This is a genomic window from Streptomyces sp. NPDC001381 (assembly GCF_042895685.1).
Lineage (GTDB): Bacteria > Actinomycetota > Actinomycetes > Streptomycetales > Streptomycetaceae > Streptomyces.
The window spans coordinates 1-56331 of sequence record NZ_JBIAWO010000019.1 but is presented as its reverse complement, the minus strand read 5'-3'; the positions used below and the strand labels follow the sequence as shown (position 1 = coordinate 56331).

Annotated in this window: 52 protein-coding genes and 1 riboswitch; of the genes, 15 read left to right on the top strand and 37 right to left on the bottom strand. The window is 71.7% G+C overall.

Features of this window, described 5'->3' with window-relative positions; genetic code table 11:
• Positions 1-61: 61 nt before the first annotated feature.
• Together ACFY2L_RS38415 and ACFY2L_RS38410 are read right to left on the bottom strand one after the other, a co-directional pair.
• Positions 62-2974, bottom strand: coding sequence for a putative bifunctional diguanylate cyclase/phosphodiesterase (locus ACFY2L_RS38415; protein ID WP_390824659.1), 2913 nt, complete (start codon positions 2972-2974; stop codon positions 62-64).
• A 497-nt stretch (positions 2975-3471) separates the two neighbouring features.
• On the bottom strand, positions 3472-4446 hold the full coding sequence (locus ACFY2L_RS38410) for a 2-hydroxyacid dehydrogenase (protein WP_390661386.1): 975 nt from the start codon (positions 4444-4446) through the stop codon (positions 3472-3474).
• Between the two features lie 73 nt (positions 4447-4519).
• Here ACFY2L_RS38410 and ACFY2L_RS38405 point away from each other — a divergent pair, with 73 nt between their 5' ends.
• Both ACFY2L_RS38405 and ACFY2L_RS38400 read left to right on the top strand, forming a co-directional pair.
• Complete coding sequence (locus ACFY2L_RS38405; RefSeq protein WP_390661387.1) at positions 4520-5518, top strand: aldo/keto reductase; 999 nt, start codon at positions 4520-4522, stop codon at positions 5516-5518.
• A gap of 122 nt (positions 5519-5640) precedes the next feature.
• Entirely contained in the window at positions 5641-6786 is a 1146-nt protein-coding gene (locus tag ACFY2L_RS38400; RefSeq protein WP_390824649.1) for a PQQ-dependent sugar dehydrogenase, read from the top strand.
• A gap of 12 nt (positions 6787-6798) precedes the next feature.
• On the opposite strand, the gene ACFY2L_RS38395 is transcribed toward ACFY2L_RS38400, so the two are convergent.
• From ACFY2L_RS38395 to ACFY2L_RS38315, 17 genes are all read right to left on the bottom strand, one after another.
• Entirely contained in the window at positions 6799-7026 is a 228-nt protein-coding gene (locus ACFY2L_RS38395; RefSeq protein ID WP_390824648.1) for a DUF6191 domain-containing protein, read from the bottom strand.
• Between the two features lie 38 nt (positions 7027-7064).
• Positions 7065-10061, bottom strand: coding sequence for an AAA family ATPase (locus tag ACFY2L_RS38390; protein WP_390824647.1), 2997 nt, complete (start codon positions 10059-10061; stop codon positions 7065-7067).
• 86 nt (positions 10062-10147) lie between these two features.
• The gene (locus ACFY2L_RS38385) at positions 10148-10351 is read right to left on the bottom strand and encodes a hypothetical protein (protein WP_390824646.1); all 204 of its coding nucleotides are present in this window, start codon (positions 10349-10351) and stop codon (positions 10148-10150) included.
• A 195-nt stretch (positions 10352-10546) separates the two neighbouring features.
• Complete coding sequence (locus ACFY2L_RS38380) at positions 10547-11125, bottom strand: hypothetical protein (RefSeq protein WP_390661392.1); 579 nt, start codon at positions 11123-11125, stop codon at positions 10547-10549.
• A gap of 45 nt (positions 11126-11170) precedes the next feature.
• Complete coding sequence (locus ACFY2L_RS38375) at positions 11171-11746, bottom strand: GNAT family N-acetyltransferase (RefSeq protein ID WP_390661393.1); 576 nt, start codon at positions 11744-11746, stop codon at positions 11171-11173.
• Positions 11724-13988 carry an MMPL family transporter gene (locus ACFY2L_RS38370; protein ID WP_390824645.1) on the bottom strand — a complete coding sequence of 755 codons (2265 nt, stop codon included), beginning with the start codon at positions 13986-13988 and terminating at the stop codon, positions 11724-11726. The genes ACFY2L_RS38375 and ACFY2L_RS38370 overlap by 23 nt, the downstream gene beginning before the upstream one ends.
• Positions 13989-14189: 201 nt before the next feature.
• Positions 14190-14507, bottom strand: a complete 318-nt coding sequence (locus tag ACFY2L_RS38365; RefSeq protein WP_390824644.1) for a hypothetical protein — start codon at positions 14505-14507, stop codon at positions 14190-14192.
• An 85-nt stretch (positions 14508-14592) separates the two neighbouring features.
• A complete protein-coding gene (gene gatB / locus ACFY2L_RS38360; RefSeq protein ID WP_390661396.1) occupies positions 14593-16107 on the bottom strand; it encodes an Asp-tRNA(Asn)/Glu-tRNA(Gln) amidotransferase subunit GatB in 1515 nt (504 codons plus the stop codon).
• Positions 16108-16122: 15 nt separating this feature from the next.
• Entirely contained in the window at positions 16123-16365 is a 243-nt protein-coding gene (locus ACFY2L_RS38355; protein WP_390661397.1) for a hypothetical protein, read from the bottom strand.
• Entirely contained in the window at positions 16362-17864 is a 1503-nt protein-coding gene (gene gatA, locus ACFY2L_RS38350; RefSeq protein WP_390661398.1) for an Asp-tRNA(Asn)/Glu-tRNA(Gln) amidotransferase subunit GatA, read from the bottom strand. Before gatA ends, ACFY2L_RS38355 begins: the two co-directional genes overlap by 4 nt.
• Before the next feature lie 5 nt (positions 17865-17869).
• Complete coding sequence (gene gatC, locus ACFY2L_RS38345; RefSeq protein WP_018531282.1) at positions 17870-18166, bottom strand: Asp-tRNA(Asn)/Glu-tRNA(Gln) amidotransferase subunit GatC; 297 nt, start codon at positions 18164-18166, stop codon at positions 17870-17872.
• Positions 18167-18397: 231 nt separating this feature from the next.
• Entirely contained in the window at positions 18398-18769 is a 372-nt protein-coding gene (locus tag ACFY2L_RS38340; RefSeq protein WP_390661399.1) for a DUF4267 domain-containing protein, read from the bottom strand.
• Between the two features lie 437 nt (positions 18770-19206).
• Positions 19207-21534: a putative bifunctional diguanylate cyclase/phosphodiesterase gene (locus ACFY2L_RS38335; protein ID WP_390824643.1), complete on the bottom strand. Its 2328-nt coding sequence runs from the start codon at positions 21532-21534 to the stop codon at positions 19207-19209.
• A gap of 267 nt (positions 21535-21801) precedes the next feature.
• Positions 21802-23994 carry an NAD-dependent DNA ligase LigA gene (gene ligA, locus ACFY2L_RS38330; RefSeq protein ID WP_390661401.1) on the bottom strand — a complete coding sequence of 731 codons (2193 nt, stop codon included), beginning with the start codon at positions 23992-23994 and terminating at the stop codon, positions 21802-21804.
• Between the two features lie 15 nt (positions 23995-24009).
• Complete coding sequence (locus ACFY2L_RS38325) at positions 24010-25011, bottom strand: methionine synthase (RefSeq protein WP_390824642.1); 1002 nt, start codon at positions 25009-25011, stop codon at positions 24010-24012.
• A 20-nt stretch (positions 25012-25031) separates the two neighbouring features.
• Complete coding sequence (locus tag ACFY2L_RS38320; RefSeq protein WP_390661403.1) at positions 25032-25730, bottom strand: SDR family oxidoreductase; 699 nt, start codon at positions 25728-25730, stop codon at positions 25032-25034.
• A gap of 11 nt (positions 25731-25741) precedes the next feature.
• A complete protein-coding gene (locus ACFY2L_RS38315; protein ID WP_390824641.1) occupies positions 25742-26281 on the bottom strand; it encodes a TIGR00730 family Rossman fold protein in 540 nt (179 codons plus the stop codon).
• A gap of 50 nt (positions 26282-26331) precedes the next feature.
• Between ACFY2L_RS38315 and ACFY2L_RS38310 the strand changes: the two genes are divergently transcribed.
• Entirely contained in the window at positions 26332-26655 is a 324-nt protein-coding gene (locus ACFY2L_RS38310) for a DUF427 domain-containing protein (protein WP_390824640.1), read from the top strand.
• A 38-nt stretch (positions 26656-26693) separates the two neighbouring features.
• Positions 26694-27473 carry an alpha/beta fold hydrolase gene (locus ACFY2L_RS38305; protein ID WP_390824639.1) on the top strand — a complete coding sequence of 260 codons (780 nt, stop codon included), beginning with the start codon at positions 26694-26696 and terminating at the stop codon, positions 27471-27473.
• Between the two features lie 15 nt (positions 27474-27488).
• On the opposite strand, the gene mnmA is transcribed toward ACFY2L_RS38305, so the two are convergent.
• Positions 27489-28619, bottom strand: a complete 1131-nt coding sequence (gene mnmA, locus ACFY2L_RS38300) for a tRNA 2-thiouridine(34) synthase MnmA (RefSeq protein WP_390661407.1) — start codon at positions 28617-28619, stop codon at positions 27489-27491.
• Positions 28620-28701: 82 nt separating this feature from the next.
• Between mnmA and ACFY2L_RS38295 the strand changes: the two genes are divergently transcribed.
• Together ACFY2L_RS38295 and ACFY2L_RS38290 are read left to right on the top strand one after the other, a co-directional pair.
• A complete protein-coding gene (locus ACFY2L_RS38295) occupies positions 28702-29361 on the top strand; it encodes an N-acetylmuramoyl-L-alanine amidase (RefSeq protein WP_390661408.1) in 660 nt (219 codons plus the stop codon).
• 218 nt (positions 29362-29579) lie between these two features.
• Positions 29580-31160, top strand: a complete 1581-nt coding sequence (locus tag ACFY2L_RS38290; protein WP_390824638.1) for a multicopper oxidase family protein — start codon at positions 29580-29582, stop codon at positions 31158-31160.
• 151 nt (positions 31161-31311) lie between these two features.
• On the opposite strand, the gene ACFY2L_RS38285 is transcribed toward ACFY2L_RS38290, so the two are convergent.
• From ACFY2L_RS38285 to ACFY2L_RS38275, 3 genes are all read right to left on the bottom strand, one after another.
• A complete protein-coding gene (locus ACFY2L_RS38285; RefSeq protein ID WP_390661410.1) occupies positions 31312-32481 on the bottom strand; it encodes a cysteine desulfurase family protein in 1170 nt (389 codons plus the stop codon).
• Between the two features lie 127 nt (positions 32482-32608).
• On the bottom strand, positions 32609-32887 hold the full coding sequence (locus ACFY2L_RS38280; protein ID WP_390661411.1) for a DUF4190 domain-containing protein: 279 nt from the start codon (positions 32885-32887) through the stop codon (positions 32609-32611).
• A gap of 31 nt (positions 32888-32918) precedes the next feature.
• Entirely contained in the window at positions 32919-33086 is a 168-nt protein-coding gene (locus ACFY2L_RS38275) for a hypothetical protein (protein ID WP_390661412.1), read from the bottom strand.
• Positions 33087-33208: 122 nt separating this feature from the next.
• Here ACFY2L_RS38275 and ACFY2L_RS38270 point away from each other — a divergent pair, with 122 nt between their 5' ends.
• Positions 33209-33835, top strand: coding sequence for a TetR family transcriptional regulator (locus ACFY2L_RS38270; protein WP_390661413.1), 627 nt, complete (start codon positions 33209-33211; stop codon positions 33833-33835).
• Between the two features lie 99 nt (positions 33836-33934).
• On the opposite strand, the gene ACFY2L_RS38265 is transcribed toward ACFY2L_RS38270, so the two are convergent.
• Both ACFY2L_RS38265 and ACFY2L_RS38260 read right to left on the bottom strand, forming a co-directional pair.
• Complete coding sequence (locus ACFY2L_RS38265) at positions 33935-34282, bottom strand: hypothetical protein (protein ID WP_390824637.1); 348 nt, start codon at positions 34280-34282, stop codon at positions 33935-33937.
• 116 nt (positions 34283-34398) lie between these two features.
• Positions 34399-35436 (bottom strand): helix-turn-helix transcriptional regulator, encoded by a 1038-nt coding sequence (locus ACFY2L_RS38260; protein WP_390824636.1) that lies wholly within the window; start codon positions 35434-35436, stop codon positions 34399-34401.
• 86 nt (positions 35437-35522) lie between these two features.
• On the opposite strand from ACFY2L_RS38260, the gene ACFY2L_RS38255 reads away from it, so the two are divergent.
• Entirely contained in the window at positions 35523-36110 is a 588-nt protein-coding gene (locus ACFY2L_RS38255) for a TIGR03086 family metal-binding protein (RefSeq protein WP_390661462.1), read from the top strand.
• On the opposite strand, the gene ACFY2L_RS38250 is transcribed toward ACFY2L_RS38255, so the two are convergent.
• Positions 36097-36957 carry a thioesterase family protein gene (locus ACFY2L_RS38250; protein WP_390661416.1) on the bottom strand — a complete coding sequence of 287 codons (861 nt, stop codon included), beginning with the start codon at positions 36955-36957 and terminating at the stop codon, positions 36097-36099. The genes ACFY2L_RS38255 and ACFY2L_RS38250 overlap by 14 nt on opposite strands.
• A gap of 135 nt (positions 36958-37092) precedes the next feature.
• On the opposite strand from ACFY2L_RS38250, the gene ACFY2L_RS38245 reads away from it, so the two are divergent.
• Positions 37093-38304, top strand: coding sequence for an alpha/beta hydrolase (locus tag ACFY2L_RS38245; protein WP_390661417.1), 1212 nt, complete (start codon positions 37093-37095; stop codon positions 38302-38304).
• On the opposite strand, the gene ACFY2L_RS38240 is transcribed toward ACFY2L_RS38245, so the two are convergent.
• From ACFY2L_RS38240 to ACFY2L_RS38195, 10 genes are all read right to left on the bottom strand, one after another.
• A complete protein-coding gene (locus ACFY2L_RS38240) occupies positions 38213-38869 on the bottom strand; it encodes a trimeric intracellular cation channel family protein (protein WP_390661418.1) in 657 nt (218 codons plus the stop codon). The two genes, ACFY2L_RS38245 and ACFY2L_RS38240, sit on opposite strands and share 92 nt — an antisense overlap.
• A gap of 56 nt (positions 38870-38925) precedes the next feature.
• Positions 38926-40317, bottom strand: a complete 1392-nt coding sequence (locus tag ACFY2L_RS38235) for a M1 family metallopeptidase (RefSeq protein ID WP_390824635.1) — start codon at positions 40315-40317, stop codon at positions 38926-38928.
• A gap of 97 nt (positions 40318-40414) precedes the next feature.
• Positions 40415-41692 (bottom strand): ABC transporter ATP-binding protein, encoded by a 1278-nt coding sequence (locus tag ACFY2L_RS38230; RefSeq protein WP_390661420.1) that lies wholly within the window; start codon positions 41690-41692, stop codon positions 40415-40417.
• Positions 41689-42786 carry an ABC transporter ATP-binding protein gene (locus tag ACFY2L_RS38225; RefSeq protein ID WP_390661421.1) on the bottom strand — a complete coding sequence of 366 codons (1098 nt, stop codon included), beginning with the start codon at positions 42784-42786 and terminating at the stop codon, positions 41689-41691. The genes ACFY2L_RS38230 and ACFY2L_RS38225 overlap by 4 nt, the downstream gene beginning before the upstream one ends.
• Positions 42783-43781: an ABC transporter permease gene (locus tag ACFY2L_RS38220; RefSeq protein ID WP_390661422.1), complete on the bottom strand. Its 999-nt coding sequence runs from the start codon at positions 43779-43781 to the stop codon at positions 42783-42785. The genes ACFY2L_RS38225 and ACFY2L_RS38220 overlap by 4 nt, the downstream gene beginning before the upstream one ends.
• Before the next feature lie 141 nt (positions 43782-43922).
• On the bottom strand, positions 43923-45725 hold the full coding sequence (locus ACFY2L_RS38215) for an ABC transporter substrate-binding protein (protein ID WP_390824634.1): 1803 nt from the start codon (positions 45723-45725) through the stop codon (positions 43923-43925).
• A gap of 80 nt (positions 45726-45805) precedes the next feature.
• Entirely contained in the window at positions 45806-46813 is a 1008-nt protein-coding gene (locus ACFY2L_RS38210) for an ABC transporter permease (protein ID WP_390661424.1), read from the bottom strand.
• Positions 46814-47130: 317 nt separating this feature from the next.
• Positions 47131-47922, bottom strand: coding sequence for an enhanced serine sensitivity protein SseB C-terminal domain-containing protein (locus tag ACFY2L_RS38205; RefSeq protein WP_390661425.1), 792 nt, complete (start codon positions 47920-47922; stop codon positions 47131-47133).
• Positions 47923-48049: 127 nt separating this feature from the next.
• Positions 48050-48850 carry an enhanced serine sensitivity protein SseB gene (locus tag ACFY2L_RS38200; protein WP_390661426.1) on the bottom strand — a complete coding sequence of 267 codons (801 nt, stop codon included), beginning with the start codon at positions 48848-48850 and terminating at the stop codon, positions 48050-48052.
• Positions 48851-48949: 99 nt separating this feature from the next.
• Positions 48950-49690: an AAA family ATPase gene (locus tag ACFY2L_RS38195; RefSeq protein WP_390661427.1), complete on the bottom strand. Its 741-nt coding sequence runs from the start codon at positions 49688-49690 to the stop codon at positions 48950-48952.
• A gap of 141 nt (positions 49691-49831) precedes the next feature.
• A riboswitch (glycine riboswitch) is annotated at positions 49832-49932 on the top strand.
• A 163-nt stretch (positions 49933-50095) separates the two neighbouring features.
• On the opposite strand from ACFY2L_RS38195, the gene gcvT reads away from it, so the two are divergent.
• From gcvT to ACFY2L_RS38170, 5 genes are all read left to right on the top strand, one after another.
• A complete protein-coding gene (gene gcvT, locus ACFY2L_RS38190) occupies positions 50096-51214 on the top strand; it encodes a glycine cleavage system aminomethyltransferase GcvT (RefSeq protein ID WP_390661428.1) in 1119 nt (372 codons plus the stop codon).
• Between the two features lie 109 nt (positions 51215-51323).
• Positions 51324-51701 (top strand): glycine cleavage system protein GcvH, encoded by a 378-nt coding sequence (gcvH, locus tag ACFY2L_RS38185; RefSeq protein ID WP_390824633.1) that lies wholly within the window; start codon positions 51324-51326, stop codon positions 51699-51701.
• A 7-nt stretch (positions 51702-51708) separates the two neighbouring features.
• Positions 51709-52974, top strand: a complete 1266-nt coding sequence (glyA, locus tag ACFY2L_RS38180; RefSeq protein ID WP_390661430.1) for a serine hydroxymethyltransferase — start codon at positions 51709-51711, stop codon at positions 52972-52974.
• A 120-nt stretch (positions 52975-53094) separates the two neighbouring features.
• Complete coding sequence (locus ACFY2L_RS38175; protein ID WP_390824632.1) at positions 53095-54462, top strand: L-serine ammonia-lyase; 1368 nt, start codon at positions 53095-53097, stop codon at positions 54460-54462.
• A gap of 40 nt (positions 54463-54502) precedes the next feature.
• The gene (locus ACFY2L_RS38170) at positions 54503-55045 is read left to right on the top strand and encodes an MOSC domain-containing protein (protein WP_390824631.1); all 543 of its coding nucleotides are present in this window, start codon (positions 54503-54505) and stop codon (positions 55043-55045) included.
• Positions 55046-55124: 79 nt separating this feature from the next.
• On the opposite strand, the gene ACFY2L_RS38165 is transcribed toward ACFY2L_RS38170, so the two are convergent.
• On the bottom strand, positions 55125-55337 hold the full coding sequence (locus tag ACFY2L_RS38165) for an EF-hand domain-containing protein (protein ID WP_390824630.1): 213 nt from the start codon (positions 55335-55337) through the stop codon (positions 55125-55127).
• Positions 55338-55581: 244 nt separating this feature from the next.
• On the opposite strand from ACFY2L_RS38165, the gene ACFY2L_RS38160 reads away from it, so the two are divergent.
• Entirely contained in the window at positions 55582-56244 is a 663-nt protein-coding gene (locus ACFY2L_RS38160; protein ID WP_390824629.1) for a GNAT family N-acetyltransferase, read from the top strand.
• Positions 56245-56331 lie beyond the last annotated feature (87 nt).

Sequence of the window (56331 nt, the reverse complement as noted above, 5' to 3'; positions counted from 1 at the left end):
TTCCAAGTACGAGAATTCGGGTGCGCATGGCATTGACCCTCCCCCTGGCGCGCACCGACTGTCAAGTGGGTGGGACAGGAGTCTCAGTATGTGAGCGAAGGGCACTTCCGCTCCCCAGGACGGCGGTTACACCACTGGTGTACACCCCCGTGGCGCCGCCCGCGAACGCGGGTTCCACGGGGCCGTGGGGAACCGAGCAGCGGCCGGCGGCGAGGGCGCGGCGCAGCCGGTACTCGTCCAGCGGCCCGGAGAACGCCATGCCCTGTCCGTGCGTGCAGCCCATGGCGCGCAGGGCCACCACCTGTTCGGGCAGGTCCACGCCGTCGGCCACGGACTGCAGCCCGAGGTCGCAGGCGATCCGCAGCAGCCCGCTGGTGATCTTGTGCAGCCGCGCGGACTCGACGACGCCCTCGACCAGTGAGCGGTCGAGCTTCAGCACGTCGACGGGGAGCCGCCGCAGCGCGGTGAGGGCGCCGTAGCCGCTGCCGAAGCCGTCGAGGGCGATCCGGACGCCGAGCCGGCGCAGCGCGCCCAGCCGGCGTTCCAGTTCGTCCAGCGGCACCCTCGGGTCGAGGTCCGCCAGTTCGATCACCAGCGAACCGGACGGCAGTCCGTGCCGGGTGAGCAGCGCCTCCACGGAGCCCAGGGGCATCGAGCGGTCCAGCAGCCGCCGGGCGGCCATGCGCACGGCCACCGGCACGGTGAGTCCGTTCGCGGCCCGGTCGGCGGCCTGCTCGACGGCCTCCTCCAGGATCCAGCGGCCCAGTTCGGCGGTTCTGTCGCCGTCCTCCGCGACCCGGAGGAACTCGGCGGGCGTGAACAGCACCCCTTGGGAGGACCGCCAGCGCGCGTGTGCGGCGACCGACGAGATCCGGCCGTCCTCCAGCCGCACCACGGGCTGGTGGAGCAGCGCGAACTCGCCGTCGTGCAGTGCGGCCCGCAGCCGCGTGGCCAGCTCCGCCTTGCGTACGACGTCCTGCTGCATCTGCGGCTTGTACAGCTCGACCCGGCCCTTGCCGCCCGCCTTGGCGCGGTACATCGCGAGGTCGGCGTTGCGCAGCAGCTCGCCGGCGCCGAGGCCCGGTTCGGCGAAGGCGACGCCGATGGAGGCGGCGACTCTGACTTCGTTGCCATCGATCAGGTAGGGCTGCGAGAGCGTCATCCTGAGGCGGTCGGCGAGCTCCAGGATGTGCCGTTGGCGGGCGGCCCGGTCGCGGGTGGTGTCGCCGACGATCAGGGCCGCGAACTCGTCGCCGCCCAGCCGGGACGCGGTGTCGCCCTTGCGGACGGCGTCCTGGAGCCGGCGGGCGGCCTGGACGAGCAGTTCGTCCCCGGCCTGGTGCCCGATGGTGTCGTTGACCGCCTTGAAGCCGTCGAGGTCGATGAAGAGGACGGCGGTGTTGCGCAGGGCGGTGCCCCGGTCGGAGCTGCGGCGGCCGGACAGCGCCTGCTGGACGCGCCGGGTGAACAGGGCGCGGTTGGGCAGGTCGGTGAGCGGGTCGTGCTCGGCGTTGTGCTGGAGCTGCGCCTGGAGGCGCACCCGTTCGGTCACGTCCCGGCTGTTGAAGATCAGGCCGCCGTGGTGGCGGTTGACGGTCGACTCGACGTTGAGCCAGCCGCCGTCGCCGGAGCGGAACCGGCACTCGATGCGGGTGGTGGGTTCCTCCTGGGGGCTGGCGGCGAGGAAGCGGCGCACCTCGTGCACCACGCAGCCCAGGTCCTCCGGGTGGATCAGATCGGCGAGTTCGGTGCCGACCAGGGCCTCGGCGGGCCGTCCGTAGACGCCGGCGGCGGCCGGGGAGACGTACCGCAGGATGCCGCTGGGGGCGGCGATCATGATGACGTCGCTGGAGCCCTGCACCAGGGAGCGGAAGTGGTTCTCCTTCTGCGCCAGTTCCTGGGTCAGGGTGATGTTGTCGAGCAGCATGATCCCCTGCCGCACGACCAGGGCGAGCACGACCGCGCCGCCGGTCAGCAGCACCACGCGGTCGACGCTGCGGCCGTTGAGGACGTTGTAGAGGATCCCCAGGGTGCAGACCGCGGCGGCGAGGTACGGGGTGAGGGCGGCCAGGGAGCCGGTGATGGGCCGGGTGGCCGGATAACGGCTGTGGTCGCCTCCCGGCGGGGGAGACTGCCGGGGTGCCCGGGCGGACGGGTGCGGGGCGGCGTGCGGATGACCGCCGGGGTGGTGTCCCGGCACGTGCTCGTGGACCACGCGCGTGTGGCCCTCGCCGGTGTCCTTCCCGTGCTGCCGGGATGCGGCCCAGGGGGCGTACGCCAGGAGGAGGGAGCCCGCGAACCAGCCGGCGTCGAGCAACTGGCCCGAGTGGTAGTGGTTGTGCATCAGCGGTGAGGTGAACAGGGCGTCGCACATCACGGTCAGCGCGAGCGCGCCGACGGCCGTGTTGACCGCCGTGCGGTTCACGTAGGACCTTCTGAAGTGCAGGACCAGCACCATGCTCACCAGGGCGATGTCGAGCAGCGGGTACGCCAGCGACAGCGCCGCGTGCGCCACGCTCGGTCCGTCGAACTTCGCGGCCTGCGCGAGGGCGAGGCTCCAGGAGAGCGTGAGCAGGGAGCCGGCGATCAGCCAGGCGTCCAGCACCAGGCAGACCCAGCCGGCCTTGGTGACGGGCCGGGCGGCCAGCACCAGCAGCCCCACGATCGCGGGGGGCGCGAAGCAGAGGAAGAACAGGTCGGCGTAGCTGGGGCTGGGGACGGGGCGCCCGAGGACCACCTCGTACCACCCCCAGACCAGGTTGCCCAGGGCGGCCATCGCCGAGGAGAGCGCGAACAGCAGCCAGGCCGGTCGAAAGCGGACGCGGCGGGTGCGCGCGTAGAGGAAGCAGGACACGGCGGCGGCGCCGGCCGCGGCGGTCAGCCCGAAGTCGCCCATGATCAGCGCGACTTCACCGGAGCCCCAGCCGAGCGCGGAACCGACGGCGTATCCCGCGCACAGAACGACCAGCACCATCTTGTGGACCAGGTGCGGCCCGGCACTGCGGGGCGGCTGCCCGGCCGGCGGCGTGTTCACCGGGGACCGGTCGCGCGGCGTCGGGTCGACTCCGCCCAGGAGGGTCGTGGAGGTCGTCGGCGAACTCACCGGATCCCCCTGGTCCGCGCCCCCGGGTCCCTCGGGTCCCGGTGCGCATGCTTCCTGCGGCCGCTGTTCCTGCGGTGGTGATGGGCGGGGTGAGTGTCGTGACCGCGTCTGCGCGCAGCCGTGCGCCAGGGTCGCCGCCGACGGCTCCGCCGCGTCGGATCGTTCGTCCATAGGCCGTGCATCGCCCGTCGCCCCCCTCACAAGTCTGAAATGTCCATCCCAGGCGCCGAAAGGTCGCGGCGCAGCCCCTGTCGGGACGATACACCAGTCTCGTCACTCAGGGACATAGGTTCTCTACGCTCCGTGACGATCTTCGGCATATGCACACGGGCCGCGCCCGGGGGACTGCGGAGGGTGCCGGAACCGGACTACACGGCTGCCGTGCCCGTCGTAAGGATCACGTGGCGCAGGGGTTCCCGGTTCACGAAACGGCCCAACTGGTCCACCAGCAGCCGCTTGGCGCGGGGCAGGAAGGCGGAGGTGGGGCCGCCCACGTGGGGGCTGATGAGCACGCCCGGCGCGCGCCACAGCGGGTGCGCCGGGGGCAGGGGTTCGGGGTCGGTGACGTCCAGGGCGGCGGTGAGCCGGCCGGTCTCCAGCTCGGCGAGCAGCGCCTTGGTGTCGACGACCGGGCCGCGCGCGACGTTGACCAGCAGCGCGCCGTTCCTCATACGGGCCAGGAACTCGGCGTCGACCAGGCCCCGGGTGGTCTCGGTGAGGGGCGTGGCCAGGATGACGACGTCGGCCTCGGGCAGGAGGGCGGGCAGTTCGGTGAAGGGATGCACAAGACCGCGCGCTGTCGTGCGCTGGGAGCGCGCGACGCGCGCCACTCGCGCGACCTCGAACGGCGCGAGCCGGTCCTCGATGGCCGCGCCGATGGCCCCGTATCCGACGATGAGCACGTTCCGGTCGGCGAGGGCCGGGTGGAAGCCGCCCTCCCAGTGCCCCCGGTCCTGGGCGCGCACGAACTGCGGGATCCCCCGCAGCGCGGACAGCGTCAGGGTCAGCGCGAGTTCGGCGGTGCTCGCCTCGTGCACCCCGCGCGCGTTGCACAGCCGTACCCCGGGGACCAGGTCCGCCAGCCGCGCGGTGATGTCGTCGACGCCGGCGGTGAGCGTCTGCACGACCTGCACGCGCCGCATCTCCGCCAGCGGACCCACCCTCACCCGCTGCGCCTTCATGTACGGCACCACGTACACCACGCAGTCCGCGGGGTCCCCGGGGTACGGCTGATCGCCGTCCTCTCCCCCGTCCCAGAAGAGGTAGTCGAGCCCTTCGGGGAGACCGTCGATCTCCTGCGGGGGGATGGGCAGCCATACGTCATGGGGCGGGTCGATGCTCATGCCAGGAGGCTAATTCAGGTACGCGTGCGCGTAGAGGTTAGGTTGGGGGGTCGGAGAGGGAGGGTCGCGGCAGGTGGAGCGCAGGACGATCGGCGCGGGGGCGCTCTCGGTGGGGGCCGTCGGACTCGGGTGCATGCCGATGAGCTGGGGCTACAGCGGGTCGCGGCAGCGGGGTGACGAGTCGCTCAGGGCGGTGCACCGGGCGCTGGACCTGGGCTCCACCCTCCTGGACACGGCCGACATGTACGGCCCCTTCACCAACGAGCTGTTGCTGGGGCGGGTGTTGAAGGAGCGGCGCGGGGACGCGTTCGTGTCGACGAAGGTGGGTCTGCTCGTCGGCGAGCAGCACATCGTGGCCAACGGCCGTCCCGGGTACGTGAAGCGCGCCTGCGACGCGTCGCTGCGACGGTTGCAGACCGATGTCATCGACCTGTACCAGCTGCACCGGGCCGACCCCGAGGTCCCCGTCGAGGAGACGTGGGGCGCGATGGCGGAACTCGTCCAGGCGGGCAAGGTGCGGGCGCTCGGGGTGTGCGCGGTGGGCGCGCGGGGCGGCCGGCGTACGGGCGGGCGGCTGCACGACGCGACGATCCGTCAGTTGCGCCGGGTGCAGCAGGTGTTCCCGGTGAGCGCGGTGGAGGCGGAGCTGTCGGTGTGGTCGCGGGAGGCGCTGGACACCCTGCTGCCGTGGTGCGAGGCGCGCGGGGTGGGCTTCCTGGCGGCGATGCCGCTGGGGAACGGTTTCCTCACCGGCACGCTGACCCCGGGCGAGGGCTTCGAACCGGACGACATGCGCGCCCGCCACCCCCGCTTCACCGCCGAGATGATGGCCGCGAACCAGCCGATCGTCGCCGGGCTGCGCCGGGTGGCCGCCCGGCACGGGGAGGGGGTGACGGTCGCGCAGGTGGCGCTGGCGTGGGTGCTGGCGCAGGGGCCGCACGTGGTTCCGGTGCCGGGCGCCAAGCAGGCGCGGTGGGTGGCGGAGAACGCCGGGGCCGCCGGGGTGCGGCTGACGCCCCAGGATCTCGCCGAGGTGGCGCACCTGCCGGGTGCGCGGGGATCGTGGGACTGAGTGCCGCTTTCGGGTGGCGTCGGCGCCGGGCGGGAACCCGGGGAGCGCGCGCCGCGTAGGACAAGTGGAAGCTGCCGCGGGACCGCCGCGTGGAAGGGAGCAGGATCGTGCAACGTGGAGCTGTGACGGCCGTGTTGGCCGCGGGTGCGCTGCTGTTGACGGCCGGCTGCTCCTCCGGCGGCGGAGGGGGGCCGGCGGGCGGTGCGAGCGCGTCCCCGAGCCGTGGGGCGGTGCAGGGGTCGTCCTCGCCGACCGCCGGGAAGACCCCGCCCGCGAAGGGCAAGGTCACGGTGGTGCGCACGGTCGCCGAAGGGCTGGACTCCCCGTGGGGCCTGGCCGCGCTCCCCGAGGGCGGCCTGCTGGTGGCCTCGCGCGACGAGGGGACGATCACGTACGTGGACGAGTCGACCGGCAAGAAGACCGAGGTCGGCGAGGTCCCCGGCGTCTCCGCGGCGGGCGAGGGCGGTCTGCTGGGCCTCGCCCTCTCCCCCGACTACGCCTCGGACCACATGGTCTACGCCTACTTCACCTCGGCCTCGGACAACCGGATCGTCCGTATGATCTACGACCCGAAGCGGCCCGCCGGCGACCGGCTCGGTGCTCCGGACACGGTCTTCAAGGGCATCCCCAAGGGCATGATCCACAACGGCGGCCGGATCGCCTTCGGCCCCGACAGGCTGCTGTACGCCGGCACGGGCGAGAGCGGTGACCGCGGTCTGGCCCAGGACAAGAAGTCGCTGGGCGGCAAGATCCTGCGACTGACCCCCGAGGGCGACCCGGCCCCCGGCAACCCCTTCCCCGGCTCGCCGGTCTACTCGTACGGCCACCGCAATGTGCAGGGTCTGGCCTGGGACTCCGAACAGCGCCTGTTCGCCTCGGAGTTCGGCCAGGACACCTGGGACGAGCTGAACGCGATCGAGCCGGGCGGCAACTACGGCTGGCCGGCCGCCGAGGGTGAGTCCGACGACACCTCCTACCGGAATCCGATAGCCCAGTGGCACACCGACGACGCCTCCCCCAGCGGCATCGCCTACGCCGAGGGCTCGATCTGGATGGCGGGTCTGAAGGGCAGCCGGCTGTGGCGCATCCCGCTGCGGGGCACCGAGGCCTCGGCGGACCCCCAGTCCTTCCTCCAGGGCGACTACGGCCGCCTGCGCACGGTGGTCGCGGCGGGCGGCGACACCCTCTGGGTCACCACCAGCAACACGGACGGCCGGGGCAGCCCGGAGGAGGGCGACGACCGTGTTCTGGAGCTGCGGGTGAGCTGAGGCCGGGAGCCGTCACCCGCCCTCTGCCGGGTCGTCGGCCACGTCTCCCGTCTCCGTCTCCGTCTCCGGCTCCGGCTCCGGCTCCGGCAGCCGCACGACGACCTTCCCGGACGAGAGGTCTATCGGCCCCCGCCCCGGATCCCCGTCCCCGACGTCCTCTCTGGTCAGTTCCAGCCGGTTCTGCTCGTCGCGGGTGTGCTTGCGCCCCGGTGAGAACAGTTCCTCGAAGGCGTTGAACATCGCTGTTCCCTCCTGGGTCGGTGCGACTCCCCCCATCATCACGCGGGCGTGCGCTCTCCCGTCTCCGGCGGGAACAGGCCGAGCCGGTGGGCGAGGGCGGCGGCCTCTCCTCTTCCCGAGACGCCCAGCTTGGCGAGGATGTTGGAGACGTGGACGCTGGCCGTCTTCGGGGAGATGAAGAGTTCGCCGGCGATCTGGCGGTTGGTGCGGCCGGCCGAGACCAGACGCAGGACGTCCCGTTCGCGGCTGGTGAGCCCGAGGTTCTCCGCGGGGTCCGTGGGCCGGGGACCGGAGGTGAGGGGCGTGCGGGCCCGCTGGGCGAGGGCGGTCACGGCGTCGGCCAGCGGGCGGGCCGCGAGGTGGGTGGCGACGGCGTGCGCGAGACGCAGGAGTTCCGTGGCCCGCGCGCGGTCCTCGTCGGTGCCGGTGGCCAGAAGGGCCTCGGCGAGCCGGTGGCGGGTGCGGGCGAGGTCGTAGGGGCGCTCCAGACGCTCGAAGGCGGTGACCGCCTCGCACCAGGCGTCCGGGTCGGTGCGGCCCTCCGCGCGGAGGAGTTCGGCGCGGAGCCAGTGGGCGTGTGCCTGCCAGACGGGGGCGAGGGTGGCGAGCGGCCTGGCGGCCGCGCGGATGCGCTCCAGGAGGCGGGGGTCGCTCTCGGCCTCGGCCGCGGTGAGCAGCAGAGGCCAGGAGTAGCGCTGGGCGCCGGGCGGCAGCTCGTGGTCGAGGACGGCTTCGAGCTGCGCCCGTACCTCCGACGGGCGCCCCTGGGCGGCGGCGAGGCCGACGGCGAGGCGGATCATCGGCAGCCGGTGCTGCGGGGCCTTCTCATGGACACCGAAAAAGCCCTGGGCGGCCGCCAGTTGACGGGCGGCCTGGTCGAGGTCGCCACGGGCGAGGGCGATCTCGGCAGCGTGCGTGGCGTTGATGCCGCCGGCCGTGACTCCCCGGCCCACCCGCCCGCCGGCGGCGCAGGCGCGTTGCGCGTCGTCCCAGCGCCCCAGGGAGAAGAGGGACTCCGCGAGGTTGGCCCACACCCAGGCCTGCGAGTCGGGCAGTCCGTTGCGTTCGGCGAACGCGATGCCCTCCTCCAGGATCGGCACGGCCTCCCGGGAGCGGCCCACCCCCTCCAGCACGGACGGCAGGTTCACATAGACGTTCACCGCGACGATCGAGGCGTCCTCCGTGAGCGCCTGTTCCTTCACCGCGTCCAGTTCCGCGAGGCCCGCCTCGATGTGGCCCGCGTCGGCCATGACGACGCCGAGGGTCTGCCGGGCGTTGAGTTCGGTCTCGCGCGCGCCGACCATGCGGGCGTACTCCACGGCCCGCTGGGCGGCGTCGTACGCCTCGGGGCCGGGGGCCTGGACCATCGCCCAGTGGGCGACGTGGTTGAGGACCTCGGCGTGCACGTCGCTGGGCGGCAGTCCGCGGACCAGGTCCTGGGCCCTGACCAGTTCCTCGTGGCCGGTGCCCCGCCCCAGCGCGCGCGTCAGCCGGGAGCGCTGGGTCCAGAACCAGGCGGAGCGCAGCGGGTCGTCCTCGTCCTCCAGGATGCGCAGCGCCCGCTTGGTGATCTTCAGGGCGCGTTCGCGTTCCCCGCAGAAGCGGCCGGCGACGGCGGCCTCGGCCATGAGGTCCAGGTAGCGCAGCGGGGTGGTGGCCGGGTCACAGCCGCAGGGCGGATAGGCCTCGGTGTAGTCGGCGGGGCGCAGCCGGGACCGTACGTCCCCGGGGGCGGTCTCCCACAGTTCCATCGCCCGTTCCAGGAGCCGTAGCTGCTCGCTGTAGGCGCGCCGGGAGCGGGCCTCGACGGAGGCGTCCAGGACGGCGGGCAGGGCCTTGGCCGGCTCATGGGCGTGGTACCAGTGGCTGGCCAGCCGCATGACGCGCTCGTCGGCGGGGACGAGCGCCGGGTGGGCCTCCAGGGCCTCGGCGTAGCGGCGGTTGATACGGGAGCGTTCGCCGGGGAGCAGGTCGTCGCCGACGGCCTCGCGGACGAGGGAGTGGCGGAAGCGGTAGCCGTCGCCGTCGGGGGTGGCGAGCAGCAGGTTGGCGTTCACGGCGGCCCGCAGCGCGCCGATGAGGTCGTCCTCGGCCAGCCGGGCGACGGCTTCCAGCAGCCGGTACTCGACGGTGGAGCCGCCCTCGGCGACGATCCGGGCCACGTGCTGGGCGCTCTCGGGCAGCGCCTCGACCCGGACCAGGAGCAGGTCGCGCAGGGAGTCGGTGAGGCCGGTGCAGCAGCCCTCGTGGGCGGCGACGGCGAGTTCCTCGACGAAGAAGGCGTTGCCGTCGGAGCGTTCGAAGATGTCGTCGACCTGGGCGGGGTCGGGTTCGCGGGACAGGATTCCGGCGATCTGGCGGCACACCTCGTCGCGGGTGAAGCGGCCGAGTTCGATGCGCCTGACGGAACGCAGCCGGTCGAGTTCGGCGAGCAGGGGGCGCAGCGGGTGGCGGCGGTGGATGTCGTCGGCGCGGTAGGTGGCGAGCACGACGAGCCGGCCGGTGCGCAGGGTGCGCAGCAGGTAGGAGAGCAGATGGCGGGTGGAGGCGTCGGCCCAGTGCAGGTCCTCCAGGGCGAGGACGACCGTGCGGTCGGCGGCGACGCGCTCCAGGAGGCGCGCGGTGAGCTCGAAGAGGCGGGCCATGCCCTCCTCGTCGTGCCGCCCGGTCCTGGTCTCCCCCAGCTCGGGCAGCAGCCGGGCGAGTTCCTCCTCCTGGCCGGCCGCCGCGGCGGTCACTTCCTCCGGGAGGGCGCGGCGCAGGGCGCGCAGGGCGGTGGAGAAGGGGGCGAAGGGGAGTCCGTCGGCGCCCATCTCGACACAGCCGCCGAGGGCGACGACGGCGCCCCGGCGGGCGGCCGCGGCCGTGTACTCCTCGACGAGCCGGGTCTTGCCGACTCCTGCCTCACCGCCGACCAGGAACGCCTGTGGCTCTCCCGCGGTGGCGCGGGAGAGCGCGTCGTTCAGGATGTCCATCTCGTCACGGCGGCCGACGAAGACGGGGCTGACGGACCTGGTCTCCACAGGAGCGAGCATCGCACGGGGGTACGACACCGGCCCACCGGATATCGGTGCCGCGGGACGGCCGGCGCCGGTGCGGCCGCCCCGCCGGGTGCCGGTCCTCACGCGGGGCGGGCGAACCGGGGCCGGCGGGGGCGGCCGCCGGAGGACTCGCTCTCGCCGGTGTCCCCGCGCCCGGCGGCGGCGCGCTCGGCCGCCTCGCGGCGGGCGGCGCGGCGGCCGCGGACGGCCTCGCGGGCCAGCCGCTCGTACGCGGCGCGGCGGAGCAGCTCGGCGGAACGGGCCCGGAGCTCGTACTCGTACATGGTGGGTCTCTCCCTGAAGTCCGGTGAGGGCGTCGCTCGGTGCGATGCCTTCACCCTCGTCGGCCAGGGGGGTCCGCCACATCGGGAGGGTTCCGCATCTTCGGCGGTGGGCGGGGCCTTAGAGACGCGTGAGGGGCCTCGGGGCCGCCGTAAGGTGCTTACGGCGGCCCCGGGGCCCCTCGTGACGTGCGGGACTCAGCTCCCGGAGGGCAGGCCGAGGAGGGCGTCCGTGTACTTGAGGACGGCCAGGAGCAGCCCGATCACGCCGAGCGTGACGCCGGCCCAGGAGACGGACTTGATCCAGGGGGCCTGCGGCTGGGCCGGGTTGCCGAAGGCGGGGCGGGCCAGCACGACGACACCGGTGACCAGGGCGGCCAGCGCGAACAGGCCGGCCCACAGCGCGGTGGTCTGCCAGGCGTCGCCGTAGACCGCCTGGATCTGCTGGGCGACGCTCGCGTTCGACGCGGTTCCCAGCTGGCCGACGAGGGTCTGGCGGGCACCCGCGATCGTGCCGATCCAGCTGCCGCTGAGCGACACGAGGCCGAGCACGGCGGAGACGACGGCGCCCGCGCCCTGGCCGACGCCGGTGGCGCCCTCCTGCTGGGGGTGGCCGTCGTCGGGACCGTCCTCCAGGACGTCGTCGGCGGTCTCGTTCTCGGTCACGTCCTCGGACGCGTCGGTCTTGGTGATGTCCATCGCCTGCTCGTCGCTCTTGGCCTCGGTGGCCTCGGTGCCGGTCTCGGCCCCGGCCTCGTCAACAGTCTTGGTTCCCATGCCTCGCACCGTACGGACGCTCTCTGAGAGGTCTCTTAATGATCGTCAGCTCTCCCGGTGAGCGGTACGCGCGCGTGCGGCGCGCCACTCTCGGGCCAGCACGGACCACACTTCGAGGTCGTGCCGCACCCCACGATAGGGGTAGGCCTCCCGGCGCACACCGTCGCGGGTGAACCCCAGCCGTCGGGCGACGTTCAGGCTGTTGGTGTTGCCCGCGCTGGCGATCCACTCGACGCGGTGGATCCCGCGCTGCTCGACGGCGAAGTCGATCAGCACCCGCATGGCCCGGGTGACCAGGCCGCGTCCGGTGCCGGCGGGCTCCAGCCAGCAGCCGACCTCGCAGGTGGCGTTCTCCGCGTCGAAGTTCAGGAACAGCACCCCGCCGACCAGCCTGCCCTCCAGCCACAGGCCGTGCAGGGAGCCGGTGTCGGCGGCGCGCATGTCGGCGTACCGCTGGAGCACCTCGCGCGCGCCGGCCACGTCGGCGGCCTGCGCGCCGAAGGGGATGTACTCGTTGATGAACTCCCGGCCCCGGTCGAGGTGGGTCAGGAACTCCTCGGCGTGCCGGGGCTCCAGGGGACGCAGTTCGGCTCCGTCGTCACCCAGCGATATCGCGTACATCCGGCTGCGGCTCCTTCTCGAGTTCCTCCACGACCTCGTCGAGCCTCTCACGGGCCGGACGGCAGTCGGGCGGTTCGATGCTGATGCGGGGCAGGCGCCTGTCGAGCCAGCGCGGCAGCCACCAGTTGGCGCCGCCGAGCAGATGCATCAGCGCGGGCACCAGGAGCGTCCGCAGGACGAAGGCGTCGAGGGCGACGGCCGCGGCGAGCGCGATGCCGAACATGGCGATCACGCGGTCGCCGCTGAGGACGAAGGCGAGGAAGACCGAGATCATGATGACCGCGGCGGAATTGATCACCCGGCTGGTCTCGGCGAGGCCGACGCGTACGGCCCGCCGGTTGTCGCCGGTCTCCAGCCACTCCTCGTACATGCGGCTGACCAGGAAGACCTGGTAGTCCATGGAGAGGCCGAAGAGCACGGACACCATGATCACCGGGAGGAAGGGCTCGATCGGTCCGGCCCGGCCGAGGCCCAGCAGTTCGCTGCCCCAGCCCCACTGGAAGATCGCGACGACGACGCCGAACGCGGCGGCGACGGCGGCCACGTTCATCGCGGCCGCCTTGAGCGGTATGCCGACCGACCGGAAGGCGAGCAGGAGCAGCAGACAGCCCAGTCCGATGACGACGCCGACGAAGAGCGGCAGCTTGCCGACGATGACCTCGGCGAAGTCGTCGTAGCCCGCCGTCACCCCGCCGACCTGGACGTCGAGGGAGGTGCCGGTCTCGGCCCGGGGCAGCACCTCGGTGCGCAGCCGGTCGACGAGCTCGCTGGTGCGCTGCGACTGCGGCGCGGACTCCGGGACGACGGTGAGGTACGCGATGTGCCCGCGGGAGTCGTAGGTCACGGGCGTGACCGTCGCCACGCCCTCGGTGGCGCGCAGGGTGGCGTCGAGGTTGTCGAGGGCGAGCTTGTCCCCGGCGCCCTCGACGCGGGTCACCAGGGTCAGCGGGCCGTTCACTCCGGCGCCGAAGCCTCCCCCGCTCCCGGCCGCGCCCGAGCGGGAGGTGCTCCCGGCGAGGAGGTCGTAGGCCTGGCGGGTGGTGGAGGTCTTCGGGTCGTTGCCCTGGTCGGAGGTGCCGAGGCGGAGGGAGAACGTCGGCACGGCGAGGACGGCGATGACGACGACGGCGAGCGCGCCGAGCAGCTTGGGGTGGCGCTCGACGAACGCCGACCAGCGGGCGGCGAAGCCGGTGGGCAGCTCCGGCTCGGGCCCGTGCTCGGCGAGCCGGCGCCGTTCGCGGCGGCTGAGGGCGCGCGGGCCGATCAGCGCCAGCAGGGCGGGCAGCAGGGTCACCGAGGCCGCGACCGTCAGGACGACGGTCAGGGAGGCGGCGAGGGCGACGCCGTTGAGGAAGTTCAGGCGCAGGATGAGCATCCCGAGCAGGGCGATACAGACCGTCGCACCCGCGAACACGACCGCGCGTCCGGTCGTCGCCACGGCGTTGGTGGCGGCCTCGGCGGGCGTGAGACCCCGTTTCAGGCCGCGCCGGTGCCGGGTCACGATGAACAGCGCGTAGTCGATGCCGACGCCGAGCCCGACGAGCAGGCCCAGCATGGGCGCGAAGTCGGCGACGTTCATGGCGTGCCCGAGGAGCTGGATGCCGGCGTAGGCGGTGCCGACGCTCACCAGGGCGGTGGCGATGGGCAGCAGGGAGGCGGCGAGCGAGCCGAAGGCGAGGAACAGCACCACGGCGGCGACGGCCACGCCGACGACCTCGGCGAGATGGCCGCCGGAGGACTCGGTGAGCGCGATCGCGCTGCCGCCCAGTTCGACCTGGAGCCCGTCGCTCTCGGCGGCCTTGGCGGCCCGGACCACGGCCTGGGCCTCGGAGGCGTCGATGTCCTCGGCGCGGTCGGTGAAGGTGACGGTGGCGTACGCCGTGTGTCCGTCCTTGCTGATCTGCGCGGCGCCCTGGTCGCCGTACGGGCCGGCGACGGAAGCCACTCCCGGCAGGCCGGCGATCTTCGCCAGCGCGCGGGTCATGGTCTGTTCGACGTCGGCGGCGCGGACGGTGCCCGAGGTGGTGTGCCAGACGACGGTGTCGGCGTCGCCGCCGAGGGTGGGGAAGCCTTCCGCGAGCAGCCGGGTGGCGCGGCCGGACTCGGTGCCGGGGACCTCGTAGTCGTTGGAGTAGGCGGAGCCGGTGGCGACGGCGGCGGTGGCCGTGCCGAGGAGAGCGAGGAGCCAGAGCAGGACCGCGAGAAGGCGGTTGCGGACACACCAACGTGCGAGGGCTGCCACTGACGTGCTCCCGGAGGTGAATTGTGGATCTTTGACCGGGAACAGCCCGCAAAGAACGTGTGAGCAAATCGCGTGAGCGACGGGAAGGCCACTCTTACAGGCGCACGAGATCGTTTGTTTCGATCGTGTGTCTTTTCACAGGAGTGGGAGGCAGATCACAGGACAATCACGGCGGTGATGTCAGGCCAGGTCGGGCACGTGTCAGTCGGCCTGGTCGCCGATCGCCATCACCATCACCCCGGCGATGAGCAGCCACAGCGCCCGCCGGGTACGGCCCCGGGAGCCCAGGAACGCGGCGAGGGCGCAGACGGCGGCGCCGAGGGCGTAGGCCGCCGGGACGAAGGCCGGGGCGGTACCGCCGAGACGCATGAGGGACGCGGCGAGGCCGGCGAGGGTGAGGAGCGCGCCGGTGCCGGTCGCCGTCCAGCGGGCCCGCCGGGCGTCCGTGCCGTACTCGTCGTCCACGTCCTCCCTGTCGTCTATGCCGTCCTGAGGGCCGGAGTCGGTTCGTGCACTCATGGCGGGCGAGCGTAGCGCGTCGGGCTGAGAAGACGAGAGAAGGGGTGCACCGGTCACCGGTGCACCCCTGGGGAGTCGCGGGGGATCAGCCCTCGTCGACGCCCAGCTTCTCCAGGATCAGCTGCTTGACCCGGGCCGCGTCGGCCTGGCCGCGCGTGGCCTTCATCACGGCGCCGACCAGGGCCCCGGCCGCGGCCACCTTGCCGCCGCGGATCTTGTCGGCGATGCCCGGGTTGCCGGCGATGGCCTCGTCGACCGCCGTGCCGAGCGCCGAGTCGTCGGAGACGACCTTCAGCCCGCGCTTGTCGACGACCTCGTCCGGGGTGCCCTCGCCCGCGAGGACGCCCTCGATGACCTGACGGGCCAGCTTGTCGTTCAGATCGCCCTTGCTCACCAGCTCGGCGATCCGGGCGACCTGCCGCGGCGTGATGGCCAGTTCGTCCAGCGAGGTGCCGGACTCGTTGGCGCTGCGGGCCAGTTCGCCCATCCACCACTTGCGGGCGGACGCGGCGTCGGCACCGGCCTCGATCGTGGCGACGATCGGGTCCAGCGCGCCCGCGTTGAGGATCGCCTGCATGTCGGTGGCGGAGATGCCCCACTCGGCGAGGAGCCGGGTACGGCGGGCCAGCGGCAGCTCGGGAAGCGCCGCCCGGATCTCCTCGACCCACTCCCGGGAGGGGGCCACCGGCACCAGGTCCGGCTCGGGGAAGTACCGGTAGTCCTCGGCCTCTTCCTTGACGCGGCCCGAGGTCGTCGACCCGGTGTCCTCGTGGAAGTGACGGGTCTCCTGGACGATCGTGCCGCCGGAGGACAGCACGGCCGCGTGCCGCTGGATCTCGAAGCGGGCCGCGCGCTCCACGGACCGCAGCGAGTTCACGTTCTTCGTCTCCGAGCGGGTGCCGAACTTGTCGGTGCCGTTCGGACGCAGCGACAGGTTCACGTCGCAGCGCATCTGGCCCATCTCCATACGGGCCTCGGAGACGCCGAGCGCCCGGATGACCTCGCGCAGCTCACGGACGTACGCCTTGGCGACCTCGGGAGCGCGCTCGCCGGCGCCGACGATCGGCTTGGTGACGATCTCGATGAGCGGGATGCCGGCGCGGTTGTAGTCGAGGAGCGAGTGCGAGGCGCCGTGGATACGGCCCGTCGCGCCGCCCACGTGGGTCGACTTGCCGGTGTCCTCCTCCATGTGGGCGCGCTCGATCTCCACGCGGAAGGTCTCGCCGTCCTCCAGCTGTACGTCGAGGTAGCCGTTGAAGGCGATCGGCTCGTCGTACTGGGAGGTCTGGAAGTTCTTCGGCATGTCCGGATAGAAGTAGTTCTTCCGGGCGAAGCGGCACCACTCGGCGATCTCGCAGTTCAGCGCGAGACCGATCTTGATCGCGGACTCGACGCCGGTCGCGTTGACGACCGGGAGCGAGCCGGGCAGGCCGAGGCAGGTGGGGCAGGTCTGCGTGTTGGCGTCCTGACCGAGTTCGGTGGAACAGCCGCAGAACATCTTGGTCTTGGTGCCGAGTTCGACATGGACCTCGAGGCCCATGACGGGGTCGTACGACGCCAGCGCGTCCTCGTACGACACCAGGTCGGTCGTGGTGGTCACGGTGAAACTTCCCTCTCAGCCCAGCAGGACGTCGTCGTCGCCCAGCCGCTTCAGCTCGCGGTAGAGAATGGCCAGGTTGGTGACGACCGCAGCGCCGGTCACGACGGCGTCCAGCAACCGCAGCGTGTCGCTGTCGGTCCTGGCCTTCTTGATCTGCTTGACGACGCCGATCACGCCGAAGGCCGACGTGGCCATCGACACGTACAGACCGGACTTGGACTTCTTGAAGCCCTTTGCCTTGGACAGTGCCTTGCTCACAGCGACGGAGCCTCCTCCAGGAGCGGGTGCCCCCACCTTTCCACGAAGGCGGCCTCGACGGCGGCGCCGACCTTGTAGAGACGGTCGTCCTTCAGCGCCGGGGCGATGATCTGGAGGCCGACCGGGAGGTTGTCCTCCGGGGCGAGACCGCAGGGCAGCGACATGGCCGCGTTGCCCGCCAGGTTGGTGGGGATGGTGCACAGGTCGGCCAGGTACATCGCCATCGGGTCGTCGGCGCGCTCGCCGATCGGGAAGGCGGTGGTGGGCGTGGTCGGCGAGACGATGACGTCCACCTGCTCGAAGGCCTTCTCGAAGTCGCGCGTGATGAGGGTGCGGACCTTCTGGGCGGAGCCGTAGTAGGCGTCGTAGTACCCGCTGGACAGCGCGTACGTGCCGAGCATGATGCGGCGCTTGACCTCGGGCCCGAAGCCCGCCTCACGGGTGAGGGAGGTGACCTCCTCGGCCGAGTGCGTGCCGTCGTCGCCGGTCCGCAGGCCGTAGCGCAGGCCGTCGAAGCGGGCGAGGTTGGAGGAGCACTCGGAGGGCGCGATCAGGTAGTACGCCGACAGCGCGAGGTCGAAGGACGGGCAGTCCAGCTCGACGATCTCGGCGCCCAGCTCCTTCAGCAGCGCGACGGACTCGTCGAACCGCTGGATGACACCGGCCTGGTAGCCCTCGCCGCGGAACTGCTTGACGACACCGACGCGCATGCCCTCGACGCTGCCGTTGCGGGCGGCCTCGACGACCGGCGGGACCGGGGCGTCGATGGAGGTGGAGTCCAGCGGGTCGTGCCCGGCGATCACCTCGTGGAGGAGCGCCGCGTCCAGGACCGTACGGGCGCAGGGACCGCCCTGGTCGAGGGAGGAGGAGAAGGCGACCATGCCGTAGCGGGAGACGGCGCCGTACGTCGGCTTCACGCCGACCGTGCCGGTGACGGCGGCCGGCTGGCGGATGGAACCGCCGGTGTCGGTGCCGATCGCGAGGGGCGCCTGGAAGGAGGCGAGCGCGGCGGAGGAGCCGCCGCCGGAGCCGCCGGGGATCCGGGTCAGGTCCCAGGGGTTGCCGGTCGGCCCGAAGGCGCTGTTCTCCGTCGACGACCCCATGGCGAACTCGTCCATGTTGGTCTTGCCGAGGATGACGACGTCGGCGGCCTTCAGCTTCTTGGTGAGGGTCGCGTCGTACGGCGGGATCCAGCCCTCGAGGATCTTCGAACCGACGGTCGTCGGGACGCCCTCGGTGGTGAAGATGTCCTTGAGCGCGAGGGGCACACCGGCGAGCGGGCCGAGCTTCTCGCCCTTCTCCCGCTTCTCGTCCACGGCGCGCGCCTGGGCCAGGGCCCCTTCGCGGTCGACGTACAGGAAGGCGTGCACCTTCTCGTCGACGGCCTCGATCCGGGCCAGGTGGGCCTCGGTGACCTGGACGGCCGTGAGCTCGCCGGAGGCGATCTTCGCGGCGGTCTCGGCGGCGGTCAGCTTGATGATGTTGACGTTGTCCGTCATGGCGGTTAGTCCTCCCCCAGGATCTGCGGCACCTTGAAACGCTGCTGCTCCTGGGCCGGGGCGCCGGAGAGCGCCTGCTCGGGGGTGAGCGACGGACGGACCTCGTCCGCCCGCATGACGTTCGTCAGCGGGAGCGGGTGCGAGGTCGGCGGTACGTCTTGGTCGGCGACCTCGCTGACGCGGGCGACCGCGCCGATGATGTCGTCCAGCTGTCCCGCGAAGTGGTCGAGCTCTTCGGGCTTCAGCTCCAGACGCGCCAGCCGGGCGAGGTGGGCGACCTCCTCGCGCGTGATGCCAGGCATGCAGCGTTCCTCTGGGGGTGAGTGTGTGGTTCGGGGCTGGGGCTTGTCGTCGCCTTCCCGTCGTCCGCCCGACGCGGCGAGCGGGTGTGTCAGGCGTCGCGCGGCGGACGGGAATGTGACGACAAGCCCCAATCCTAGGGGGCCGGGCCCGCAACCCGTGAAACGGTTTGCCGGGACGCCCCCCGGGGCCGGTGCCGTCCGTCGCGGACCGCGCCGTCCGGGACGTGGTCCTCAGACGGCGAAGAGCAGCCCGGCGCCGATCAGGACGACCACGGCCGTGGCGAAGTGGACGCCGAAGGCGACGGCCCTCGTGCCTCCGTGGCGCAGCACTATCAGGGTGTCGCAGAGCGGCACGAGGGCCACGGAGAGCAGGAACCAGGCCTCGGCACGGGCGCCGACGAAGGCCAGCAGGGCCAGGCCCACCACTCCGAGGGTGCCGTCCCGCAGACCCTTGACCGAGAGATAGGCGCCGGCGTCGCCCTCCGGACGGGCCGGGACGCCGTAGCCGGCGGCCGCCGGGGCGGGCTGGAACAGGAACCGGTAGCCGAGGAACACGCAGAACAGGTCGAGCACGACGGCCAGGGTGTACGCGGCGACGGTCACGGCTTCTCCTTGCTAGCAGCGCTAGGGGCAAGAGCGAAGCTAGCAGAGCATCTACAGATCTTCTAGCGGTGCTAGAATTCCTTCCTGTCGACCGTGCCGACCCTGACGACCCTGACGCGAGGTGGAGGGGGTTCGCGGAACGCCTCGCCGGTTCAGGGGCGGAGCGGGCGCGGGCCGGACCGGCGGCGGTCGGGGAGGCCTGGCCGCGCTGTGGGCGGCCTTCGGCCAGCCGGCGGCGGCCGTGGAGCCGATCGCGGCGGACGGTGAGGACCCGGTGCCCTGACCGAGACGTACTGGGCGGCCCTGCACGGCCCGGTGACCCTGATGCGCGGCGGCCGCCTGCCGGAAGAGGCCCGTGCACGGCGTCTGGAGCTGCTGAACGCGCACTTCACGGCGGGGGCGAGCCGAGTCCTCGATCCGGTGACAGCCGCGGTGGGCTATTCGTCGGCGGCCGCCGCCGGGAGGGCCGCCGCGGGGCGCTGCCAGCCCCGGGAGCCCCGGGCCCGCAGCCACGCCGTGGTCTCCCCGGGGGGCATCGCCGCGGCCACCAGCCAGCCCTGGACCGCGTCACAGCCCAGGTCGCGCAGGCGTTCCCAGGTCTCGTCGTCCTCGACGCCCTCGGCGACCACCAGAAGGCCCAGGGAATGCGCGAGGTCGACGGTGCAGCGCACGATCTCCGCGTCCTCGGTGTCGACCGCCAGCCGGGCCACGAAGGAGCGGTCGATCTTCAGTTCGCTGACCGGGAGCCGCCGCAGGTGCACCAGGGACGAGTAGCCGGTGCCGAAGTCGTCGAGCGACATCTTCACGCCGTGCCCGGTCAGAGCGTTGAGGGTGTCGGCGGCGCGCTGCGGGTCCTCCAGGAGGACGTGCTCGGTTATCTCCAGTTGGAGCGCTCCCGCCGGAACGCCGTGCCGGGCGAGACGCGCCGCGACGGAGCCGGCGAAACCGGGGGTGTGGACGTCGCGCGGGGAGACGTTGACCGCCACGGGGACGTACAGCCCCTGGGCCCGCCACTCGGCGACCTGGCCGAGCGCGGTCTCCAGGACGTACTCCGTGAGGTGGGGCATCAGCCCGGACGACTCGGCGATCGCTATGAACTCGTCCGGCGGTACCTTCCCGCGCTCCGGGTGCACCCAGCGGACCAGCGCCTCCAGGCCCGCCACCTGGCCGTCGAAGCGGACCTTCGGCTGGTAGTGCAGCTGCACCTCGTGCGCGTCCAGCGCCCGTCGCAGATCGCCCAGCAGTCCGAGCCGGTCGGGGGTGTTGGAGTCGCGCTTGGACTCGTACACCTCCACGCCCGTACGGTCCCGCTTGGCCTGGTACATGGCCACGTCGGCCCGGCGGAGCATGCCCTCCGCGTCGAGCGCGTGGTCGGGGAAGACGGCGACCCCGGCGCTGGCCTCCAGGACGAGGGTGAGCCCGTCGAGGTCGAGCGGCGAGCTGAGCGTGGAGACCAGTCCGCGGGCGACACGGGTCGCGGAGGTCGTGGAGTCGGCGACGGGGAGTAAGACGGCGAACTCGTCACCGCCGAGCCGCGCGACCTCCGCTCCGCGCGGCAGCGCGAGCCGCAGCCGTTCGGCTATCTGGAGGAGGAGCCGGTCGCCGGCGAGGTGCCCGAGGGTGTCGTTGACCGAACGGAACCGGTCGAGGTCGATCAGCATCAGGGCGGCCCGGGCACCGATCCGCTCGGCGTCGTCCAGGGCGGTCCAGATGCGCTCCAGCAGCCACTGCCGGTTGGGCAGACCGGTCAGCGGGTCGCGCAGCTGCTCCTCGGCCCGGGCCCGGGCCATCCAGAGCGTGGAGTCGAGGGCGATCAGCGGGATGGAGAACAGCGGCAGCAGGATGGGCTTGGCCATGGCCACCACGCAGACCAGCGGCGCGATGCCCAGCAGGGCCACCGCGACCAGGCCCTGTCTGACCAGGGCGGTGCGGGCGACGGTCGGCAGCCCGCCGGAGCGGGGGGCGTGCAGATACCAGAGCAGGACGCGGGTGACGGACAGATAGGCGACGGCCACCAGGACCACCTGGGGCCCGGTGTAGACGGTCCAGCTGTCGGGGTACCAGGGATGCTCGACGGACGGCACCCGTCCGCCCGCGGCGAGCAGCAGCGCGCCCGCGCCGATGCCGAGGATGTCCACCGCGCCGTGCAGGACGCCCTGGCGCCAGCGGTGGCGTCTGGCTATGCCGACCAGCACCACGACGGTGAGGCTGACCATGCCGGCCGCCACCCAGCCGTACAGCAGCAGGACGGCGAGGGTGAGGGCGGCGCCGGAGCCGGTGCCGCCCCACCACCGGGCGCGGCCCAGCATGACCAGATGGCCGACGATGACGCCGGTCAGCAGGGCCAGCGACCAGCCGACCGTGCCGGACGGGAAGAGGGCGTGGCCGCCGGTGAAAGCGCGGTAGAAGCCGGCTCCGAGGGCGAAGGCGGCCGCCCCGACGACCGCCGCGGGCAGCGCGGGCCAGGACAGGTGCCGGTCGGGTTCGGCCTCGTTCAGTCCGGCCGTGCCGGGCAGCCCGGCGGTCCCGGAGAGCACCGAGGTGCCGGGCAGGGCGGACGGGCGGGCGGAGAGCCGGGGCGGTCCGGAGACGGGCCCGGCGGGCTGTACGGCGGAGGCTCCGAGGTCCGGGGCGGTGCGCGGCGCGTACGCCTCCGCGCCCGGACGCCGCTCGGACCGTGCCGCCCACCGACTCCCCCACCGGACGCCGGCGCCCCGGAGCCGGCGCAGCCGGGAGTCCGGGGCGACGCTCTCGGTCGGTTCCATTCCCGTCCCTCTCACAGCCGGCGGTGCCCACGCCACGCGGCCCGATGCCCGACAGACCTTCGACGGCGCCGCGTTGGAAAACCCTTTCCCCGCTCGTCCGGAGCGAGGATGCCCCGACCGCGGCCGGGCACGGCGGGCGCACATCTCAACAGTAGGCCGCGGAAGGCTTCCACGGGCAGCGGTCGTCGACGGTTGCCCGAATGCGCACCGGCCACCCGTATGCATCTGGTATGCGCCATTCGGGTGGCCTTCAACCGCAACGCTCGGCTACTCCTCGGCCGGAAGGGCGACTTCGGCGGCGGCCTCCGGCCCCTGTTCGAGGAGGACCGTGAAGCCGTCCTCGTTCAGAACGGGCACCTTCAGCTGCATCGCCTTGTCGTACTTCGATCCGGGACTGTCACCCACAACGACGAACGACGTCTTCTTCGACACCGAACCGGTCACCTTCGCTCCGCGGCTCTGCAGCGCGTCCTTGGCGCCGTCGCGGGTGAAGTGCTCCAGCGTGCCGGTGACGACGACCGTCAGGCCTTCGAGGGGACGCGGGCCCTCGTCCTCGCCGGAGCCCTCCTCCTCCATGCGGACTCCGGCGGCCCTCCACTTGCGGATGATCTCCTGGTGCCACTCCTCGGCGAACCACTCCTTGAGCGAGGCCGCGATGATCGAGCCGACGCCGTCGGTGGCCGCCAGCTCCTCCTCGGTCGCCTGCTCGATGCGGTCGATGGAGCGGAACTCGCGCGCGAGCGCCTCGGCCGCGACCGGTCCCACGTGACGGATCGACAGTCCGGTGAGCACGCGCGCGAGCGGACGTTCCTTGGCCGCGGCGATGTTCTCCAGCATGGCGAGCGCGTTCTTCTTCGGCTCGCCCTGCTGGTTGGCGAAGACCGTGGCGATCTTCTCCTCGCCGGTCTTCGGGTCGCGCTTGGGCAGCCCGCTGTCCTGGTCGAGGACGTACGCCTTGATGGGCAGCAGCCGGTCGATGGTGAGGTCGAAGAGGTCGCCCTCGTCGGCCAGCGGCGGGTCCTCGGGCTCCAGCGGCTTGGTGAGGGCGGCCGCGGCGACATAGCCGAAGTGCTCGATGTCCAGCGCCTTGCGCCCGGCCAGGTAGAACAGCCGCTCGCGCAACTGGGCCGGGCAGGTCCGGGCGTTGGGGCAGCGCAGGTCGACGTCGCCCTCCTTCATCGGCCGGAGCGGCGTACCGCACTCGGGGCACTCCGAGGGCATCACGAACTCGCGCTCGGTGCCGTCCCGCAGGTCGACGACCGGTCCGAGGATCTCGGGGATGACGTCACCGGCCTTGCGCAGCACCACCGTGTCACCGATGAGGACGCCCTTGGCCTTGACGACGTCCTGGTTGTGCAGCGTGGCGAACTCGACCTCCGAACCCGCCACCGTCACCGGCTCGACCTGCGCGTACGGCGTGACCCGGCCCGTACGGCCCACGCCCACGCGGATGTTGACGAGCTTGGTGTTGACCTCCTCCGGCGCGTACTTGTACGCGATGGCCCAGCGCGGCGCCCGCGCCGTGGAGCCGAGCCGCCCCTGGAGCCGGATCTCGTCGAGCTTGACGACGACCCCGTCGATCTCGTGCTCCACGGAGTGCCGGTTCTCGCCGTAGTACGCGATGAACCGCCGTACGCCGTCGAGGTCGCCCACCACCCTGTTGTGCGCGGAGGTGGGCAGGCCCCAGCCCTTGAGGAGGTCGTAGGCCTCGGAGAGGCGGTTCATGCCCTCGTAGCCCTCCAGGGCGCCGATGCCGTGGACCACCATGTGCAGCGGGCGGGTGGCGGTGACGCGCGGGTCCTTCTGGCGCAGCGAACCGGCCGCCGCGTTGCGCGGGTTGGCGAAGGGCTTGTCGCCGGCCGCCACCAGCCGGGCGTTCAGCTCCTCGAACTTCTCCATCGGGAAGTAGACCTCGCCGCGGATCTCCACGAGCGTGGGCACCCCGTCGCCCGCCAGCCGGTCCGGGATCTCCGCGATGGTGCGCACGTTGGGAGTGATGTCCTCGCCGGTGCGGCCGTCGCCGCGGGTCGCCGCGCGCGCGAGCCGGCCGTTCTCGTAGGTGAGGTTGACGGCGAGGCCGTCGACCTTCAGCTCGCACAGGAAGTGGTACGCCGAGGCCCCGACGTCCTTGTGGACGCGCTCGGCCCAGGCGGCCAGCTCCAGGTCGTCGAAGGCGTTGTCCAGCGAGAGCATGCGCTCGCGGTGCTGGACGGCCGTGAAGTCGGTCGCGTACGCCCCCGCGACCTTCTGGGTCGGCGAGTCGGGCGTGCGCAGCTCGTGGTAGCGCTCCTCCAGCTCCTCCAGCGAGCGCAGGAGGCGGTCGAACTCCGCGTCGCTGATGACCGGAGCGTCCTTCACGTAGTACCGGAAGCGGTGCTCCTCGATCTGCTCAGCGAGCTGCGCGTGCTTCTCCCGTGCCTCTGCGGGCACCGTCGTCTCCGCTTGCCTGTCGCCGGCCACCGTGTTGTCCTCCCGTTACTCTGGGTTGTCCGCGAGGGATCTCGCCGCCCGGACGCAGTGGGCGAGGGCCTGGCGGGCGTACGCGGGGGACGCCCCCGCGAGTCCGCACGCCGGTGTGATCGTGACCGCCTCCGTGAGAAGCCCCGGTTGCAGTCCCAGCCTGCGCCACAGCGTCCTGACCCCCATGACGCTACCGGCAGGGTCCGACAATGCGGAGTCCGTGCCGGGCACGACACCGGCGAACAGACGGGTACCCCCCTCGACCGCCTCGCCGATCGCCTCCTCGTCACGCTCGGTGAGCAGCGAGAAGTCGAAGGAGATCCCCGCGACCCCGGCCCGGCGGAGCAGGGCGAACGGGACGTCCGGTGCGCAGGAGTGGACCACGACCGGGCCCTCGCCGTGCACCCCGGCCACGTCCCGGAGCGTGGCCTCCACGACCTGGCGGTCGACGGCCCGGTGGGTGCGGTAGCCGCTGGCGCTGCGCACGCCGCCGCGGAGCACGGCGGTGAGGGAGGGCTCGTCGAGCTGGAGGACGAGCCGGGCCCCGGGGACGCGCCGCCGCACCTCGGCGAGATGCAGCCGCAGCCCCTCGGCCAGCGAGGCGGCCAGGTCGCGGCAGGCGCCGGGGTCGGAGAGGGCGGCCTCGCCGTTCTTCAGCTCCAGCGCGGCGGCGAGGGTCCAGGGGCCGACCGCCTGCACCTTCAGCGGGCCCTCGTAGTCCTGGGTGAACTCCTCGAGGGCGTCGAGGTCCTCGCCGAGCCAGGAGCGGGCCCGCTTGGTGTCCCGGCCCGGGCGGTCGCCGATCCGCCATCCGCTGGGCTCCACGCGCGCGTACAGCTCGACGAGCATCCCCGCCGTGCGGCCGATCATGTCGGCGCCGGGGCCGCGGGCCGGGAGCTCGGGCAGGAACGGGAAGTCCTCGAAGGAGCCGGTGGCGGTCCTGGCGGCCTCGCGGGCGTCGCCGCCGGGAAGCGAGCCGACGCCGGTGGCGGGGCCGTAGCTGGAGTCTGCGTTCACGTGAGGAAGCCTACGGAAGGTCAGCGCCCCGGCCGTACCGTCAGGTCGTTCACCTCCGCGTCCCGCGGCAGGTCCAGGGCCATGAGGATCGTGGTCGCCACCGACTCGGGGTCGATCCACTCGGCGGGGTCGTACTCCTTGCCCTCCTGCTGGTGCACCTTGGCCTGCATGGGGCTGGCGGTGCGTCCGGGGTAGACGGAGGTGACCCGGACGCCGTTGCCGTGCTCCTCGTTGCGCAGCGAGTCGGCGAGGGCCTTCAGGCCGTGCTTGGAGGCGGCGTACGCGGACCAGTCGGCGCTCGCCCGGAGGCCGGCGCCGGAATTCACGAACACCACGTGCCCGCGCGCGGCCCGCAGCTGGGGCAGGAAGTGGCGGGTCAGTTCGGCGGGGGCGATCAGGTTGACGTTGAGCTGGTGGCGCCAGGCCTTGGGGGTGAGCTCGCCGACCGGGCCGAGGTCGACCACTCCGGCGACGTGCAGCAGCGAGTCGACCCGGTCCGGAAGGGTCTGGTGGGAGAAGGCCCAGCTCAGCCGGTCGGGGTCGGCCAGGTCGCCGACGAGGGTCCGGGCGCCGGGGAACTCGGCCGCCAGCTCCTTCGCACGGCCCGCGTCGCGCGCGTGCAGCACGAGGTCGTCCCCGCGCGCGTGCAGACGGCGGGCGACGGCCGCGCCGATGCCGGAACCGGCTCCGGTGATCACATGAGTAGTCATGCCCGCCATGCTCGCACCCCCTAGGCGATGCCCCGGCTCTCCTCCAGGTAGGCGAGGGCGCCCACGGGCTCCTCCGCGAAGAACACCAGGTCGGTGAGAGGACGGGGCAGGAACCCCTCGTCCTCCATCCTGAGGAACTGCTGCTTGAGACCGTCGTAGAAGCCCGCGGTGTTCAGCAGCACGACGGGCTTGTCGGTGTGCCCGTGCTTCTTCAGCTCCAGGATCTCGGTGGCCTCGTCCAGCGTGCCCGTCCCGCCGACCATGATCACGACCGCTTCGGCCTTCTCCAGCAGCAGCCTCTTGCGTTCGGCGAGGTCCTTCGCGATCACCATCTCGTCGGCGCCCGCGCGGGCCTTGGCGGCGAGGAAGGTCACGGAGACCCCGCACAGCCGCCCGCCGGCCTCCTGCACCCCGTCGGCGACGACCTTCATCAGCCCCACGTCGGACCCGCCCCACACGAGGGTGTGGCCGCCCTTGCCCAGCAGCTCCGCGAACTCGCGCGCGGGACGGGTGTAACGGTCGTCGAGGTCGGCGGCGGAGAGGAAGACACAGATACGCATGCCGTCACCGTACGCGGGAAGAACCGGGGGCCCGCGAGCGCTTTTCCAGCATGACCGCAGGACACACGATCACCATCGAGCAGGGCACCCGGCGCGTCCGGGTCGTCCACGGGAACCTCGTGCTCGCCGAGACCGACCGGGCCCTCGTGCTGCGCGAGACCGGCTGTCCGGTGCGCTACTACATCCCCGAGGCCGACGTGCGCACGGACCTTCTGACCCCCTCCGACACCCACACCTCCTGCCCGTTCAAGGGCACGGCGTCCTACTGGTCGCTGCCGGACGCGCCCGATCTGGTGTGGGCCTACCCCGACCCCAAGCCCGATGTCGCCGCGATCAGGAACCACCTCTGCTTCTACGAAGTGGAAGTGTCGTAGGCCGATGACCGCCGCGCGGTGCGGCAGTCTGCTCTGACATGGACAAGAAGACCATTTCGCGCGACGGCACCGAACTCGCGTACGCACGCGCCGGACAGGGCCCCGCGGTCATCCTGGTGAGCGGGGCGATGTCCACGGGCGGCACCGTGGCACCCCTGAGCGGGCTCCTCGCGCACCGCTTCACCGTCCTCTGGTACGACCGCCGGGGCCGCGGCGGGAGCGGGGACACCGCGCCGTTCGCGGTGGAACGTGAGGTGGAGGACCTGGCCGCGCTGATCGAGGCGGCGGGCGGCGAGGCGTCGCTGTACGGCATCTCCTCGGGCGGCGCGCTCGTGCTGGAGGCGGCGGCCCGTGGGCTGCCGGTGCGCCGGGTGGCCGTCTACGAGACGCCGTTCGCCCTCGACGAGGAGGAGGCGCGCGGCCGCGCCGAGTACAGCGAGCACCTCACCGAGGCGCTGGCGCAGGGGCGGCGCGGGGACGCCGTGGAACTGTTCCTGCGGCTGACGGGCCTGGCCGAGGAGATGATCCAGCGGGCCCGTCAGTCGCCGATGTGGGCCGGCATGGAGGCGCTCGCGCCGACCCTCGCCTACGACGACGCCGTCATGGCCGGCGGACGGCTCCCCCGCGAACGGCTGGCCTCGGTCGGTGTGCCGGTGCTCGCCGTGGCGGGCGGGGACAGCCCCCGGTGGCTGCGCGAGGCCACGCGCGCGGTGGCGGAGGCTGTGCCGCAGGGGACGTACCGGACACTCGAAGGGCAGACCCACATGGTCGATCCGAACGTGCTCGCGCCGGTGCTGGCCGAGTTCTTCGACCAGTAGGGGGCGGCGAGCGGGTCAGGCCACCCCGGCCGTCGCCCGCACCGTGGTCGCGATCGTCGCCGAGCCCACCACGCGGGTGCCGTCGTACAGCACGATCGCCTGGCCGGGGGCCACCCCGCGGACCGGCTCCCCGAAGGACACCCGCAGCTCGCCGTCCACCAGCTCCGCAGTCACCTCGGTCTCGCCGCCGTGGGCGCGCAGCTGGGCGGTGTAGGTGCCGGGGCCGGTGGGGGCCGTTCCGCACCAGCGCGGCCTGATCGCCGTCAGACCGGTCACGTCCAGGGCGGCGGCCGGGCCGACCGTCACGGTGTTGTTCACCGGCGAGATGTCGAGGACGTAGCGCGGCTTGCCGTCGGCGGCCGGGGTGCCGATGCGCAGCCCCTTGCGCTGGCCGATGGTGAAGCCGTACGCGCCCTCGTGGGTGCCGATCTTCACGCCCGACTCGTCGACGATGTCGCCCTCGGCCCTGCCGAGCCGCTGGGCCAGGAAGCCCTGGGTGTCGCCGTCGGCGATGAAGCAGATGTCGTGCGAGTCGGGCTTCTTGGCGACCGCGAGGCCCCTGCGCTCGGCCTCCGCGCGGATCTCGTCCTTCGTGGTGACCGTGTCGCCGAGGGGGAACAGGGCGTGTGCCAGCTGCCGCTCGTCCAGGACGCCCAGGACGTACGACTGGTCCTTGGCCATGTCGGAGGCGCGGTGCAGCTCGCGCGTGCCGTCCTCGTGCGTGATCACCTTGGCGTAGTGGCCGGTGCAGACCGCGTCGAAGCCGAGGGCGAGCGCCTTGTCGAGCAGGGCCGCGAACTTGATCTTCTCGTTGCAGCGCAGGCAGGGGTTGGGGGTGCGGCCGGCCTCGTACTCGGCGACGAAGTCCTCGACGACGTCCTCGCGGAAGCGGTCGGCGAGGTCCCAGACGTAGAACGGGATGCCGATGACGTCGGCGGCGCGCCGGGCGTCGCGGGAGTCCTCGATGGTGCAGCAGCCCCGCGCGCCCGTGCGGAACGACTGCGGGTTCGCGGAGAGCGCGAGGTGGACGCCGGTCACGTCGTGGCCGGCTTCCGCGGCGCGGGCGGCGGCGACGGCGGAGTCGACCCCGCCGGACATGGCGGCGAGAACGCGGAGGGGGCGGGGGCGCTGCGAGGTCTCAGTCATAACCCTTCCAGGGTACGGGTCACCGGGAACCGGAGCCCGCGCGTATCCGTTGACGATCACGAAGGGCGAGAAAGGGCGGGCGATGGGGGAGCGAGAGGCCGACTCCGACCGGCGGATCGGGCGGCGGGCGCTGCTGATCGGCGGGGCGGTGGCCGCCGTGGGGTCGGCTGCGCTGGCGCGTGAGGAGCTGACGCGTCTGTACTGGCGGCTGCCGGGGGTGCGCCGACCGCGCGTGGAGGGCGCGGTCGACTTCGGGGGCGCGCGGTGGGTGGCCGCCTCGGAGGCGAACTTCCGCTGGGCGGACCGGCCGGACGACTACGGGATCGACATGGTGGTCATCCATGTCACACAGGGCGATCTGGCCAGCGCGGTGGAGGCGTTCGAGGACCCCGGCCACCAGGCGGCGGCGCACTACATCGTCGGCCGGGACGGCGGCGTCACCCAGATGATCCGTGAACTGGACGTGGCGTTCCACGCGGGCAACCGGGGGTACAACGAGCGGAGCGTCGGCATCGAGCACGAGGGGTTCGTGGACCGGCCGGAGGACTTCACCGACGCGATGTACGAGGCCTCCGCGCGGCTGACCGCCCGGATCTGCGCGCGCTACGGCGTCCCCGTGGACCGTGACCACATCATCGGGCACGTCGAGGTGCCGGGGACGGACCACACCGATCCCGGCGAGCACTGGGACTGGGACCGGTATCTGCGGCTCGTCGAAGAGGCGCGCACGGCATCCGCCTGATCCAGCGGCACGTGACGCAGGTCACGCGCCCTCAATATCCTGAACACTCCATGAGGATCGGACGCCCGATGTGTCCCGCACCCCGATCATGACCTGCACCCCGCCAACTTGTCTTTGCTTCAAGGCAGTTGCCGTACACGGTGCCCGCACAGCGTCCTCGGTCCGCTCCTAATTTCGGCTCAGCCTTCACATAGGCCTTAGCCCGAAGCTCCACGCCCATGACCCACACCACGGATCCCGCCTCCGGCGCGGGACGACAGAGCAAGGGCGCCCACGCGCGCAGCGGACGCGACGGCAGGGACGAGCACGCGAAGGAGACGAGGGGCCGGGGCGGCAAGGGCCTGCACCGGCGGAAGTTCCTCGGCGGCATGGCCGGGGTCGGGCTCGGCGCCGTCGGCGCGGCGGGAGCCACCTTCTCCCTGCTGACCGGCGGCAACAACAGCAAGGCCGCGGCGGCGACGGAGGCCACCGGCACCCTCACCGTCCCCGACCTGCTGGAGGGCACCGCCTCCGACGGCACCACCACCTTCACCCTGACCGCGAAGACCGGCACCGGCGAGGTGCTCAGCGGCGTCAGCAGCACCACGGCCGGCTACAACGGGACCTTCCTCGGCCCGACCATGAAGTGGACCAAGGGCGACACGGTCCTGATGAACATCACCAACAGCCTGGGCGACGACACCACCGTGCACTTCCACGGCGCCCATGTCCCGCCCAAGATGGACGGCGGCCCGCAGAACTCCTTCGCCGACGGCGAGACCTGGTCACCCACCTTCGAGGTCCTGGACGAGGCCAAGACCCTCTGGTACCACCCGCACGCCCTGGGCACCACGGCCGAGCAGGTCGTCCACGGCCTGGCCGGGATGATCATCGTCGAGGACGACTCGGACGCCTCGGCCGCGCTGCCGAGCGAGTACGGCGTCGACGACATCCCGATCATCCTGCAGTGTCTGGCCGTCGACAGCAGCGGCGACATCAAGTACGACGTCACCGGCTACCTCAGTTCGGGCCTCAGCTACCCGGTGCTGTGCAACGGCACCAACGTCGACTCCACCACCCTCGGCTTCACGGCCACCAAGAAGCGCACGCGCTTCCGCGTGCTGAACGCCTCCCCCGCCGACATCCTGACCATCCAGCGCGGCGACGGCGGCACGCTCACCCAGATCGCCACCGACCAGGGCTATCTCACCGAGGCCACCGAGGTGACCACGATCCGGCTGGTGGCCGGCGCCCGCGCCGAGTTCGTCCTCGACCTGGAGGACGCGGTCACCCTCCAGGCGGTCGTCACCACCGGCTGGATCCGCGGCGGAAGCGGCACGTACGACTTCCTGACCGTCACCCCGGACGCCTCGGACACCCCCGAGGACCTGCCGAGCACGCTCAACACCATCACCCGGTACGACACGAGCGACTTCACCGCGCGGACGATCACCCTCGGCCAGAGCGGGCAGACCATGACGATCAACGGCTCCGCGGGCACCAGCATGGCCTCGATGGCGATGATCAGCACCACGCTGGACGCCGAGGAGGTCTGGACGATCAAGAACGGTACGCAGCTGGAACACTCCTTCCACCTGCACGACGTGCCGTTCCAGCTGATCGAGATCAACGGTGAGGAGCCCACCGGCGTCGACCTCGGCTGGTTCGACACCTACGAGGTGGTCGGCGGCGGCTCCATCAAGATCGCGATGAAGTTCACCGACTTCGCCGACGACACGTACATGTACATGCTCCACTGCCATCTGCTCCAGCACGAGGACGAGGGCATGATGGCGTCCCTCATGGTGACGGAGAGCTAGGCCCTTCGGCGGGCCTCGCCGAAGCAGGCTGCCGCCGGCAGTGGAAGTGCCGGCGGCAGCCCTGGCCCGGCTTGCCGGGCCGGGTTCATGGTGACGGCCGTGGCTGGCAGATCCCTTTGAAGAGGTCCGCCGAACACCAGGGCCGGGGGGGTTACGTCAGCCCGGCCGCGCGGGCCCGTTCCACCACCGGGCCGATGACCTTGGCCAGCGCCTCGACGTCGGCCTCGGTGGAGGTGTGGCCGAGGGAGAAGCGCAGGGTGCCGCGGGCCAGGTCGGGATCGGTGCCGGTGGCGAGCAGGACATGGCTGGGCTGGGCGACGCCGGCCGTGCAGGCGGAGCCGGTGGAGCACTCGATGCCCTGGGCGTCGAGGAGCAGGAGCAGCGAGTCGCCCTCGCAGCCCGGGAAGGTGAAGTGCGCGTTGGCCGGAAGGCGGCCCTCCGGCGCCGGGTCGCCGCCGAGGATCGCGTCCGGGACGGCCGCGCGGACCGCGACGACCAGGGCGTCGCGCAGGGCGCCGATCTCGCGGGCGAACCACTCGCGCTGCTCGGCGGCGAGCCGGCCGGCGACCGCGAAGGAGGCGATCGCGGGCACGTCGAGGGTCCCGGAGCGCACATGCCGTTCCTGACCGCCGCCGTGCAGGACCGGGACGGGGGTGTACTCGCGGCCGAGGAGGAGGGCGCCGATGCCGTAGGGGCCGCCGATCTTGTGGCCGGAGACGGTCATCGCGGCGAGGCCGGAGGCGGCGAAGTCGACGGGGACCTGGCCGAAGGCCTGAACGGCGTCGGCATGCAGGGGGACACCGAACTCGGCGGCGACGTCGGCGAGTTCACGGACCGGCATGATCGTGCCGATCTCGTTGTTCGCCCACATGACGGTGGCGAGTGCGACGTCGCCGGGGTCGCGGGCGAGGGCCTCGCGGAGATCGTCGGGGTGGACGCGTCCGTACGCGTCGACCGGGAGGTACTCGATCCGGGCGCCCTCGTGCTCGCCCAGCCAGTGCACGGCGTCGAGGACCGCGTGGTGCTCGACGGGGCTGGCCAGCACCCGGGTGCGGGCCGGGTCGGCGTCGCGGCGGGACCAGTACAGGCCCTTGACCGCGAGATTGTCGGCCTCGGTGCCGCCGGAGGTGAACACCACCTCGCTGGGGCGGGCGCCGAGCGCCTCCGCCAGCGTCTCGCGGGCCTCCTCGACCGTCCGCCTCGCACGGCGGCCGGACGCGTGGAGGGAGGAGGCGTTGCCGGTGATGCCCAGGTGCGCGCTGAGTGCCTCGACTGCCTCCGGGAGCATCGGGGTGGTCGCGGCGTGGTCGAGGTATGCCATGGTGGGCACGATTCTACGGGGCGCCCTTCAGGAGCCTCGTGTCACGGTCGGCCTGGGCGGTGGCCGGGGGCGCGCCCTGCCGGGGCCGCGACCGCGGCGGATCCGCCAGGGACCCGGCGTCGCGGGCTCAGAAGCTCCACGAAACCGACGCGTCCGCCTGCATGAAGGCCAGGAGGACCACCAGGTCGGCGACGCCCAGGGTGAGGCCGAGCCAGGCGCGCCCACGGCGGGAGGTGCCGCGGATCAGGGCCACCGAGGCCAGCACGATGGCGGTCGGGCCGAGGAAGAGGTTGAGGACCAGAAGGCCCAGGAGGCCGAGGACGAACGACGCGACGGCCATCCCGTCGGTGTCGCGCAGTCCGGTGCGGCGGGGGGCACGGTCGGTGGCCGGTGCGGTGAGTTGCATGATCGTTCAGCTCCTGTCGGACGGTGGCCGGTCAGTGGGTCGAGGTGTGACCGCGGCGGGCGTGACGCTCCCGGAGCGCGAAGATTCCGAGCCAGACGGCGATCACTGCGGCGGCGACGAGCGTGAAGCTGAGCGGCGCGTGGGCCACCGTGCCCAGGACGACGCCGAGCAGCAGCAGTGCGGCGACGAGGAACAGCATGGGATCGGATCCCCCTCCGTTACGGTTGGGTGAACAGTTGTAGTAACACTTGTTCACTGAGTTCCCAGTCTAGCGCTCCCCATGACTTTCCAATTCCGGAGAACAGTTGTTAACTGGATGACATGAGTCACACCCTCGGTATCCGGCAGGCCCAGAAGCAGAAGACCCGGCAGGCGCTCCTGGACGCCGCGTTGGGGCTGCTGGAGGAGCAGAGCCTGAGCAGCCTGGGCCTGCGCGAGGTCACCCGCGCCGTCGGGGTCGCCCCCACCGCCTTCTACCGCCACTTCCGCTCCACCGCGGATCTCGGCGTCGCCCTGGTCGAGGAGGCGCTGGGCAGCCTCCACCCGATGATCCAGAACACCGTGTCCGGCGCCGAGAGCAGCGACGAACGCATCACCCGTGCCGTCGAGCTGATCGCCCACCATGTGCACACCCACCCGGCACACGTCCGCTTCATCGCCCGGGAGCGGCACGGCGGGGTCCAGCCCGTGCGGGAGGCGATCCGCAGTCAACTGGGGCGGTTCGCCGAGGAGGTGAAGGCGGAACTGGCCAAGGACCCCGAGTCGCGGGGCTGGAGCGACGAGGATCTGCTGATGCTCGCGCACCTCTTCGTGGACCAGATGCTGGTCACGGCCTCGCAGTTCCTGGAGTCCCTGGAGGCCTCGGAGGAGGAGCGCGAGCGCGTCACCCAGCTGGTGACCCGCCAGATGCGGCTGATCAGCATCGGCCGCCACCACTGGCTGGACTGAGCACCGGCGCCGCACGGCGCGGCACGGGTCGTGCAACACGCAGGGGCGGCACACCCGTTCCCGGATGTGCCGCCCCCGCCGTACCGGGCCGCCGAGCCGTCAGCCCTGCTGCTGGGACTGCTGGCCGCCGCCCGGCTGACCGCCGCCGGGGCCGCCGCAGCCGCCGCCGGGACCGCCCTGCCCGCCACCGCCGGGACCACCGCTCGGCATGCCGGAGGGGACACCGGTCGGGGTGCCGGTCGGCTGACCGGAGGCGGCGCCGGTGGGCGCGCCCGACGGGGCGCCGCTCGGGGCGGCACCGGTCGGCATGCCGGACGGCGCCTGGCAGCTCTGGTTCTGACCGGAGGTGCCGCTGGAGGACGAGGAGTCGTCCGAGCCGCAGGCCACCAGGGCGAGGGGCGAGAGCGCCAACAGGGCCACCGCCGGGACGAGACGCACACGCTTCATGAGAGACAGCTCCAAGCACGATGAGGAAGTCCTGAGGTGCGGGCACTCAACCAACGGCGGCTGAGGCTTCCTTGAGCCCGCTCTGTCCCCCGGCTGTCAATGGGGTAAAGCGCGCCTCAAGAAACGTCCCCGACCTGTGCGTTCACCTCGGGGGAGTCCGCGGTGCGCTGGTACAGCTCCGTGACAGAGGCGGCCGTCGCGCGCAGTTCCTCACGCACTTCCGGCGGTGAGAGGACCTCCACCTGGTCGGAGTACGCGAGGAGTTGGCGGGCCTCGCGGACGGATCCGTACGACAGCCGGACGGTCACCCAGTCGTCCGCGCCGCCCGCGCCGCCCTCTCCGCCCTCTCCGCGCTCCCGGCCGTCGGGGAGTTCCACCAGGGCCGAGGCGTTCAGGCGCAGGAACATGTCGAGCCGCTCGCGCCGGACCCGGACCGTGACGTCGAGTCCGCCGGGGCGCTCCTCGACACGGCGGCGCAGCAGCTCCCAGGCGTCGGCGAGTTCGACGCCCGGCCGCCGCCGTACGGGTTCGTCGAGCATCGCCGCCGAACGCACCCGGTCGGCGCGGAACAGCCGGGGGGTTCCGCGCCGGTCGGCGACGAGGTACCAGACGCCCGCCTTGGACACGAGCCCGTACGGGTCGACGGTGTAGGTGCTGGGCTCCGGGTGGCCACTGTGCCGGTAGCGCAGGCGCAGCCGCCGGTCGGCGAAGACGGCGTCCTGCAGCACGTCGAGGTCGACGGCCGGCTGCGGGCCGCCCTTCCAGCGGGTGGCGTCGACCAGGATGCGGCGGCTGGTCACCTCGGCGGCGGGCCGGTGCGGGGCGGGCAGCGCGGCCATCACCTTGCGCAGCGCGGAGCCGAGGGCGGCGTCCAGGCCGAGGGCGGCGTGGGCGCCCTGGGCGGCCAGGATGAACAGGGCACGGGACTCGTCGGCGGTGAGGCCGGTGACGTCCGTGCGGAACCCGGGGAGCAGTTCGATGCCGCCGTGGCGGCCGCGCTCGGCGTAGACGGGGACGCCGGAGGCGGACAGGGCCTCGACGTCCCGGTAGATGGTGCGCACCGACACCTCGAGGCGCTCGGCGAGTTCGCGGGCGGGGACCCGGCCACGGGTCTGCAGGAGCAGCAGGATCGACAGGAGGCGGTCGGACTTCACCGCACCAGGATCCCAAATGTTGACGGAAACTGTCAGGTTATGGGTCCAGCATCCAGGCCGTGTCCACCGACGAAAGGCCCGGAACCATGACCACCACCGACCCCCGCCCCGTCTACACCCGCGCGACCGAGCAGGCCGCGGCGCTCATCAGGACGGTACGGCCGGACCAGCTCGCCGGTCCGACCCCCTGCACCGAGTTCGACGTCCGCACCCTGCTGAGCCACATGGTCGGCGGCACCCGCCGGATCGCGATCGTCGGCGAGGGCGGCGACGGCCTCGCCGAACCGGCGTTCACCGACGGCGTCGGGGACGACGGCTGGGCGGAGGCCTACGACGAGGTCAGGGCCCGGGTCCTGAAGGCCTGGGAGAGCGACGGGCGCATGACGGCGCCGGTGCGCGTCCCGTGGGGCGAGGTGCCGGGGCACGCGGCGCTCTCCGGCTACGTCATGGAGATCGTGACCCACACCTGGGACCTCAACGAGTCCCTCGGCCGGCCCCTCGCCCTGGACCCGGACCTGGCCGAGTTCGCGCTCGCCGCGGGCCACCGCAACCTCCCCGACCCCGAGCGCGACGCCCGCACCCCCTTCGACTCGGCCCGGCCGGCCCCCGAGGAAGCCGGCCCCTACGCCGAACTCGCCGCCTGGCTGGGCCGAGAACCCCTCAGCCGAGCCTGACGCGGGCCAGCTGGCGGGACTGGGCGACCAGGCGGTCGGCGCTGTCCCAGACCTCCGCGTCCTCCTCCAGGAAGCCGCCCGCGAGGTTGCGGGTGGTGATGGAGACGCGGAGGGGGCCCGGGGCCGGGCGGGAGCGGACGTGCACGGTGAGCTCGACCGTGGGGACCCAGCCGCGCAGGCCGATCTCGAAGGCGGTCGGGGGCAGGGCGTCCACGGCGAGGAGAAGGGAGAGCGGGTCGTGGTCGCGGCCGTCCTTCAGGCCGAACCAGGCCCGCATCTCGCCCTTGCCGGAGGGCTGCCCGAGCGCCCAGCCCAGGGTCGAGGGGTCGAGCCTGAGCATCAGCCGGTCGGTGATCGCGGAGCTGCCGTCGACGGGGGCCGGTCCGTCCTCGGGGCCGAAGCACTGGTCGAGGGGCGGGAACGCCGGGGGCTTCGCCGCCGTGCGCACGTCGTCCGGCAGGGAGTCCAGGTCCCCGTAGGAGGCGAGGACGCGGATCCGCTCCACCTCGTTGCCCTCCTCGTCGTACTGGAGGAGCGAGGCCTGGCCGGTCGACAGGGTGCGGCCGGTGCGGACCACGTCCGTGCGCACGACGGCCGGGCCCGGCTGGGAGGCGGTGAGGTAGTGGGCCGAGATCGTGAAGGGGTCCCGGTGCGGCAGGGCGTCCCCGAGGGCGCGGCCGAGGACGGCGAGCAGATAGCCGCCGTTGACGGCGCTGATGATCGTCCAGCCGGCCGAGAGGTCGATGTCGTAGACGCCGGGGGCGCGCCGGGTGAGCGCGGTGTCGCGGTCGAACTCGCTGTCGCCGATGGTGGCCCGCGCGGCCGCCGCGGTAGCTGCTTCTGGCATGGCTGAACGGTACAACAGGTGATTACTAAGCGGTAGCTTTGTGCTCCGTACTCCCCCGTGCGGCGCGGGCAATTTCTTGGTAAGTGTCCGCTCTCCTCCGTAAACCCCGCGCGTCGGCTCCCCCTCTAGGGGGACATGAGCCTCACCGGAAGTACCTTCCTCTACACCCTCGTCGCCCTGTCCGTCCTCGCCGTCGCGCTCCCGCTCGCCCTGTGGTCGCGGATCCGGGGACCGCGGGTCCTGCGGGGCGCCGCCCGGGTACTGATGCTGATGTTCGCCCAGGGGACGGCCGTCGCCCTCGTCTTCGCCGTGGTCAACAACGCCAACAACCTCTACGACGACTGGTCCGACCTGCTCGGCACGAGCGACCACGTCCGGCAGGCCGCCGACCTGGGCGCCGACGGCACGGGCGGCATGGCGCTGAGCGAGTTGCCGAGGGTCCGCCAGCACTTCACGCAGGCCGGCGGCGGGGTCCGCGTGACCCAGCTCAAGGGCCGCGTCTCCGGGGTCGACGCCGAGGTCTACGTCTGGCTGCCCCCGCAGTACGACGAGCCCGCGTACGCCCACCACAGGTTCCCCGTGGTCGAGCTGCTGCCGGGCTACCCCGGCTCCCCCAAGTCGTGGTTCGGGTCGCTGCGCGCGCCCGCGCAGCTCGCCCCGCAGATGCGCGGGGGCGGGGTCGCGCCGTTCATCCTGGTCGCACCCCGCACCACCCTGCTGCCCGGCGTGGACACCGGCTGCGCCAACGTGCCCGGCACCGTCAACGCCGACACCTGGCTGAGCGTCGACGTGCCGAAGATGGTCATGGACAACTTCCGGGCCCAGCCCGCCCCCCGGGGGTGGGCGGTCGCCGGGTACTCGGCCGGGGCGCACTGCGCGGTCAAGCTGGCCGTCGCCCACCCCGACCGCTACCGGGCGGCGGTGAGCCTGTCCGGCTACAACGACCCGCGGGGCGAACGGGACTCCCTGGCCGCCCAGGACCCCGCCCTGCGCCGGGCAACCGACCCGTATCTGATGCTCGCCCGCGCCGCCGTGCCGCCGCCCGTGGCGCTCTACCTCTCCGGCCAGCCCCACGACGGCTACGAGGCGGCGCTGGCCCTGCGGCGGGAGGCGAAGGCACCGACCGCCGTGCACGTGGTGTACGTCCCGAAGAGCGCGGGCGGCCACACCATGGCGCTGTGGCGGCCGCAGGTGGTGCCGGCGTTCCGCTGGCTGACGACCCAGCTGGACCAGCGCCGGATCACCCCGGGGGCGGCTACTCCTCGCGCACCGTCGACCGCCGGTTCCAGGCGCGAGGCGCTCGCCAGTGGAACCGCATCGCGAGCAGCCGCAGGACGAAAGCGGTAGCCGCCGCGAAACCGCTGGCCAGCGGGGTGAGGACGTCGTAGCGGATGCACAGCGCCACCATGGTCGCGCCGACCATCGCCGGGACCGCGTACAGGTCGCGGTCCCAGCGCAGCAGCGACGGCACCTCGTTGGCCAGCACGTCCCGCAGCACACCCCCGCCGACGGCGGTGGCGAGGCCGAGGGCCGCCGACGCGGTCAGGCCCAGGCCGTAGTCGTACGCCTTCGTCGTGCCCGTGACGCAGAACAGTCCGAGGCCCGCCGCGTCGAAGACGTTCACGGCCGCCTGGATCCGCTCCACCTGGGGGTGGAGGAAGATCACCAGCAGGGCGGCCAGCAGCGGGGTGAGGAAGTACCCCAGGTCGGTGAAGGCGGCCGGGGGCACGGCCCCGATGACCAGGTCCCGGAACAGCCCTCCGCCCAGCGCGGTGACCTCGGCGAGCACGGCGATGCCGAACACGTCGAAGTTCTTGCGGACGGCCAGCAGCGCGCCGGAGATGGCGAACACGAAGATGCCGATCAGGTCGAGCGTGTGCTGGACGGAGGGACTGAAGATTTGCTGGAGCACCCTTACATTGTCACCCAAAGACCGGCGTGGACCTTACAAAGCCAGGCCGCACGGCTCTACAGCGAGGGTTTCCCTGTGGTGAAGAGCCAGGTCCGGAACAGGTCGTCGAGCTGTCGTCCGGAGATCCTCTCGGCGAGGCGGACGAAGTCGTCGGTGTCCGCGTTGCCGTAGCGGTGCAGTCTCGTCCAGGCGGGGAGCAGCCTGAAGAAGGCCGCGTCGCCGATGCGCTCGCGCAGGACCTGGAGGGTCATCGCGCCGCGCTGGTAGACGGCGGAGGCGAACATGGTGTCGCGCTGCGGGTCGCCGACGGTGATCTGCCAGAAGGCGGAGTCGGCGGGCCGGGCGTTGTACCCGGCCAGGAAGGAGTCGTGCGCCGAGCGGGTGCCCTGGTGCTCGGCCCACAGCCACTGGGCGTAGGTGGCGAAGCCCTCGTTCAGCCAGATGTCCTTCCAGTGCGCCACCGAGACCGAGTCGCCGAACCACTGGTGGGCCAGTTCGTGCACGATCGTGGACTCGCTGCGCACGGCCGAGTACACCGGCTTGGACTGCACCTCCAGCGAGAACCCGGCCTGCGGCATGTCGTCGACGATCGCGCCGGTCTCCTCGAACGGGTACGGGCCGAAGACCTGCGACCAGTAGTCGGTCGCGGCGGCCGTCACGCCGTACACGTCGACGTTGTTGCCGTTCGCGAGCACCGGGTCGATCGCCACGTAGATCGGGACACCCCCGGCGGTCGTCCCGGTCCTGACGTCGAACTTCCCGATCGTGGCGGTCGCGAGGTACGTCGCCATCGGCTTCGTCTCACGCCAGTGGGTGTACGTCGAGGAGCCCTTGTCGTACGTCGCGACCAGCCGGCCGTTGGACACCGCGGTCAGGCCCTTCGGCGCCTTGATCCGGATGTCGTAGGTGGCCTTGTCGGAGGGGTGGTCGCTGGACGGGAACCAGGTCGAGGCCGCGTTGGGCTCACAGGCGACGAACACGCCGTCGTCGGTCTTCATCCACCCGTAGTCCGAGCCGAACACGATGGGGCCGCCGAGGGGTTCGGGGACGCCGCCGTACGTGACGGAGACCTCGAACGTCCTCCCCTTGCGCAGCGCCTCGCGCGGGGTGATCCGGATCTCGTCGCCGTCGCGCGTGAACGCGGCGCGTCTGCCGTTCACTTCGACCCGGGTGACCTCCAGCCTCTGCAGGTCCAGATCGAAGGACGCCAGGGTCTGGCCGGCGCGTGCGGTGATCGTCGTACGGCCGTCGAGGCGGTCGGTGCCGGGGTCGTAGGCGAGGGCCAGGTCGTAATGCCGGGCGTCGAAGCCGCCGTTGCCGAGCTGCGGGAAGTAGCTGTCACCGATGCCGGCGGCGCCGGGGGCGGGGGCGGCGGAGGCCGCGATGACGAGGAAAGAGGCCGCCGCGGTCGCGAGGGCCCCTGTACGTGCCGAACGGGAGAGTGCCATGAGCCGTCCCTTTCGAGCGTGTGCCGATAAGTCGGACACGGACGACTCTGACCTCTCCCGTTCGGTCATGTGCATGACTTTGCCAACTCGTCATGCGCTACTTGTCGGTTGACTCCTGGCTCTTGGTGACCTCACCGGCTTCCGCGGCCTCGGCGGTGCCCGGGGACTCACCGCCGGCGTCACCGCCCTCCGGGGCCTCACCGTGCTCCGCGACCTCCGCCGCCACCGCCGCCGAGGTCTCCGCCGACTCCGCGAGGACCTCGTCCGCGACCAGCTCCGCCGCCTCCTTGGCGACGGTCAGCAGGACGGTGTCCTGCGGAGCCTGGTCCGCGAAGCTCTCCGGGTGGTGGCAGGCGACCTGCTGGCCCGGCCGCAGCTCCACGAGCTTCGGCTCGGTCGTCCGGCAGATCTCCGTCGCCTTCCAGCACCGGGTGTGGAAGCGGCAGCCGCTCGGCGGCGAGATCGGCGAGGGCACGTCGCCCTTGAGCAGGATCCGCTCGCTCTTGGCGTTCTTGCGGCTGGGGTCGGGGATCGGCACCGCCGACATGAGCGCCTTGGTGTACGGGTGCATCGGCGTCTTGTAGAGCAGGTCGCGGTCGGCCAGCTCCACGATCTTGCCGAGGTACATCACCGCGATCCGGTCCGAGACGTGCCGGACGACCGACAGGTCGTGCGCGATGATCACGTACGTAAGGCCGAGCTCCTCCTGGAGGTCGTCGAGGAGGTTCACCACCTGGGCCTGGATCGACACGTCCAGCGCGGAGACCGGCTCGTCCGCCACGACCAGCTTGGGGTTCAGCGCGAGCGCGCGGGCGATGCCGATGCGCTGGCGCTGACCGCCGGAGAACTCGTGCGGGTAGCGGTTGTAGTGCTCGGGGTTGAGGCCCACGACCGACAGCAGCCGCTGCACTTCCTTCTTGATGCCGCCCTCGGGCGTCACGCCCTGCAGCTTGAAGGGAGCGCCGATGATCGTGCCGATGGTGTGCCGCGGGTTCAGCGAGGAGTACGGGTCCTGGAAGATCATCTGCACGTCGCGGCGCAGCGGACGCATCCCGCCCACCCCGAGGTGCGTGATGTCCTTGCCCTCGAACTCGACCTTGCCGCCGGTCGGTTCGAGCAGTCGCGTGATCAGCCGGCCCATCGTCGACTTGCCGCAGCCGGACTCGCCCACGACGCCGAGCGTTTCGCCGGAGCGGACCTCGAAGTCCAGGCCGTCGACCGCGTGCACCGCCCCGACCTGCCGCTGGAGCAGGCCCTTCTTGATCGGGAAGTGCTTCTGGAGCCCGGTGACCTTCAGCAGCACCTCGCCGTCGGCACGGCGGCCGGCCGGGCCCTCGCTCTGCGCGGGAATCGTCACCGCTTTCTCGTCACTCACAGCTTCGGCGCAATCTCTTCGGTCCAGATACGCTCCCGCTGCTCCTTGCCCAGGTGGCAGGCCGCCCAGTGCCGGCTGCCGACCTCGGCGAGCTCGGGGCGGACGGTGCGGGTGACGTTGTCCTTCGGGAGGTCCGCGTACGGGCAGCGCGGGTTGAAGGCACAGCCGGACGGGACGTTGATCAGGGAGGGCGGGGAGCCCTTGACCGGGATCAGGCGGTCCTGCTGCTCGCGGTCCAGCCGCGGCATCGAGCCGAGCAGACCCCAGGTGTAGGGGTGGCGGGGCTCGTAGAACACCTTGTCGGCCGGACCCCGCTCGACACAGCGGCCGCCGTACATCACCAGGATGTCGTCGGCCAGTTCGGCGACGACGCCCAGGTCGTGGGTGATGATGATGATCGCGGAGCCGAACTCCTTCTGCAGGTCCCGGAGCAGGTCGAGGATCTGCGCCTGGACGGTCACGTCCAGGGCGGTCGTCGGCTCGTCCGCGATGAGCAGCTCGGGGTTGTTCACCAGCGACATCGCGATCATCGCGCGCTGGCGCATACCGCCGGAGAACTCGTGCGGGTAGTTGTCGACCCGCTTGTCCGGCTGCGGGATGCCCACCCGGTCGAGCATCTCGACCGCGCGCCGCTTCGCGGTCTTCTTGTCGACGTCGTGGTGGATCCGGTAGGCCTCCACGATCTGCTGGCCGATCGTGTAGTACGGGTGCAGCGCCGACAGCGGATCCTGGAAGATCATCGCCATCTCACGGCCGCGCAGCTTGCGCACGTGGTCCGGGTCGGCCGAGAGCAGCTCGGTGCCGTTCAGCCAGATCTCGCCGGAGATCTGCGCCTTGCGCTTGCCGTACTGGCCGGCCGTGTGCAGGCCCATGATGCCGAGCGAGGTCACCGACTTGCCGGAACCGGACTCGCCGACGATGCCGAGGGTCTTGCCCTTCTCCAGCTGGAAGCTGAGCCCGTCGACGGACTTGACCAGGCCGTCGTCGGTGGGGAAGTGCACCTTGAGGTCGCGCACTTCGAGGAAGGCGCTCGGCGCGGGCGAGGCGGGGGTGGGCTCGCCCACGGCCGCTCCGCTCTTGCTGAGGTCGGTCATGCGAGCCTCACTCGGGGGTCGATCACGGCGTACAGGATGTCCACCACGAGGTTGGCGACGAGCACCGCGAGAGAAGTGATCAGGGTGACGCCCAGAATGATGGGCAGGTCCTGGTTCTTGATGGCGTTGAGCACGGCCTGGCCGAGACCGGGCAGGTTGAACGCCGTCTCGGTCAGGATCGCGCCACCGATGAGGGCACCGAGGTCCATGCCGAGCATGGTCAGCAGGGGCGTCATCGTGGAGCGCATGGCGTGCTTGCCGATGACGGTCCGCTCCGTGAGGCCCTTGGCGCGGGCGGTGCGGATGTAGTCCTCGCCGAGGATCTCCAGCATGGTGGCGCGGGTGATGCGCGCGTACATCGCCGCGTACAGGAACGCCAGGGTGACCCAGGGCAGGATCATGCCGCCGAACCAGCCGCTGAAGCTGTCCTCCAGGGGCACGAACTGCCCGTCGAACAGGTTCAGTCCGTAGACGAAGATCGACAGCGCGACCATGCCGGTGAAGTAGATCGGGAGGGAGACACCCGAGAGCGCGATCACCATCGCGCCGCGGTCCCACAGACTGCCCCGCTTGAGGGCGGAGAGCACACCGGCCGAGACGCCCATGAGCAGCCACAGCACGGCGGCACCGAGCGCGAGCGCCAGGGTCACCGGGAAGCGGTCGGTCAGCACCGGCCAGACTGCCTGCTCACTGCGGAAGGAGTAGCCGAAGCACGGTGCGGCGCAGTGGATGGTGTCCCCGCCGCCCGTGTAGGTACGGCCGGCGAAGATTCCCTTGAAGAACTCCCAGACCTGGGCGTAGATCGGGTCGCCCAGGCCCAGCTTCTCGCGCACACCCTCGACGGCGGCAGGGTCGGCCTGCTTGCCCACGAAGCTCAGGGCGATGTCGACCCCGGCCCACTTGGGAATGAGGAAGAAGATGCCGAAGACCACCATGACGATGACCACGAGCATCACTGCGGCGGCGAACAGCCGCCTGATGAGGTAAGCGAGCACAGCTCTCGGCCCGCCGCGGACCGCGGGCCATCGGGGGCGTACCTCCCACGCCTTTTGAGCGCTGGGGTACTTCCGACGGCCCGCGATCACGCCGCGCCGGCCTTCACCTGCCTTTCGTGCCGTTCGGCGGGTGTGCCGCGACTACTTCTTCGGGTTCTTCAGACCAAGGTTGACGAAGTCGTACTGACCGCTGTAGCCGTCGGTCGTGTAGACGTTCGCCAGGTTGTCCGAGCGCCAGTTGATGAACCGCTCGAAGACGAAGGGCAGGTAGTACGCGCCCTCCATCACCTTGTGGTTGATCTCCGTGGCGATCTTGGTCTTGCCCGCGTCGTCCAGGGTGGTGACGTACGAGTCGAACAGACCGTCGATCGTCTTGTCCTTGATCAGGGCGTAGTTGTTGTTGCCGCTCTCCGCGATGTACTTGCTGCTCCACAGCGGCAGACCGAAGCCCTGGACCGACGGGAAGTCCGGACCCCAGCCCATGATGATGATGCCGTAGCCCTTCTTCTTCACGTTCGAGGGGCTGCCGATGATGCCGGCGGTCTGCGAACCGTCGTACTGGTCGATCTCGGCGGTGATGCCGATCTTCTTCAGCGACGCCTGCAGGGACTGGGCGGTGGCCACCTCGACCGGCTTGTTGTTGCGCACCGCGATGGTGGTCTTGAAGCCGTTCGGCTGACCGCAGGCCTTCAGGGCCTCCTTGGCCTTGGCCACGTTGCCGTTCTTGTTGGCGCCGGCCAGCTCGTACGGGTCGTACTTCTGACCCTCGGCACCCGGGACGGACGGCGGCAGCATGTTGGTGCCGATGTCGCCACCGGCGACCGGGCCACCGCGCGCCGTCTGGAGCGACACGTGGTCGGCACCGAGGATCACGGCCTTGCGGCACTCGATGTTGTCGAACGGCTTCACGCTCTGCGGGAAGACCGCGTAGCGGACGTAACCGGAGACCGGGTTGTCCAGGTTGGCCTTGTGCTGCTTCAGGGCGGTGGTGCGGCCCTGCGGCGACATGCCGGTCTGGTTGAGGTCCAGGTCCAGGTCACCGCTGATCAGACGCTGGTCCAGCTGGTTGGCGTCCGAGAAGAACTGGATCGTGATCTTGTCCGGGTAGGCCTTGCGGATCGGGTCCGAAGCCTGCGACCACTTGTCGTTGCGGACCAGGGTGAGGTCCTTGCCCGGGGCGTACGACTCGAACTTGTACGGGCCGGAGGAGAACGGCTTCAGGCCGTACTTGGACTTGGTGTCCTTGTCCTGGCGGACCGGGGAGGCCGAGACGAGCGCCAGCATCTCCTCGAAGTCCGAGTTGGCCTGCGGCAGCTTGAAGACGATGGTCTTCTCGTCTGGCGTCTCGATGGCCTTCAGACCGAGCTTGTCCTTGGAGGTGTCCTTGTAGGGACCCTTGTACTCGCCCTTGGGGTCGAGGACGTCCTTCAGGTACGTCGGACCGCCGGCCAGCACGTCCTGCGCCCACACGCGCTCGATGCCGTACTTGACGTCCTGGGCGGTGATCGGCTTGCCGTCCTCCCAGGTGATGCCGTCACGCAGGGTGTACGTGTAGGTCTTGCCGTCGTCCGTGACCTTGGCGGTCGAGGTCGCGAGGTCCGGGGTGATCTCGGCACCCGCGGCGCCCGGCTCAGCCTTGTTCGTCACGAGCTGACGGCTGTAGTAGCGGGCGAAGTTCCACATCATGCCGTAGTAACCGCGCGTGGTGTCCCACGAGTCGGCGTCCTGGGCGGCGCCGAACTTCAGCGTGCCGCCCTTCTTGGCGAGGGACGCCTGGGCGACCTTGTTGTTCGCGGCGTCGAAGCCGGCGGCACCGGTGCTCGAACCCTTGCCGCTGTCGTCGTCGCCTCCGCCGCCGCACGCCGCCGTGGTCAGCAGCGCGGCGACCGCGGCGGCAGCGGCAAATGCCTGCTTCCGCCGCCCTGAGGTGCGTTGGGTAGTCACGATCTCGGATCCTCCGGATTTGATGAGAGACCCCGTGTCAGTGCCACGGGACATTTGAGGTGCGGCTGCGGTGCGGCGGTTCAGCGGGAGGCCTTCGGGTCGAGCGCGTCCCGTACGCCGTCGCCGAAGAGGTTGAACGCCAGCACGGTGATGAAGATCGCCACGCCCGGGACCACCATGAACATGGGGTCGGACTCGTAGTAGTCGATCGCGCTGGAGAGCATCTGGCCCCAGGAGGCGGTGGGCGGCTTGACGCCGACGCCCAGGAAGCTCAGGGCCGCCTCGGTGAGGATGTTGGTGGGGATCATCATCGTCGTGTAGACGACGATGGGAGCGACGAGGTTGGGCAGCAGCTCCTTGAACAGGATGTACAGCTGCCCGGCGCCCAGGGACCGGGCCGCCTCGACGTACTCGCGCTCACGCATGGAGAGCGTCTGGCCGCGCACCACGCGTCCGATGTAGGGCCAGCCGAAGAATCCGATGACCAGGATCATCACGAACACCCGCACGCTGGAACCGGTCAGCCCCAGCAGGTCGTTCGGCATGACGGAGACCAGCGCGATGATGAAGAGCAGCTGGGGGAAGGCGAGCAGGCCGTCCATGACGCGGCTGATGACGGAGTCGATCCAGCCGCCGAAGAAGCCGGCGAGGATACCGAGGACGGTGCCGAGGATCACGGCGACGACCGCGGACAGGAAGCCGACCAGCAGGGAGATGCGGGCCCCGTAGAGGATGCGCGCGAAGATGTCGCGGCCGTTCACCGGCTCGACGCCCAGCAGGTGCTCGCCGCTCATGCCGCCGAGGGAACCGGTCGGGGTGCCGAACAGCGGGTCGATGAGGTTCTCGTGATACTCGTTCGGGTCCTGGCCGAGCAGACTCGTGATGACCGGGGCGAGCAGCGCGACCACGACGAGGAAGAGCACCACGATGCCGCCCGCCAGGGCGAGCTTGTCCCGCTTCAGGCGTTCCCAGGCGATCCGTCCCAGGGAACGGCCCTGTACGGCCTTGGCGCCGGCGGTGGCGACCGCCGCTTCTTCAGCCGCGCTCGGGGCCGCTTCCGCGGTCGGCTCGTGCAATGGTGCCGTCATCTGGCAGGGACCCCTCTCAACCGGCGGTGACCGGCGCGCACTTGCCGCTTGTAGCGGCGTGTTCAGTCCGTCGTACACAGGGACGAAGTCCCCTGGACCGGGAGTCTTCAACGCTTTGGCGATCTGTAGCCAGAGTTGGCGGCGAAAGGATGCGTAAACGTGATGCGGGTAGAGGGGTTCCGTTATCCGGACGGTGGGTAACGCGGGGCGGACGGCGACTTGTTGGGGCACATCGGACGGAAGTCGGACCAATCGCCGCCATCTACGCGCGGAGAACCCCTGTGGGTGACCCATGCGGTCACGGGTGGCGTCCGGAATCAGTACCTGCCGGCCGGCGGATAACCGTAACCGCCCGCCGGTGCCTGGGCGGCGGGGACGTGGGCCTCCCGGTCGTAGAACGGGCGGGCGTTGGCCCGCATCCACATCACGACCGGGTCGTGGTCGTCGGTCATGGCGACCGTCGACACCGGCAGCCCGTCCGGGACGGCGCCGATCGACTGCTGCATCATGGCCCGTACGGCGTCCACGGCCGGCGGGGAGGTGTCGTACACGTCCAGCCCGACCGCGAGGTAGGGCGCGCCCAGGGCCGGCTGCACCCAGGCGCGGCGCAACGCGCGGACCGCCGGGGTGCGGTGGGCGTTCTGCGCGAGCAGGGCGTAGAACTGGGGGATCTCGATGCCCGGTTCGGACAGCCGCAGGGGTCCGGCGGGCTGTCGGTCCAGGCCGGTCGCGATGCGGCGCAGATCCGGCCAGGGGATGCCGACGCCGCCGCCGGGGGCGTGCGGGTTCAGCCAGAGGCCGTAGTGGTCGGGATAGAGCGTACGGGCGGCGTCGACGCCGTCGACCACCTCGTACGAGCGGTTCCAGCCGCTGGCGGAGAGTTCCTGGGCGGAGGTGACGCAGGGGGCGTAGCCGTGGCCGTCCACCTCCATGTTCCCGTACTGGGCGTCCGGGGAGCCGGCCTGACCCTGCCACAGGAGCATCCAGACCTGGCCGGAGGCAGGGGTCGCGAGCGCGCGCAGGAGAGCCTCGTAGGCGTCGTAGCGCCCGGGCGTGACCTGGCGCAGCATGTGCTCGACCTGTCCGGCCGCGATGCCGCTGGCGCTCACCGTTACCGCCCCTTCATCCGTGTTGCCCCGCGTATGGGAACAGCTTATGTGGAGCCGCCGACATCGACCGCTTCGGAGCTCGGGGGTTCTCGTCCCCCGGCGGGCCCGGTCCGTTCCCGCGGAGTGGCTAGCGCACCCTCGTATAGAAAGGGCGAACCGTCTCCCGCATCCACTCCCCCACCGGGTCCTGGGCCACGTCCAGCAGGATCAGGTTGACCGGCCACCGCACCGGGACACGGCCCATGGCCCGGCCCAGGGCGTCCAGGGGGAGTTCGCGGACGTCGCCTTCGAGGTGGGCGAGCTCGACGCCCACGAACATGACCGGGTCGGCCGTCTCGACCGCGGCGAGGCAGCGGCGGGCCGTGAGGACCACGCCCGTCGCCTCGAACTCGGCGGAGGCGGCGGCGAGGAAGTCCACCGGGTCGTCCTGCCAGTCGGGCTCGAAGAGGCGGACGCGGCCGCCGCTCGCGGGACCGTCCAGCACGGTGCGGCCGGCGCGGCACAGCTCGGCCACGGCGGGCGGGGGCAGCGGTATGCCGATCACACCGTCCGGATTGACGAGGATGCCGACCTGCGGGGGCAGTCCGCGGGCGAACTCCACCGCGGGGGCGATGGTGTACGACATGTGGGAGCCGACGACCTGGCGGAACTGTTCCTCGGAGCTGAACACCGGCACGTACGCCTGCCCCTCCAGCTCCACCGTGGGCAGGTCGAGCGGGCCGCTGTGCGGGCCGCCGCCGTTGGGCAGGGGCACCCAGACGAAGCTGCGGCCGAGCACCTCGACGATCCGGCCGCCGGCGCCCGGCATGCCGAGGGACGCGGAGAGCACCTCCTCCAACTCGTTGCCGGGCCATCCGCCGTGCGGATGGGGGTGCGCTTGCGCCGGGAAGTCCGGGGAGACCGGGAAGTCCGCCGGGGGGAAGTCCATCTGCCTACCGCCTGCTGGGAACCACTGCTGGGGCTGAAAGGCTAGCGGGTGCCCGGGGGCTTTCCGCCGCCCTCGCGGCCCCCGTCGCCCCTGTGGGTGTCAGGTCCTGTCCCCGCCCGTGAACCCGATCCGGCTCAGGGCGTTCGCCGCGTCACGGTCGAGCAGGACCGCCGAGCCGATGCCGGCGGGCAGCCGGCCCTTCTCCACGGCGCGGATCAGCCGGGCGGCGGCCCTGCGGTGCCGCAGGAACGCGTACCGCGAGACGCCCCGGCCGCGCTCGCGCTGGCCCTCGATCGCCCTGTCCGGGGTGACGTCCAGCAGGAGCAGGTGCAGGGTGCCGCCGCGGCGGCGGGCCTCGCGGGCCAGCCAGTCGCGCACCCAGGACTGCGTCCCGCAGTCGTGCACGACGACGCCCTCGCCGGTGCGCAGGGCGCGGCGCAGTCCCGCGTAGTGGGCGAGGCGGACCAGGGGGCGGTAGACGGCGTACGGCAGGAAGCGGGGGGTCCGGGCGTCCCAGCGGTCGCGGGAGTCCTGGGAGTCGATGCGGATGCCCCGGACGGCGCGCCGCATGAGCGTGGACTTGCCGCTGCCGGGCAGACCGGTGACCACGACCAGGTCACGGGGGCCGAACAGCAGGCCGTGCGGGCTGTGCCCGGCCCGCTCGCGCAGGTCACGGACGACGGGCACGGTCTGCGGGCCGCACGCCTGGCGGGCCCGGCCCGTCGGCTGTGCGGGCAGCGCGGGCAGCGCGAGTGCCGAGGTGGTCGCGAAGGGCGTGGTCCTCGCCGTGGTCCTGTCCACCGTGATTGTCCTCCCCTGGGGTTCGGGTAAGTCCCTCATCCCCTTCCAGCGTAAAGAGAAGGTAATGCGCGGTGTCTCGCGTTTTCGTGCGCGTACCGACACAAGCCGGTTACAGATGCGGCCTGCCACGATCGGGTGAAGCCGTGCAATGATGTCCGCGCCAACTGCATACCGGCCGTTTGAATCCGCGCGGGAGAGTCCCCAGCAGCAGTTTTCGCCGGGGCGCCGAAGGAGCAAGTCCCTCCCTTGAATCTCTCAGGCCCCGTTACCGCGCGGGCGAGGCACATCTGAAAAGCGGGCCGCCGTTCCCGGGGCCCCACCCAAGGTGCAAGCCGTGACCTGCGCTTCCTCGTGAAGCGGGCGGTCATGGCGAACCTCTCAGGTTCCGATGACAGATGGGGAGGAACGACCTCGCCTGTCATGCCCTTGGGAGACGACCGACCGATGAGCAGTACCGCACTCCGTCACACCGCGCTCGATGCCCTGCATCGCGAGCTCGGCGCGACGATGACCGACTTCGCCGGCTGGGACATGCCCCTGCGCTACGGCTCCGAGCGCGACGAGCACACCGCCGTGCGCACCCGGGCCGGCCTCTTCGACCTCTCGCACATGGGCGAGATCACCGTCACCGGCCCCGAGGCCGCGGCCCTGCTCGACTTCGCCCTGGTGGGGAACATCGGGGGCGTCGCGACCGGCCGCGCCCGCTACACCATGATCTGCCGGGCCGACGGCGGCATCCTGGACGACCTGATCGTCTACCGGCTCGGCGAGACCGAGTACATGGTCGTCGCCAACGCCTCCAACGCCCAGGTCGTGCTGGACGCCCTCGTGGAGCGCTCGGCGGGCTTCGACGCGCAGGTGCGCGACGACCGGGACGCCTACGCGCTGCTCGCCGTCCAGGGGCCGCAGTCCCCGGGGATCGTGAAGTCCCTCACCGACGCCGACCTCGACGGCCTGAAGTACTACGCGGGCCTGCCCGGCACGGTCGCCGGGGTCCCCGCCCTGATCGCGCGCACCGGGTACACCGGCGAGGACGGCTTCGAGCTGTTCGTGAAGCCGGAGCACGCCGTCGCGCTGTGGCAGGCGCTCACCGAGGCCGGCCGGGACGCCGGGCTGGTCCCGTGCGGTCTGTCCTGCCGGGACACCCTGCGCCTGGAGGCGGGCATGCCGCTGTACGGGCACGAGCTGTCGACCGCGCTGACCCCCTTCGACGCGGGCCTCGGGCGCGTGGTGAAGTTCGAGAAGGAGGGCGACTTCGTCGGCCGCGAGGCCCTGCTGGAGGCCGCCGAACGGGCCGCCTCGAAGCCGCCGCGCGTGCTGGTCGGTCTGGTCGCCGAGGGCCGCCGGATCCCGCGCGCCGGGTTCTCCGTCGTCGCCGGCGGCGAGGTGATCGGCGAGGTCACCTCCGGTGCCCCCTCCCCCACCCTGGGCAAGCCGATCGCGATGGCCTACGTCGACGCCGCGCACGCGGCGCCGGGCACGCCGGGCGTCGGTGTCGACATCCGGGGCAGCCACGAGCCGTACGAGGTCGTGGCACTGCCGTTCTACAAGCGCCAGAAGTAGACACTGAGACCGTCGGGCACGTGACGCTGCGCACATCCGCGCTGTTCACGCCTGCCCCGAGCAGTCCCTCATTCATCAGCACTCCCCCGCGTACAGGAGAATTCAGGCCATGAGCAACCCCCAGGAGTTCCGCTACAGCAAGGAGCACGAGTGGCTGTCGGCCGCCGCGGACGGCGTCTCGACGGTCGGCATCACGGAGCACGCGGCCAACGCGCTCGGCGACGTGGTCTTCGTCCAGCTCCCGGAGGTCGGCGCCACGGTGACCGCGGGCGAGTCCTGCGGTGAGCTGGAGTCGACCAAGTCCGTCAGCGAGCTGTACTCGCCGGTCGACGGCGAGGTCGTCGAGGTCAACCAGGACGTCGCCGACGACCCGTCGCTGGTGAACTCCGCCCCCTTCGAGGACGGGTGGCTGTTCAAGGTACGCGTCACGGGCGAGCAGGCCGAGCTGCTGTCCGCCGACGAGTACACCGCCTACACCGCCGGCTGAGGACCAGATGACTGTTCTGAACACGCCCCTGCACGAGCTCGACCCGGAGATCGCCGCCGCGGTCGACGCCGAGCTGAACCGCCAGCAGTCCACGCTCGAGATGATCGCCTCGGAGAACTTCGCTCCGCTCGCGGTCATGGAGGCGCAGGGCTCGGTCCTGACCAACAAGTACGCCGAGGGCTACCCGGGCCGCCGCTACTACGGCGGCTGCGAGCACGTCGACGTCGCCGAGCAGATCGCGATCGACCGGGTCAAGGAGCTGTTCGGCGCCGAGTACGCCAACGTCCAGCCGCACTCGGGTGCCTCGGCCAACCAGGCCGCGCTGTTCGCGCTGGCCCAGCCCGGCGACACCATCCTGGGCCTGGACCTGGCGCACGGCGGCCACCTCACCCACGGCATGCGGCTGAACTTCTCCGGCAAGCAGTTCGACGTGGTCGCCTACCACGTGGACGCGGAGACCGGTCTGGTCGACATGGCCGAGGTCGAGAAGCTCGCCAAGGAGCACCGCCCGAAGGTGATCATCGCGGGCTGGTCGGCATACCCGCGGCAGCTGGACTTCGCCGAGTTCCGCCGGATCGCCGACGAGGTCGAGGCGTACCTGTGGGTCGACATGGCGCACTTCGCGGGCCTGGTCGCCGCCGGTCTCCACCCCAACCCGGTGGAGTACGCGGACGTCGTCACCTCCACCACCCACAAGACGCTGGGCGGCCCGCGCGGCGGCATCATCCTCGCGAAGAAGGACTTCGCGAAGAAGCTGAACTCGTCGGTCTTCCCGGGCTTCCAGGGCGGTCCGCTGGAGCACGTGATCGCCGCGAAGGCGGTCTCGTTCAAGGTCGCGGCGGGCGAGGACTTCAAGGAGCGCCAGCGCCGTACGGTGGAGGGCGCGCGGATCCTCGCCGAGCGTCTGACGGCCGCCGACGCCCGCGAGGCCGGCGTGGACGTCCTGTCCGGCGGCACGGACGTCCACCTGATCCTGGTGGACCTGCGCGCGTCCGAGCTGGACGGCCGGCAGGCCGAGGACCGGCTGCACGAGGTCGGCATCACCGTCAACCGCAACGCGGTCCCGAACGACCCGCGGCCGCCGATGGTCACCTCGGGCCTGCGGATCGGCACGCCCGCGCTGGCGACCCGCGGCTTCACGGCCGAGGACTTCGCGGAGGTCGCGGACGTGATCGCGGAGGCCCTCAAGCCGTCCTACGACGCGGAGTCCCTGAAGGCACGGGTCAAGGCCCTGGCCGACAAGCACCCGCTGTACCCCGTTCTGAACAAGTAGTTCCTTTTCGCCGGGCGCCCCGCACACTCGTACGCATACGGGTGAACGGGGCACCCGGTGAGAATCCCTTCTGCACCACCCGACGGACAGCGGCGTCCGCCGAAACCCTAGGAGTCTCCCGTGGCCATCTCGGTCTTCGACCTGTTCTCGATCGGCATCGGCCCGTCCAGCTCCCACACGGTCGGCCCGATGCGCGCTGCCCGCATGTTCGCGCGGCGGCTGCGCAACGACGGTCTGCTGGACGCCGTCGCCTCGCTCCGCTGCGAGCTGTACGGCTCGCTCGGCGCCACCGGCCACGGCCACGGCACGCCGAAGGCGGTCCTGCTGGGCCTGGAGGGCTCCTCGCCGCGCACGGTCGACGTGGAGACGGCGGACGAGCGGGTGGAGCAGATCCGGCAGACGGGCCGGCTGAACCTGCTCGGCACGCACGAGATCCCGTTCTCCTTCGACGACGACCTGGTCCTGCACCGCCGCAAGGCCCTGCCCTACCACGCGAACGGCATGACGGTCTCGGCCCACGACGCCTCGGGCGCGGAGCTGCTCACGAAGACGTACTACTCGGTCGGCGGCGGCTTCGTCGTGGACGAGGACGCGGTGGGCGCGGACCGCATCAAGCTGGACGACACGGTCCTGAAGTACCCCTTCCGCACCGGGGACGAGCTGCTGCGCCTGACCGAGGAGACCGGCCTGTCGATCTCCTCCCTGATGCTGGAGAACGAGCGGGCCTGGCGCACGGAGGAGGAGATCCGCGAGGGCCTCCTCGGCATCTGGCGGGTGATGCAGGCGTGCGTCTCGCGCGGCATGTCCCGCGAGGGCATCCTGCCGGGCGGTCTGCGCGTCCGCCGCCGCGCCGCGGTCACCGCCCGTCAGCTGCGGGCGGAGGGCGACCCGCTGGCCCACTCCATGGAGTGGATCACCCTGTACGCCATGGCGGTGAACGAGGAGAACGCCGCCGGCGGCCGCGTGGTCACGGCCCCCACGAACGGCGCGGCCGGCATCATCCCCGCGGTCCTCCACTACTACGTCAACTTCGTCCCCGGCGCGGACGAGGAGGGCGTGGTGAGGTTCCTGCTGGCCGCGGGCGCGATCGGCATGCTCTTCAAGGAGAACGCCTCCATCTCCGGCGCCGAGGTGGGCTGCCAGGGCGAGGTCGGCTCGGCCTGCTCGATGGCGGCGGGCGCCCTCGCCGAGGTCATGGGCGGCTCCCCCGAACAGGTGGAGAACGCGGCCGAGATCGGTATGGAGCACAACCTGGGGCTCACCTGCGACCCGGTCGGCGGCCTGGTCCAGATCCCCTGCATCGAACGCAACGGCATGGCCGCGGTCAAGGCCGTCACCGCCGCCCGTATGGCGATGCGCGGCGACGGCTCCCACAAGGTGTCCCTGGACAAGGTCATCAAGACCATGAAGGACACGGGCGCGGACATGAGCGTGAAGTACAAGGAGACGGCCCGGGGCGGGCTGGCGGTGAACATCATCGAGTGCTGAGGCACCGGGCGGGGACACCGAGGACACGGGGGTGCGCGGGATGAGCGGGTCGGTCAGTGCCGTCAGCAGCAACGGCACGTACTCCTTCACCAAGCCCAATCGCGACGGCATCACGCTGGTCGCGGGGTTCGGGGTGGAGGGGGACGTGCATGCCGGGGCGACGGTGAAGCACCGGTTCCGGATGAGGAAGGATCCGTCGCAGCCGAATCTGCGGCAGGTGCACCTCATGCACGAGGAGCTGTTCGAGGAAGTACGGGCGGCCGGGTTCGAGGTGGGCGCCGGGCAGCTCGGGGAGAACGTGACGACCCGGGGACTGGATCTGCTCGGGCTCCCGGTCGGGGCGCGGCTGCGGCTGGGGGCGGAGGCGGTGGTCGAGGTGACCGGGCTGCGCAATCCCTGCGCGCAGATCGACGCCTTCCAGAAGGGGCTGCTGAAGCAGGTCGCCGGGCGGGACGCGCACGGCCGGCCGGTCTTCCGGGCCGGAATCATGAGCGTCGTCCTGAGCGGCGGTGTGGTGCGGCCCGGTGACCCGATCACCGTCGAGCTGCCGGACGGACCGCACCGGCCGCTGGAGATCGTCTAGCGCGTGCGCGTCGAGCGCGGGGTGCGCGAGGGCCGGGGATGACGGAGGGGGGCGCCCTCCACGGGACGCCCCCTTCGTCCTACTTGCCCAGGTATGCCCAGAACTCGTCGAACGACAGGACCTTGTCCCCGTTCAGGTCGCGGGTCTTGATGAGGGCCTCGGCGACCGACTCGGTGACGTTCCAGTCGCCCTGCCGGGCCAGGGCCGTCTTGAACTCGGCGGCGGTGATGAAACCGTCCCCGTCCGTGTCGATGCGCTGGAACTGCTTGCGTGCTTCTTCGATGTCGGCCACCGGTCCGCCCCTTTTTGTCGCGTTCATCTGTCGTGCTGGCGTAGTGCCGCAGGTCAGATTAACGGCCCGCCCGTGCGCGGAGTGCGGCGCCCACCCGGGCGAAGCCCTCCGCGTGCGGGGACGCCGGCCGCCGGTCACGCCGTACGCCGGTCCGGTGGTGAGAAGTCCCGTGCCGTCATCGATCATGTGGGTGAGTCCCGGCCTTGCCGTGGGTGGAGACTCCGGGTGCGCGAAGGGAGTACGGGTGGAGACCTTGCGGGACGTTCTCGACGCGGCCGCGCGGGGCTTCTTCCCGCCCGACGACGGCGGCACCACGGTCGTGCCGCAGATGTCTCCGCGCGACGCGGGGGTCCTCGCCTTCACCGCGCACTCGGTGGTCTTCACGGACGAGGACCCGACGTGGGTGCACGGCGAGCTGCGCCGCGCCGGCTGCGATCCCCTGTCCGCCTCGATGAACCCGCGGTTCCTGTCGGCCCTCATGGCCCGCACGGGGCGTACCGCCGAGACGATCGACGCGATGCTGGTGGGCTCCCCGCTGCCGGGCGAGCCGTCCGTGCGGCTGCGGGAGACCGGGGACCGGAGCCATCCCCGTATCCGCTACGCCCGCCGCCGGCGCGACGAGGTACGCGTGTGGGCGGCGGACGGCGGGTTGCTGGTGACGGGCCGCGGGATCGGCGGCCGGCTGGAGGTGTCGGTCGAGGTGGACGGGCCGGTACGGCACCGGGGGCTCGGGCGGCTGCTGGTGACCGCCGCACGACAGCTCGCCGGCGAACCGGTGTGGGCCCAGGTCGCCCCCGGGAACGCCCGCAGCATACGGGCGTTCCAGGCGGCGGGGTACGTGCCCGTGGGCGCGGAGATCCTGCTGACCGCGCCCCGGGTCCGGACGGGATGTGACGACGGGGCCTAGGGGGTGTTTCGAAAGTCCTGTGCGGTGCCCGCGGTGTTCGGTGCGTGCCCTCGGCGTGCCGGACGAAGGCCCTCGTAGCGGAGCTGC

Coding starts and splice junctions, on each gene's coding strand:
- ACFY2L_RS38415 (WP_390824659.1), bottom strand. CDS start 2,974: ATGGTGCTGGTCGTTCTGTGCGCGGGATACGCCGTCGGTTCCGCGCTC.
- ACFY2L_RS38410 (WP_390661386.1), bottom strand. CDS start 4,446: ATGAGCATCGACCCGCCCCATGACGTATGGCTGCCCATCCCCCCGCAG.
- ACFY2L_RS38395 (WP_390824648.1), bottom strand. CDS start 7,026: ATGTTCAACGCCTTCGAGGAACTGTTCTCACCGGGGCGCAAGCACACC.
- ACFY2L_RS38390 (WP_390824647.1), bottom strand. CDS start 10,061: ATGCTCGCTCCTGTGGAGACCAGGTCCGTCAGCCCCGTCTTCGTCGGC.
- ACFY2L_RS38385 (WP_390824646.1), bottom strand. CDS start 10,351: ATGTACGAGTACGAGCTCCGGGCCCGTTCCGCCGAGCTGCTCCGCCGC.
- ACFY2L_RS38380 (WP_390661392.1), bottom strand. CDS start 11,125: ATGGGAACCAAGACTGTTGACGAGGCCGGGGCCGAGACCGGCACCGAG.
- ACFY2L_RS38375 (WP_390661393.1), bottom strand. CDS start 11,746: ATGTACGCGATATCGCTGGGTGACGACGGAGCCGAACTGCGTCCCCTG.
- ACFY2L_RS38365 (WP_390824644.1), bottom strand. CDS start 14,507: ATGAGTGCACGAACCGACTCCGGCCCTCAGGACGGCATAGACGACAGG.
- gatA (WP_390661398.1), bottom strand. CDS start 17,864: ATGACGGACAACGTCAACATCATCAAGCTGACCGCCGCCGAGACCGCC.
- gatC (WP_018531282.1), bottom strand. CDS start 18,166: ATGCCTGGCATCACGCGCGAGGAGGTCGCCCACCTCGCCCGGCTGGCG.
- ACFY2L_RS38335 (WP_390824643.1), bottom strand. CDS start 21,534: ATGGAACCGACCGAGAGCGTCGCCCCGGACTCCCGGCTGCGCCGGCTC.
- ACFY2L_RS38320 (WP_390661403.1), bottom strand. CDS start 25,730: ATGGCGGGCATGACTACTCATGTGATCACCGGAGCCGGTTCCGGCATC.
- ACFY2L_RS38315 (WP_390824641.1), bottom strand. CDS start 26,281: ATGCGTATCTGTGTCTTCCTCTCCGCCGCCGACCTCGACGACCGTTAC.
- ACFY2L_RS38310 (WP_390824640.1), top strand. CDS start 26,332: ATGACCGCAGGACACACGATCACCATCGAGCAGGGCACCCGGCGCGTC.
- ACFY2L_RS38305 (WP_390824639.1), top strand. CDS start 26,694: ATGGACAAGAAGACCATTTCGCGCGACGGCACCGAACTCGCGTACGCA.
- mnmA (WP_390661407.1), bottom strand. CDS start 28,619: ATGACTGAGACCTCGCAGCGCCCCCGCCCCCTCCGCGTTCTCGCCGCC.
- ACFY2L_RS38295 (WP_390661408.1), top strand. CDS start 28,702: ATGGGGGAGCGAGAGGCCGACTCCGACCGGCGGATCGGGCGGCGGGCG.
- ACFY2L_RS38290 (WP_390824638.1), top strand. CDS start 29,580: ATGACCCACACCACGGATCCCGCCTCCGGCGCGGGACGACAGAGCAAG.
- ACFY2L_RS38285 (WP_390661410.1), bottom strand. CDS start 32,481: ATGGCATACCTCGACCACGCCGCGACCACCCCGATGCTCCCGGAGGCA.
- ACFY2L_RS38280 (WP_390661411.1), bottom strand. CDS start 32,887: ATGCAACTCACCGCACCGGCCACCGACCGTGCCCCCCGCCGCACCGGA.
- ACFY2L_RS38275 (WP_390661412.1), bottom strand. CDS start 33,086: ATGCTGTTCCTCGTCGCCGCACTGCTGCTGCTCGGCGTCGTCCTGGGC.
- ACFY2L_RS38270 (WP_390661413.1), top strand. CDS start 33,209: ATGAGTCACACCCTCGGTATCCGGCAGGCCCAGAAGCAGAAGACCCGG.
- ACFY2L_RS38265 (WP_390824637.1), bottom strand. CDS start 34,282: ATGAAGCGTGTGCGTCTCGTCCCGGCGGTGGCCCTGTTGGCGCTCTCG.
- ACFY2L_RS38255 (WP_390661462.1), top strand. CDS start 35,523: ATGACCACCACCGACCCCCGCCCCGTCTACACCCGCGCGACCGAGCAG.
- ACFY2L_RS38250 (WP_390661416.1), bottom strand. CDS start 36,957: ATGCCAGAAGCAGCTACCGCGGCGGCCGCGCGGGCCACCATCGGCGAC.
- ACFY2L_RS38245 (WP_390661417.1), top strand. CDS start 37,093: ATGAGCCTCACCGGAAGTACCTTCCTCTACACCCTCGTCGCCCTGTCC.
- ACFY2L_RS38235 (WP_390824635.1), bottom strand. CDS start 40,317: ATGGCACTCTCCCGTTCGGCACGTACAGGGGCCCTCGCGACCGCGGCG.
- ACFY2L_RS38225 (WP_390661421.1), bottom strand. CDS start 42,786: ATGACCGACCTCAGCAAGAGCGGAGCGGCCGTGGGCGAGCCCACCCCC.
- ACFY2L_RS38210 (WP_390661424.1), bottom strand. CDS start 46,813: ATGACGGCACCATTGCACGAGCCGACCGCGGAAGCGGCCCCGAGCGCG.
- ACFY2L_RS38200 (WP_390661426.1), bottom strand. CDS start 48,850: ATGGACTTCCCCCCGGCGGACTTCCCGGTCTCCCCGGACTTCCCGGCG.
- ACFY2L_RS38195 (WP_390661427.1), bottom strand. CDS start 49,690: ATGAGGGACTTACCCGAACCCCAGGGGAGGACAATCACGGTGGACAGG.
- gcvT (WP_390661428.1), top strand. CDS start 50,096: ATGAGCAGTACCGCACTCCGTCACACCGCGCTCGATGCCCTGCATCGC.
- gcvH (WP_390824633.1), top strand. CDS start 51,324: ATGAGCAACCCCCAGGAGTTCCGCTACAGCAAGGAGCACGAGTGGCTG.
- glyA (WP_390661430.1), top strand. CDS start 51,709: ATGACTGTTCTGAACACGCCCCTGCACGAGCTCGACCCGGAGATCGCC.
- ACFY2L_RS38170 (WP_390824631.1), top strand. CDS start 54,503: ATGAGCGGGTCGGTCAGTGCCGTCAGCAGCAACGGCACGTACTCCTTC.